We start from the raw sequence: 56,604 nt of genomic DNA on the forward strand, positions 1-56,604 counted from the left end.
AGCGAGCATAACTGCTCTGCGGGGGTCTGTGACGAAGTGGTGTTAGCCACTCTAAAGGCGCTGTAGCGGAGAAAGCAGATGACCAAGGGGGTGGAAAAGATAGAGTCAATCCCACGAATCACAAGGATTTCGGTAAAAAATCGACGATGCTTTTGATGAGTACATGCAATCGTTTTCAAGAGTTAAATAGTCTTGATTTTGATAAATACGTGGAAGACATGGTTCTATCTCATAGAGCCGTCAAACCAAAACTAACATCAACATAAGCAATCACAATGAACATCGAAAAATTGCTATCGCTCTTGGGCCATACTTCTACAAGCGATAGTTTTAAGTATTTTCTTCTAGAAAATGGCATAAATAAATTACCAAAAGGAGATTTCACAACAAGAATAAAAACCAAAGACAAATTGATTTCCATGGAATTTGATCCCACGGATTCATACAAGGAGAAATATCTTTCTCAACCCATTGGGGATGGCGGGTTCACTTTTGAATCCATCGACATCAACAAAGGCTTCCAAGAAGAAATACCATTCAAGCTCGACTTCACAATGGATAAGAGCCAAGTCGAAGAAAAATTGGGTAAATCGGTCAGCAAAAATAAGGAAGACCTTGTCCAAATATATCAAAAAGAAACCTATATAGTTATTCTATTCTATAAAAATAAATGGAAAGGCATAGAAACAATAAGAATAAGGAAGATGAACAAATTTGACGAAAACAATCTCAGCCTCAAATAGGCCCTCCTGTTCCAAGGGATGAAAACTCTTGAAGAACAATAATCACCATATATTGCATGAGCTGGATCTAACAGAAGATGAGCACGCCTTTTAAATTGGAAGACATTCAGTATTTTGGAGAAACCGAAGCAAAATTCGCCGACCAAGAGTTTGGCTTATTTATACTGGAATCAATTTCATCCATCGGCAGAAAATTCTCTGAGGCAGATGAACGCGAATTGGATGCGCCGGTCCAATGAAGGCGCAGGAAATTTTGGCGACCTATACCTGACGTTCTGGTCGCTGAACGAACTGGAGCAACTCAACAAAGTGATATTAGCCACTTACAAGGAATATTTGAATGAATAAAAAATATTACATCATGGCCATCAACGAGGAATTTGGATGTCCTGCTGGATTTTATCATTCCGTACTTGCTAAAGATTTTGAAGAGGTAAAAGCGGACTATGGTTATAACCCCTGGTATGCTGGCCCCAAAAGATACGGAGGAACACTACCATTGCTTCCTGAGAAACTTATTTTGATGGAGAAAAATGAATATAACTATGATGTTCGCAAGGGTGCAGATTACTTTTATGTCATAAGTGCTGGATTCGCAAGATGTCTTCCAGAAATCAAACATAATTTTTCCGAAATCAAGCGTGTTGATTGCGTCGATAGCAAAGGTATTGCTAGAAATACCAGGGATGTTTTTATTGCAATACCAAAGAAGTTCAAAGCCGAAAACTGCTTGGATATTACAAAGAGCAAACAAATATCCCCAAGAGGCGTTGAATATGAAAGCCTCCATTTCAAGGAGGACTTGGATTTTGACATTTTCGACATTGTGAATATCTCGTCCAGTCAGGCAAGTCTAATTTGTTCAGAGAAGGCAAAAAAGATATTCGAAGATCATGGCATACGATGTGTGAAATACATACCCATAAGTGATATAAACGCAAGCATGCAATCGCATATGAGTGAGCTATACAAACCCGTTGGATTTTATGATCCGGTATGAAAATTCAATTTTCGCTGGCTATTTGATTAAAGTAGAGTATCGATATGAGCATTGGCTCGTCTAAAATTTCTTTTGAAAATATGCACAGGATTTGAAGAAACCAACACCCCATAGAAAGAATAGAATCACCACCTTTCGACGAAAGAAGAAGCAAACTCATTGAGCTATGCGGCACATTAATTACTTCGATTGTCTTGTTGAGTATTTTTCCAAGCACAAGATCAGCACCCTTCTTGATCCTCAAGAAATCATGGATCTTTCCGAGTCCATATATGAAGATTTTATGCTGTGTGCAGAAGCAAGACTGCCAGTGCAGGATTCACATTCTTATTTTGAAAAAATGCTCAGCGTATATCATCGATAAGGCCATCCCTGTGCCTGGACTGGTGGTAATAACTGGAGAAGTGGAGATTTTGTTGTCTATGCGAAATAACTATCGACATCAATGACGTTCTGCTATTTGAAGTGTTGTCACGGAATCTATGTCAATGGTCAAAGATATTCCAAATGCAAAAATACAGATCATGGATCTATTGAAGATCATCTGCAATCATCAAATTACCCAAAACAAGCAAATTTTGGACGAAGATAACTCATTCGAAATTTCACGTGTCTTAGAAAACTACATTTCCAACCCAAAGCACAAGAGGCAGAGGTACACGATGCCTCCAGAATCAAGTGTGGCAGAAATGGAAACACGGGAAGGATTGGGGCCATTTGACAAGCTTTCAGACATTGATCTCTGGATTGATGGAGAGCCATCTGATTTAACTGTTGTATTCAGAATAAAAACATCGGCATGCACTGGTGAATCCACTGTATTGCTTTATGACTTGAAGGTATTATAGATATTCAATCGTACAACACAGGAAAATGTGCCGCATACTTTTGCGATCGCATTATTCGAAATTTAATTTTCATGAGCAAGATGACAGCGCCCCTCATTAATCAACTCATTATTCATCCATGAAAAATCTCATCAATCTCAAGAAAGTCATTGAGGAAATTTCCATTAATGAAGGATGGCTCTACGCAAAGACTGATATCGATATAGAAGATGATGCCAAGGTATTTTTCTATAGCGCGGATTTAAATCAGAGTCCCCAGGATGAATTACAAGTTAGAGAATTATTTTTCAGGGCAGGATTTTCCCCCTATCTTTCAAAAGAAGATGTGGAGGATATAATCGAAAATCTGGAACAGCAAGTGGAATCCCCCACCATCGTTGACTATATAAATGCGATACGGTTTTATAAAAAGCATGATGCATTTATCGTTATGTAAAAATGAGCAAAAAACCCCACGGAATGACAAGTGATGGCAGCAAGAGGAAGCGCAGCGCTTTCTGGCTGCCACGGGCTATCGCCTGCCTTGGGACCATGAGTGGAAGTACGTTGCGAAGGCGGGCACGGAGCGGCTGTATGTATGCGGGGACGTGGTTCCCCAGCGCGATCCGTCCGGGGATGTGTGCCTGACCCAGTTTGGCGATGGACAGGGCCATATGGGCCAATCCGTGCACAGCCGTTGTTGTGGCGCTCCTGGCACAGCAATGTTCTGGTGGCGTCATTTTTCGGCTTTAGGATGGCGGGCCATGCGCAATTCCCACTCCCTTTGGACGGCGGCAGCCCTGGGCCTGGCAGCCTGTCTCGGCACCAGCCCGGCCCATGCAGCCCGGCCCATGATCACGGATGATGCCCGCATCGTCGATGCCAAGTCCTGCCAGCTGGAAAGCTGGGTCAAGTCCAGGAAGGACAGCACGGAGTTCTGGGCGCAGCCGGCCTGCAATTTCACGGGCAATCTGGAGCTGACGCTGGGCGCGGCACGCACGCGAGAGGACGGCAGCAGCCGGACCACGGATGTGGTGATCCAGGGCAAGACCCTGTTCAAGGAACTGCAGCCCAATGGCTGGGGCTGGGGCCTGGCCGTGGGCAATGCGCGGCATCCGAATGACGAGGGCCAGGGCCGGGGGGATCTGTACGCCTATGTGCCCGTCACGTTCTCGCTGCGCGATGACCGGCTGTTCTTCCACACCAACGTGGGCTGGCTGCGCACGGCGCAGGCGCATCGCAACCTCATGACCTGGGGCCTGGCCACCGAGGCCCAATTGAGCCAGAGCACCTGGCTGATTGCCGAGACATTCGGCCAGAACCAGGGCAAGCCGTTCTACCAGATGGGCCTGCGCTACTGGCTGGTGCCTGGACATGTGCAGATCGATGCCACCTACGGCAATCGCGCGGGAAGCAGCACGCAGGAGCGGTGGTTTTCCATCGGCCTGCGGCTGCTGTCGTCACCGTTCCTGCCCTGAGCCCTGCCTGGTGGCTGGCGTCGCGCCCGTATGCCTGCAGGCCCGGACGCCATGGAAACCGGTGCCCCGCACCGGCCGGTGCGGACCGTGCAGGACCGCAGTGCCTGCCGCAGTGCCTATTTGTTGGGCTTGGCTGCAGGGCCGGCCGGGATGGCGGCGACGCCATCAGGCTTGACGTAGGTGACCGAGGTCACATAGTGCACGCCGTCGTATTTTTCTGCACCGTTCGGGCCGGTGCGCTCGCCGCCGCTGCGCTCGTCGTGCGTGGCTTCGGCCACGTAGGTGCCCTTCCAGGGCATGTCGAACTGCACCAGGCCCTGCTCGTCGGCATGGGCTTCCTTGCTCCAGCCCGATTGCACGGTCAGCACCACCTTGGCCTTGGGCAGGGGCTGGCCCTTGTAGATAACCTTGAATTCGCCGGCCTTGCCCGAGGGCACCACATCCAGCGTCAGGCGCGGGGCCTGGGCGGCAAAGCCGGTGATCAGGCGCGCGGCCGGGTGGTACCAGTTGCGCAGTTCCTGCTCGCCCTTCTTGCTGGTGTACAGCGGGTAGCCGGCATCCTCGGCCACGATGCTGTCGCCCTGGCCGGCCTTGAAGGGCAGCGCAAAGCCGGTGCCGGTCTTTCGGCCATCGGCCGCCTTCTCGCCCTGGGCAGACACCAGGGTGGCCACGGGCTTGCCGAACTTGTCGAGCAGGCCCGGCGATGTCTCGCGCAGGTTGTCGCCGAATTCGCCAAAGCGGATCACGGCGGTTTCGCCGGCCGGCTGTTCCAGCCAGATCTGGTGGGCCTGGCTGGCGCCGCTGGCGGCCAGGAGTGCGGAGACAAGAATCCAGTGTTTCTTCATTGCAGCTTCCTCAAAGGACAAAAAAACAGCCATCGGCGCCACAACGGGCCGACGGCATGAACGTGCTTGGGCAGTGGGGTGCGGCCGCATGGCGCCGCATTGGTTATTGAATACGAATGGTTTGCATTCTATGTGCATTGCACACCGCCCCGGCGCAGTTCACCAGGTGGCTGCAATGGGGTTCGGCCCAGCGCTCAGGCGGCATCCTCGATGCGCACCGGCTCGCCCGTGAAGGCCAGCGCCTCGGCGGCCTGCTCCCAAGGGCTCCGGTCAGCCGCCCGGGCCGGGCGCAGCACAAAGCCCTCGCCTTCCGCATGCGTGGTGCTGGCCGCGGGCGGCAGCGGCAGGCCCATGCGCTCATGCGCCTGGGCCACCAGGGTGCGGGCGTAGATTTCCGCAGCCATGCTGCGCAGGCGCGGCTTGTAGACCTTGCCCACGTTGGTGGTGGGGAGCGCATCGATGATGCGCACATAGCGCGGGCGCGCAGGCGCTTCGTCCACGCCGGCTGCGGCAAAGGCCAGCAGTTCGGTCTCATCGGCCTGGGCGCCGGGGTGGAGCGCGACAAAGGCCACAGGCACCTCGCCCGCATAGGCATCGGGTGCGCCCACGGCGGCGCAGGCCTTGACGGCGGGATGGCGCTCCAGCGCCTGCTCTATCACCTGCGGATCGATGTTGTGGCCGCTGCGGATGATGACGTCCTTGGAACGCCCGCGCAGCCGCAGCAGGCCATCGTCGCCGACCGAGCCCAGGTCGCCCGTGATCAGCCAGCCGTCGTCGGTGAGGTAGCTGGACGGCTCAATGCCGCCCAGGTATCCGGAAAACAGGTTGGGCGACTGGAACACCACCATGCCGGTTTCGCCAGGCGCGGCTTCCTGGTCCGATGGCCTGCCGTCCGGCCCCATGCGGCGCACGGCCAGGCGCGCAAACGGCAGGCGCAGGCCCACATGGCCCGCTGCCGCGTGCAGGCCAGGCGGCGTGATGGTGGAGATGCCCGTCATCTCGGTCATGCCCAGGCTCTCGTGCACATGGAAGCCGCTGTGCGCCTTGAAGCGCGCCGCCACCTCGGGCGACAGCGGCGCGGCGCCCGTGCGGAAGTAGCGGATGGAGGACACATCGGCCCCCTGCAGCGGCACCTCCACCAGCGCGGCCAGCACCGTGGGCACGGCCGACATCACCGTGGGCTTCCACTGTGCCGCCATGCGCCAGAAGCCGGCAATCACGGCCTTGTTGCGAAACAGACCGGTGGTCGGAATGATGACGTGGGCCCCGGCCGAGAAGCAGGCCAGCGAGCCCGGCAGCACGCCCGCCACATGGAACAGCGGGTAGCCGTTGATGGTGCGGTCGGCCGTGTTCAGGCCCTGCATCTGCACGCTGGCCCAGGCGGTGTAGACCTGGGCGCCATGCGTTTGCACGGCGATCTTGGGCGCACCCGTGGTGCCCCCGGTATGAAAGTAGGCCGCCACGTCGCCGGCCTGGGGCTGGCGCCCGCTCACCAGCCGGTCGGAGGGCTGGGCGGCCAGGGCGGCGTTCAGATCGCTGGCGGGCCAGCGCTGTCCATCCCCCTGGGGAACCCGGCCTTCATGCGAGACCCAGAGCACATGCGCCAGATCCGCATCCAGCGCCGTGGCTTTCTCGCGGATGCCGGCATCGTCCTCGTCCGCCCAGGCGATCAGAAAGCGCGCGCCCGTGGTCCGCATCAGGGCAGAGATCTTCTCGGCACTCAACAGCGGATTGATGGGCTGCACGATGCCCGCCGCCTCGCCGCCCCACAGCGCAAAGTGGTACTCCATGCAGCCGGGCAGCAGGATGGCCACCGTGTCGCTGGCGCCCATGCCCAGCGCATGCAGGGCGTTGGCCGTCTGGTGGATCTTGCCCAGCAGTTCGGCATAGCTCAGGTGCCGGGCATCATCCACGCTGCCGGCCTGGGGCAGAAAGCTCAGCGCCCTGCCCTGGCCGTGCTCACGCGCGGAGTTGCAAAACAGGTCGTAGACCGTTTGCGCCGTGATCAGCCCGGCCATGGGCTGGCTTTCGATGGCCTCCACATCGGCCAGGGAACGCACGGCCCGCAGGGGCCGGAACATGGATTGCGCAGGAATAGGACTCATGGCCATGGGCTCACTCCGCGCCCAGGCCGTTGGTGCGCACCACCTCGCCCCAGCGCGTGTAGTCGCTGCGGATCAGGCCCTCGGTGTCCTGGGGGTTGAGGTAGGCGGCCGTCACGCCGATCTTCTCGAAGCGGTCGCGCACCTCGTCGGTGGCCAGCAGCTGGCGCGAGGTGGCGCTGAGTTTGTCGATGATGGCGCGCGGTGTGTCCCTGGGTGCCACCAGGCCGCCCCAGGACGATGCCTCATAGCCGCCAAAGCCCTGCTCGGCCATGGTCTGCACGCCGTCCAGCGCCTTCACGCGCTGCGTCGTTCCCACGGCCAGTGCCCTCAGCCGCCCGCTGCGGATATGGGGCAGCGCAGACACCATGTCCGCATAGATCACCGGCACCACGCCGCCCAGCGTGTCGTTCATGGCGGGCGCGCTGCCCTTGTAGGCCACGTGCTGCATGGTGTGCAGCCTGGCGGATTTCATCAGCTCCATGCTCAGGTGGCCCGAGCTGCCCGCGCCGGAGCTGGTGTAGTCCAGCGTGGCGGGCTGCGCCTTGGCGTACTGGAACAGCGATTTGAGGTCCGTCACCTTGGGCAAGGACTGCGCATTGACCGCAATCACATTGGGCAAGTCATAGATCTTGGTGACCGGGGCGAAATCCGTGGCCGGGTGGAACTTGACGTTCTTGAAGAAATGCGGCGCCATGATGGTGGGCGTGACCATCATCATCAGCGTATAGCCGTCAGGCGCTGCCGTGCGGAACTGGCCCGCCGCCACCGCGCCCGATGCGCCGGGCTTGTTCTCTATCACCACGGGCTGGCCCAGCTGGCGCGCCAGCGCCTCGGCGTAGACGCGCGCCGCGCCATCGGTGGGCCCGCCCGGCGGGAAGGGAACGACCAGGCGAATCGGCCTGTCGGGCCAGGCGCCGGTATCGGTATTGGCCTGCGCCGCGCCGCACAGCGATGCGAACGCAGCCACGCCGATGGCGCCCAGCGCCATGCCCTTGGCCAACGCCTGTCTTTTTGTGATGCCTGCCATCTTGTCTCCTTGAATGTTTATGTGTTCTGGCTGGCCCATTCTGCCCAGCGCACCCTCTTTGACAATGGCGGCGGCGGTTGACATCATGTCAAACAATATTGACACCCCCTTGGACTGCAGCGCATGGATCTCCTGGCATTCAACATCCTTGTCCAGATCATCGAGCACGGAAACCTGAGCCAGGCGGCAAAGTTCTTGAACATGTCACGGGCCAACGTGAGCTACCACCTGGCCCGGCTGGAGAAGTCCCTGGGCGCGTCGCTGCTGCGCAGAACGCCCCAGGGCGTGGAGGCCACCGAGGTCGGCCAGCGCATCTACCGCCATGCGCGCAACATCCTCAACGAGACCGAGCTGGTGCGCGAACTGGCCCAAAGCAGCACGGACGACATCTCGGGAAAGATCGGGCTGAGCGTGCCCACCGGCTACGGCCACCTGGTCATGGCGCCGTGGCTGATCGAGTTCAAGCGCGCCCATCCGCAGGTGGTGCTGGACATCCGCCTGGAGAACTTCATCGACAACCTGCTCAAGGACAGCGTGGACATCGCCATCCGCGTCATGTCCGATCCGCCGCCCATGCTGGTGGCGCGCGACATGGGGCCGGTGCGCTACAGCCTGTGCGCCTCCAGCGACTGGCTGCGCAGCCACCGCCTGCCGGAGACCCCGTCCGAGCTGTCGCGTACGCCGCTCATCACATCGGGCGGCGAAAGCGGCAAGGTGCGCCTGCAGATTGCGCGGAACGGCCAGCCGCTGGAGGAGCTGGACATCACGCCCACGCTGATGTCGCGCAGCTACCCTTTCCTGTGCGACTGCATCACCTCCGGCCTGGGCGTGGGGCTGGTGCCCGACTACATGGTGCGCCGCCAGGTGGAAGATGGCCGCGTCGTGCTGGCCATGCAGGACTACGAATTCAGCATCAACCAGGGCCGCATGTTCATGCTGTACATGCCCAACCGCTTCCAGTCCGGCGCCGCCCGGGCCTTGATCGACTTTCTGAGCGACAGGATGGGCCTTGCGCGCATCATCCGGCCGGGTGACTTGCCCGACACGGCGCAGGCCTTGCGACCGCTGGAATGACGCTGGAACAAAGTTTGTAGACGACTGGTCGGTTTTTGCGTTAGACTTCGATCCCATGAAGAAACCCGCACAGGAAACACGCCAGCACATCCTTGATGTGGCCAAGGCGTTGATGACCCAGAAAGGCTATACGGCCGTCGGCCTGGCCGAAGTCGTCGCGGCCGCGGGCGTGCCCAAGGGCTCCTTCTACTACTACTTCAAGTCCAAGGAAGAGTTCGGCCAGGCCCTGCTGCAGGAGTACTTCGACGAGTACCTGGCCAAGATCGATGCGCTCATGGAGACGCCCGACCCGGCCATCTCCCGGCTGATGACCTACTTCCGCCATTGGACACGGAAACAATGCTCGGCCCATGCAGGAGGCCAGTGCCTGGTGGTCAAGCTGGGTCCCGAGGTCTGCGACCTGTCCGACGACATGCGCTCGGTGCTGCGCACCGGCACCGACGCCATCATCACCCGCCTGACCGACTGCGTGCGCGCAGGCCAGGCCGACGGCTCCATCACCTCCACCATGGATGCCCCCACGCTGGCCGAATCGCTGTACCAGCTGTGGCTGGGTGCCTCCCTGCTGTCCAAGCTGGGCCGGCATGAGGAGCCCTTTGCCGCAGCCCTTGTTTCCACGAAGCGGCTGCTGGGCTGAGCAGGCCTGGCCGCTGCTTTTTATTTGTCTTGTTTGTAGACGACTGGTCAACTTCAAACCCTTCACCTCTTACCCATCCCTCTTCCTTTTTGTTCAACCACCACCACTGCACACCATGACCGACCACAGCCTTCACACCGATCTGTTCTCTCCCACCCAACTGGGCGGCCTGTCGCTCGCCAACCGCTTCGTCATGGCCCCGCTGACCCGCAGCCGCGCCGGCGACGACGGCGTGCCCACCGAACTGCACGCCACCTACTACGCCCAGCGTGCCAGCGCAGGCCTGTTGATCAGCGAAGCCGTCAACATCTCGGCCCAGGGCCGCGGCTACAACCTGACCCCCGGCATCTGGACCGAGGAGCAGGTCGCCGGCTGGAAGAAGGTCACCGACGCCGTACATGCGGCCGGCGGCAAGATCGTGGCCCAGCTGTGGCACGTGGGCCGCTACTCGCACGTGGACCTGCAGCCCGGTGGCGTGGCCCCTGTCGCCCCCTCTGCCATCAAGGCCGAAGGCGTCACCTTCACGCCCAACGGCGTGGCCGAGGTGTCCATGCCCCGCGCCCTGGAAACCAGCGAAATCCCCGGCATCGTCGAGCAATACCGCCATGCGGCCGAATGCGCCAAGCGTGCAGGCTTTGACGGCGTGGAAGTGCACTCGGCCAACGGCTACCTGCTCGACCAGTTCCTGCGCGACTCCACCAACCACCGCACCGACGCCTATGGCGGCAGCATCGAAAACCGCGCCCGCCTGACGCTGGAAGTCACCGACACCGTGGCCAAGGTCTGGGGCGCCGACCGCGTGGGCATCCGCCTGTCGCCCGTCACGCCCAACGCCGGCAACACGCCGCTGGACAGCGACGTGATGGCCCTCTACAGCTACCTCATCCCCCAGCTCAACCGCTTCGGCCTGGCCTACCTGCACGTCGTGGAAGGCGCCACCGGCGGCTCGCGCGAACTGCCGCCCGGCGTGGACCTGGACGCGCTGCGCAAGCTCTTTGACGGCGCCTACATGGGCAACAACGGCTATGACCTGGAACTGGCCATGGACCGCCGCGCCAAGGGCTTGGTCGATACCGTGGCCATCGGCCGCCCCTTCATCGCCAACCCCGATCTGGTGGCCCGCCTGCGCCACGGCAAGGAGCTGGCCGTGGCCCCGCACGAGGCCTACTACGGCGGCGGCGCCCAGGGCTACATCGACTGGCCTGCATTGGCGTAACTCCCCCTGAGCGGCTTACGCCGCTTCCCCCGTTGCACGGCGCCCTCTCTCGCTTCGCGGGAGGGGGCGTCCGGGCAGCCGGCGACACCCTCGGTACGGGGCGGCGCGGCCGGCGTAGGCCCTTCCTCGGTGTCCCTTGCCTTGGGCTGCACCAGTTTTATGCGCCACGCCATCTACGGCACACTGGCTGATCCGTGTCCCCATCGAAAGACCAAGCCATGCAACTGCTGATCGTAGGCGCCACGGGGCTGGTGGGCAGCCAGGTGCTGCAACAGGCCCTGGCCGACAGCCGCATCACCCGTGTCGTGGCCCCGGTACGCCGGGCGCTGCCGGCGCATCCCAGGCTGCTCGCCCCCATCGTCGATTTCGAGCACCTGCCCGAAGGCGCCGACTGGTGGCGGGCCGATGCCCTGGTCTGCACCCTGGGCACCACCATCAAGACAGCCGGCAGCCAGCCGGCTTTTCGGCGCGTGGACCATGACTACCCGCTGCTGGCCGCCCGCCTGGCCCATCGGCACGGCACGCCCACCTATGTGCTGAACTCGGCCATGGGCGCCGACGCCGGCTCGCGCATCTTCTACAACCGCGTCAAGGGCGAGCTGGAGCGCGACCTGCAAAGCCAAGGCTTCGCATCGCTCACCTTCGTGCGCCCCGGCCTGATCAGCGGCCCGCGCACCGAGCACCGGGCGGGCGAGCGCTTCATGGTCAGCCTTCTTGGCGCCCTGGGCCCGCTGCTGCCCCGGCGCTGGCGGCTCAACCCCGCACACCGCATCGCCCATGCCTTGATAGAGGCAGCTGTCAACGCCAGGCCCGGTGTCCATATCGTGGGTTCCGAGGCGCTGGCCGAATGAGCCCGGCGCCTGCACGCGCAAAAACAGAACCCTTCAGGAACCCTTGCATGAACCCGCATATCGCCCCGGTCGATCTCGCCAAGTCCTACCGACTGATCAACCACGGCCCCACCGTCCTGGTCTCGGCACGCCACGGCGGCGTGGACAACGTCATGGCCGCAGCCTGGTGCTGCGCGCTGGACTTTGCGCCCCCGAAGCTCACCGTGGTGCTGGACAAGGCCACGGCCACGCGCGCCTTGGTCGAGCACAGCGGCATGTTCGTGATCCAGGTGCCCACGGCCGCCCAGTTGCAGCTCACGCACCAAGTCGGCACGCTCAGCCTGTCCACCGATGCCGGCAAGCTCGCCACCAGCGGCGTTCAGCTGTTCGGCATGGACGGGTTCGACCTGCCCTTCGTGGACGGCTGCGCCGGCTGGCTGGCCTGCAGGCTGATCCCCGAGCCCCACAACCAGCAGGCCTACGACCTGTTCATCGCCGAAATCGTCGGCGCTTGGTCCGACACCCGCGTGTTCAGCGGCGGCCACTGGCACTTCGAGGACGCCGACCCCGCGCTGCGCAGCCTGCACTACGTGGCGGGTGGGCAGTTCTATGCGATTGGAGAGGGGCTGAAGATTTAAAGGGTTCATTCTGTCTATCCTGCGCCCTTTGCCAGAAAACTGGGCGCTGCCCGATCACCTCCTGCCTGCGATTTTTGAATCCACTGCATTTGCAGCCCTCTGTAATTTGTGCATGTACACATGGTGGACAAACAGTGCCGTTTGCCCTGCATCTGGCCTTCAAAAGGCATTACGGCAGATGGGTGGGGGACTGAGGCCATCCCGCAAATGCGGTATGGCCTGATGCAACACGACTGGGAAGACTTCTGCCTAGGCGGACGAGGGAGGCCATCGGATCCATCCGCCGCCCATTCCCAATCGTTTGAAAGGCAGATACCCAATGACCAAGCAGACCCCCAAATTGCGCCCCACCCTCATCGCCGGTGCCGTGCTCGCGCTTACGGCTTGCGGAGGTGGCGGTGGCGGTGGCGGAGACAACGAAGTGACGCCACCGGTTGCACCACCAACACAAACGACCCAGGAGTTGGTGCAGAAGTACATGGATGCCAGACAGGCTCTGACCGCCACCCAGTTGCCCGCCAAAGGCACCGAGCGCTTTGCGCACCTCGACGACTGCTACCTGGGCAACGGCAGCAGCAAGGAGCGTCTGATCACCCATTGGGATGAAAACCAGACCCACGTCCAGACCTCCAATGCCTACCAGATTGGGCGGAGCTTCGAAAATCTGCAAATCCTGGCAGAGCGCAAAGCCACCAATGCCGACGGATCCGCACGGCATGAGGTGGATATCAGCTACGACGAAAAATTCACGGACGGGACCAGCACAAGGGACCAGCGCGAAACGCTGATCGCAGGAAGCAGCAGCGGCACCTGCGCCACTCCCCGCAATGCAGCCGAGATGCGCAGCCTGGGCAATCAGCGCGTGGTAAGCGTGGGACTGGTGTCGCGCAACCGCGCCAATGTGGTACGCCAGCTGTCCGACGGCGAACCGTCCGCCAGTCCGTTCCACTTGCGGCGCGAGGTGCAGTTTGGCATTTCCGATCCCGCTCGGCTGGCAACTTACGCCATTGTCAGTTGGCCGTCGGCGCAGGCAGGCGGCGCGCGCAACTCGCTCAAGCTGCTGTCGCCACGCATCATGCGCGATGCACCCGAAATGCAAGGCGTGCGGGGCAACGCCAGCTATGCGGACACCAACAACTTCCGGCAGTGTCGATCGAACGCCAGCAACGACGTGGCCAACGCCGGCACGGCAGATTGCACCAACGCGCAACTGGGTGTGGCCAACGACTCTTGGGGCTCCACCGTGCGCAGCGGGTTCGATGCTGCCGCCATGGCAGACGGTGACAACCGTTTCGCAGCGCTGGGCCTGGCAGCGGGAACCGAGGTGCGCTTCGACATCCATGCCGACGATGGCTGGAAAGCCGTCAACGGACAGCAAGGCAAAACACCCATCGCCACCTATCAGGTCACGCTGAAGAGCGGGTCTTATCCGTTTGCGCAGATACCTGTCAATGCCTATCCCCAGTTCAACACCATCTCGCCCTCAGAGGGCGAGATCGTGGCCGGCTTCAAGGCCGGCGGCGGCAGCGCGCAGGTTGTCTGGTCGGCTGCGCAACCGCCAGCGGGCAGCATGCCCATGGCACTTTCAGTACTCAGTTCCTACCGGCAGGGCGCTGCGGCGGGGTCTGCCTCCGGCCTGCCCACGGTACGCACTCCCAACCTGACCGTGCCTGTTCCCAAAGGAGCCACCTCGGCCACCATACCTTTTGGAGGCAAGCCGGACGGTGCATCGGCCACGAACTATGCCGAGTTCCTCCTCATCTACGCCGACCGCAACGGCAGGGAGATGTACTACAACCTGCAATACACCCCCTGAAGCAAGGGCTGCGTGACCAGCGCCCAATCCATCGCCCAGCCCGCAAGGCGCTGCGCGATGGGCAGGGACTGTTCACACCATTCCCCACCCCTGCAGCAGTTGCACCAATTCCACCTGCCGATGGCAGCCCGTCTTGCGCATCAGGTTCTTCATGTGGGTGCGCGCCGTATGCCAACTGCATCCTTCCATCAAGGCATAGTCCTTCACGGTCTTTCCGCCTGCCAGAAGCAACAGAAGGCGGGTCTCGCTGGGTGACAGGCCCAGCATCTCGCCCACCAGGCCTTGATTCTGCAAAACCATGGAGCCGGGCAACGTCAGAAAGATCAGGGCCAGGGGCTGTTGCCACGGCGCGGCAAACACATGGTTGGCCGCCAGAGGCAACGCAGTCAGCCTGAGCAGGGACTGGCTGGACCGGCTGCCTTGGAGCACCAAGGCAGCCGCCTTTGCGGGATTGGCGCAAGCGGCGGAGACCAAGCCTTGCAAGCGTGCATGCGCCTCGCCCGATGTGCATCGCAGCCCGCCGTGCACACATTGCAACGTGCCGAATGTTGCGAGCAGGCGCTCTGCCGCCGGATTGGAATGCTGCAGCCGGCACCGAGCATCCACGACGAGCAGTGCCTGCGCCAGCGCATCCAGTGCCGCGAGTCCCCATGCTGCCTGGCCGCATAGCTGGCCCATGCGCGCGCGCAAGCGGCCGGCCCGCTCGATGTGCGGCATCAAATGCTCTAGGAATGCCTTGTCCTGTGCACCATAGACGCCGGCATCCCTGGGGCGCATGAAACTGATGAAATCACGCGCATTGCCTTCCACGCGAACGGTGGCAGCGGCGGTATGCCGCAGTCCCAGCGGAACCAGCCAATCCGTATAGACGCTGTTCTGTGACGCCTGCCTGGCACTGATGTGCTCATGGTCCAGCATGACCTGGGCCACGGGCAGCCGCTGCACGGTTGCCATCCGCAGGTCGTTGCGCGCGTGGTGTGTCTCGTACTCCTGCATCAAGCCGTGATGCAGACCGAAGCTTTCCAGATTGCTTGCGCTTTGCGGAACGGCTGCCTCGTCAGCATTCAGCGTGAAATAGTGAAAGACGCCCGCCTGCAATTGCGCGCACATTCCCGCGAGCGCCTCGCTCCAGGCCTGGGGAGCGAGCACCCCCTCATACAGCTGACCGGCGATGGCATCGATGCGTTGTTGCACGGACTCACCTCGGCTGCAGGGATTGCAGCAGCCCCACCAATTCCACCTGCCGGTGGCAACCTGTCTTGCGCATCAGGTTCTTCATGTGGGTGCGCGCCGTATGCCAGCTGCACCCCTCTATCCGGGCGTAGTCCTTGACGGTCCTGCCCGTGGCAAGCAGCACCGCCAGACGCGCTTCCGAGGGCGACAAACCCAGCGCTTCCTGCACGAGTCCGGGACTCGGGCCAGAAAATGGCGTACCGGCATCCGCCATTACCAGTAAAGCCATGGGCCGCTGGCGGAACGCAGCGGCATGGCTGGGCTTGAGCGGCAGGACCGTCACCATCAACCGCAACGCAGAGCCTGCCGTCAGGCACAGCGCCCCGGCCAGGCCCTGTGCATGATGGCCGCAAGCCTGGGCCACAAGACGCAGCAGTTGTGCCTGGGCCTGCCCGTCAACGCAGCGCAGCAGGCCGTGGCGCACAGACAAGGCTTCGCAAAAAGCTGCCAGCAGGCAGTCGGCCGAGGGGTTGCAGTAGTGGATGCGGCAATTTGAATCCACAAGTGCAATGCCTTGCGGCAAGTTGTCCAGGGCTGTGAATCCCAAAGCCGCCTGCCGCGCCAGTCCGCCCATGTGCATGCGCAGGCGGGCGGCACGCGCCAGATCGGGCATCCACTGCTGCATGAAGACCCGCTCCTGTACGCCATAGGTTCCACGGTCCGTGGGACGCATGAAACCCAGGAAGTCCTGCGTCCCCCCCTCGTCGCGCACCTTGACACCCAGCGTGTTGCGAAGTCCGTGGGGCGCCAGCACATCGACGTAGACCGCATTGCGCGACATCTCCCATGCGCTGAAGTGCTCATGGTCGAGCATGAACTGGCCCTGGGGCAGGCTCGCCACGACGGACATGCGCAGGTCCTCGCCAACGTAGTGGGTTTCGTATTCACGCAATTTATCGGCATCGATGCCCGCCAGGTCGTGGTTGTGCACGCTCTCGACCACCCCGCCACCAGTGCTGCCCAGCGTGAAGAAATGGAAAACGGACGCGCCCAGCGCCTGCCGCATGGCGTCCAGCGCAGACTGCCAGTCCTCAGCGGAAAGTACTCCGTCGTACAGCAGTCCCGGTATATGGCAACTGGCACCCTGTCGATCAATAAATTTCATGGAAATGAATTATTGATTCTTTATGGCTATTTTCAATCAGACAGCTCTGAATTTCGATACCGGTCTTGCCAAGTCGATTTGGGGCAATGTTCACATGGTTGTATTGCACAATCCATCAATGCCCGCCGCCCCCGTCCGCTCCGCACCCACGCGCGAAACCTATTCCGAACTGCAGCAGGCCTACGAGCACTTCAACCAGCGCCTGTTCGACGATGCCCTGCCCCACTGCCTGATCACGCTGCAGCGCGAGAAACGCACCTGCGGTTATTTCTCTGCCGCGCGCTTTGCCTCGCTGGACGGCAGCACCACCGACGAGATCGCGCTCAACCCCGCCTACTTCGCGGCGGTGCCCATCATCGAGACGCTGCAGACCCTGGTGCATGAGATGACGCACCTGTGGCAGCACCACTTCGGCAAGCCGGGCCGTGCGCGGTATCACAACGAGGAATGGGCGGACAAGCTGGAATCGCTGGGCCTCATGCCCTCGTCCACGGGCCGGCCCGGCGGGCGGCGCACGGGCGACATGATGGCCGACTACGCCGTGGCGGGCGGCCCCTTCCTGGCGGCCTGCGATGCCTTGCTGACCACGCGCTTCCAGCTGAGCTGGTACGACCGCTTCCCGGCCATCGAGCATGTGGTCACGGGCCAGTGGAGCATGGCCACGCAGCTCCAGGGCATGCGGGGCACCCAGCCGCCCATGTCATCCGTGCCCGCCCTGGCCGAAGCCGTGCGGCCCGTGGGCACCTCGGTGGCTGTGCCGGGCTCCACCACCGGCGAGACCACCGTGCAGCCCGTCAACAAGTCCCTGCGCGTCAAGTACCGGTGCGGCGGTTGCGCGGCGCCTGTCAATGTCTGGGGCAAGCCGGGGCTGAACCTGATCTGCGGCGATTGCGGCAAAGGCTTCATGGCCCAGGATTGAGCGCCCGGCAAGCCAGAGCGCTGCACCTGCCCTGCCCCGCCCCACCTCCCGGCACAAGCGCCTGTGCGGACTCAATGCAGCAGCGTGGCCACCAGGGTCACCTCGGGCACGCCTGCCAGCGCCTTGGACAGCGGGCACTGGGACTTGGCCTCCTGGGCGATTTTCTGGAACTGCGCATCGTCGATACCGGGCACCTTGGCCTGCAGCGTGAGCGCGATGCGGTCGATCTTGAAGCCCTCGCCATCCTTGGCAAGCCGGACCTTGGCCGTGGTGTCCAGCATCTCGGTGGCGATGCCCGCCTTCTCGCAGGCAAAGGCAAAGGCCATCGTGAAACACGCCGCATGCGCGGCGCCCACGATCTCCTCGGGATTCGTTCCCTTGCGGTCATCCCCGAAGCGGCTGCCGAACCCGTAGGGATGGTCCTTGAGCGCGCCGGTCTCCGTGCTGATGCGGCCCTGGCCGGTCTTGCCTGCACCTTCCCAATGGACGGAAGCGGTTTTCTCGGACATGTGTTTCTCCTGTGCGTTGGTTGGACAAGCCGCCATCACAGCACATGCGCCACAGGGCAAGGCGTGGTCCCGGGGCGCGCCAGCCCCTGCGCGCACGTCCTACAGAGCCAGGCTTAAACACTCATCCAGCGATCTTTGTGATGGCAAAGCCGGCCTCCTCATCCCACAAACACCTGCCGCGTATCCGTTCGCCCCACGATCACCGCCGCCAGCACCGCCGCCCCCGCCGCAACCCCAAAATTCGCCAGATAGGCCGCCTGGGCCGAAGTCTCCAGCAAGGCCGCGAACAGCGATCCGCCAATGGCCAGGGTGGCCGCCACGGCAATGGCCTCGCACAGCTGCAGGGCCGAGCTGTTGGCGCCCTGCTCGCCGGGCGCGGACATGGACAGCGTGAGCACCGACAGGCTTGCCGAGAGCAGGCCCATGCCCAGCCCCGACACGATCCAGCCCACCACCGCCACCCACACGGGCACGGCCGGCCAGGCCACCGATGCCGTCAGCAGCACGCCCGCCAGCACCGCGCTGGTGCCCACACGCAGGAAGCGGTGGCGGCTCCAGCCGTTGCGGCTGTGTCCCTGGTACCAGGAGGCGGAACACCAGCCCAGCGCACCCGCGCTCAGCACCAGCCCCGCCATGGGCGCTGACAGCCCGTGCTCGCGCGCCAGCACCAGCGGCAGGAACGCCTCGGCCCCGAAGAACGCTGCAAACACCAGCCCGCGCAAAGCGATCACGCTGGGCAGCCCGCGCCCGGCGCGCAGCGTGCCGGCCGGCAAGAGCTTCCAGGTGCAGACCAGCGACAAGGCCGCGGCCACCGCCACCGCCCCCAAGGCGCCCGCCGATTGCCTCTGCCCGCCCACATACAGAAGGCAGATGCCCGTGGCCGCGCCCAGGGCCCACAGCCCGCGCCGCACACCGCCCTGCATGCCCTGGCCATGGCCGCCCAGGCCCTGGAGCGCCGGGCGCAGCATCGCCCCGGCCGGCAAGGCCAGCAGGGGCACGCCCAGGAACACCCAGCGCCAGCCCAGGTGCTCCACCACCAGGCCGCTCAACGCCGGCCCCACCAGCGCGGGCACCACCCAGGCCGTGGCAAACGCCGCAAAAATGCGCCGCCGCAGTGCCTCGGGATACCGCCGGCCCACCAGCACATACAGCGCCACCGACATGCCACCGGCCCCCAGCCCCTGAACCAGCCGCCCCGCCAGAAACACCGGCATGGACGGCGCAAAGCCCGCCAGCAGCAACCCCGCCACAAAACACGCCATGCCAGACCACAGCGGCGCCGCCGGCCCGCGCGCGTCGCACCAGCCGCCGGCCACCGTCATGCCCACCACGCTGGTGGCCAGGGTCACGCCAAAGGCAACCGCGTACAGCGGCACCCCATCGAGCGCGCGGGCCACCGCTGGCATGGCGGTGGCCACGGCCAGGGCCTCAAAGGCAATCAAGGCCACCAGCGAGACGATGCCGATCGTCGTCAGGCGGTAGGGGGAGGACAGGATGGACCAGCTCTCGGCGGTCGTCGGCCGGACCTGATCGTCCAGCGTGAGGGAATCTTGATGGGGCATGGATGCTTCTTGGTTGCAGGGTCTGCGCCGGCCATGGCGCAGTGCCATGGCGACGAGAAGCCTGGAGCATGCAACCTCAAGTGCGGTTGAGATCAAGGGGGTCCTGCCCCCAAGCGCCTCTTACCGATCAATCACACGCCAATACTGGCCAGAGGAGCGGCTGGTGGCCGGCAGCATGACGGCAATGCCATGGTTATTGGCCGTATCCAGCACGACGGCATCCGACAGGAAGCGGTTGTAGAGATGGAACTGACCCGGCAGGTCACTGGGCGCACAGCGCCATTGCTGGCCGCTGAAGCGTGGCGAGTCTCCCGCCGACGCCGTCATCTTCAGTTCAAGATGCGGTTTCCCGGCCACGCTGGTGACATCGAGCGCCATGGTGCCCGGTCCGAACGCCGCATTCTGGACCAGCCAGTAGCCCTTGCCGGTGCGCAGGAACCTCCATCTGTCGGCGCCCAGAATCATGGCCGGGACGGAAATCTGCCATGGCTTGACGTTGTACAGCCCGGGGGGCGACACAAGGCCCGTGCCCTGCAGCAGCGCTACCGCGTTGCGCCTTTCACTCCAATACAGGTTTTGCAGCCCGACCCATTGGCGGTCCTTGAGCATGGGGCATTGGTCGTACAGGTAGTCGCCCGTCTCGTAGCGCCGAAAATCCGCATCGCTGAGCCGCTGGGCCGAGAGCGCGTGCGCCTCGGCGGAGATCCGTGCCAGTTCCCGCATGGCGGCCGTCATGGCGATCAAGGGCGCAGACGAACCACGCACCGGCCTCACCGGCAAGATGCGGCGAGCATTTGCCAGGTCGGAGGCCACGGCCCGCCAGCGCAATGCCAGGGTGCTGAATTCCGTTGCCATCGCCTGCGGCGCAGGCCCAAGGCGGACCACCGCGTTTGCCGGTGGCGGCTGCCTGGCATGGTGCGCGGCGGCCACGCGAAGCAGCGTGGCATGACTTTCCAGCTGCGCCACGACGGGTGCAGCCGCCGCAATGGCCGTATCCATCTCCGTCTCGACGGCTGCGACACCCGCATTCCATCGGGCCTCGTCCAGCGGTGCGTCGGGGGCCAGCGAAACGGCATCCAGCTGGTCGCACAGCTGCTGCAAACGCCCCACGGCCTGCCCCAGCTTTTGCACCGTATCGGCCAGCCCGTCGATACGGGCACGCAGCGTGCCCCAAGCGGCCGATGCCGCCTTCAGCGCAGGGAACGACTGCATGCTCTCCAGATTCCTTACCAGCGTCATGCGGCCGCTGGCATCGTCCAGATCAAGCCCGGTCAGGAACGAGAACTCGGCGATATCGGTCCATACCTGCCGTGCGACTGGCTCACGCGCGGGCTCGGCTTCGACGCGGCAGCTCGCTGCCATGGCGCCACCGCAGCACAGCGCCGTGGCAGCGGCGGGCAGCCACAGAAGCCGGCTCATCTGGCTGCAGTGCCGGCCATCAGCAGGCGCAGGGCCCGAGGCGCTGCCGGCATCTGTCGGGGCTCCAGCACTTCGATCAGCCACGTCGTGAACGGCGTCGGGCAGACGTCTCCCAGATGCTGCGAGAACTCGATCTGGTCGCCGGCGTAGGTGAAGTTGATCTTCAGGGGCGAGCAGAAAAGCCTCTCGTCCCCGTTGCCCGTGCTGTCGTGAAAGTCGCTGCCGGTCACCATGTCGATATTGATGCGCTGGGCCGAGGCATCGGCAAACTCCAGCCAGGCCTGCACCGACGAAAGGCGGATGCGGTGGTAGCTGGCCAGTGCCGGATGGCTGGTGGCAATGGACAGGCTGATGGGCTGCCCATGCGCCAGCTGCTGCAGCAGCGCGGCGTCAGTGACCCGCAATTCCCGCCGCAGATCCCCTTGGGTCCTCGCATTGGCCGCCTGCGCGCTGGCGTGGTCTGCCAGCAGGGTGGCGTGTGCATCTGCCATGGCAGCGGCCGTGCCCGGCATCGAAAGACGGTGGCCAGGCTGCTTGCCGGTTTCGTAGGCCTGTGCGGCACGGACCCCGAAGCAGTCCACAAAGAAACCGCGGCGCGCACTTTCTGCCCTGAGGGTGATTTCCCCCTGCAGCCGCGCGCTGCGCTCCAGCTCTGTCAACGCCTGCTGCTCCAGCGCCTGCAGGCGCTTGCGCTTGCCGATCACCGCAACGTATTCCAGCTTGAGCGTGGCAAGCTCACGGGCAATGGCATTCTTGGATGCGCTTTGCTCAGCCAGCAGGCGGCCATAGACGGCCACTTTCTGCACCTGTGTCTTGAGGGTGTTGGCGGTGTTGCGCACGGCCGCCTCGGTGCCTTCCGTGGCAAGCACCAGATCCAGCCGGTTGACGGCATCGTTTTCCAGCACCGTCCAGGCGGCCTTGGCTTCATTGGCATCCGGCATGAGCGCAAGTGCACGCATGGTGTCGCCCAGCTCCCGGGAAATCCCCTCCACATCCAGCCCGCCCAGTGGCCCACGGATCACCGGCAGCACCGCATTCAATGCGCCCTTGGCGGGATCCACCAGATTCTTGAGCGTGCTGGAGTTGTGCCTGGCCCATTGCAGTGGAATGGCAAACGACTGGCCCAGAGCCTTCAGCGCCTTGAGCGGGCCGTCTATGCTGCCGCCAAGCGTCTTGGCCTGCCCGTACAAGTCCTTCAGGCCGAACACGCCTTTCTGACCGGTCTCGGTCAGCGCCTTCGGGTCGGGCGGCACGCCCACGCACAGGGCCGCCACGCTGCCCGCGACCGCAATGACGCCAAAGGCGATTTCCAGGCTCATCTTCACGGTGCGCACGATCTGGGCAACGTCGCTCTCCAGCTTGAGCCGCATGGCGGCAAGTTCCGCTTCAAGCTCCTCCTGGCGCACCGTGCGTGCGGCGCGGTCAAGGGCATCGATCTGCTGAATCAGCCGCTGCTCCAGCTCGGTGCAACGTGGCTCCAGCGTCTTGAGGTCCAAGGTATCCCGGTCGGCAAACGCCTGCGCGACGCTGCCCACGGCACCTGCCAGCTCGCCGCTGGCGCGCAGGCTGCGCAGGTGGGCCTCCATGGCTGCCATCACCTCCTGCCGGGCCTTGGCCAGCGACAGATAGCTGCCGGCGCTCAGATCAGGAATCGGCCTGGCCAGCCCGTCAACGCCCATGACCGGCAGCAGACGCTGCAGCGAACCCGCCGCCTGGATCAACTCGCCAAACCCGGACTCGACCCCTGACCAGCGCGTGATCCAGCCCAGCGCCTCATGGCACAACGCCAGTTCGGCCGCGCTGTGGTCGCTATGGCCGGGCCTGCCCGCCATGCCGGCGCTCAGGGCAAACAGCGCGGCCAGCACCCTGTGCATCGGCTCGCCATGCTCCAGCAGGCCGGGCGGCACGGGGGTGTGCTTCACCACAGCCCGGTTGTCCTGCCACAGGAAATTGCTGAACTGCGGCCGCGCCACCGTGTCCCAGGCCCCCTCCAGCGCACAAGGGGTGTCGCGCGTGGGGCCGCCGTACAGCGTGAACCGGCCCTCCACGGTTTCCACGAAAATGCGCACCCTGCTGAGCTCGTTGTCCGCGTCATGCAGCATCCTCAGAACCGTCGTACCTTCGGAAACAATGCGGCGGGCAACCACCGTCAGCCGCCGCACCGAACCGTCAAGCCGCCTGTCGAACCCCTCGGGCACCACCACGGTATCGGCATGGATGTCCAGCGCCTGCAGGCCGGCCGCGTCGGCCTCGTCCAGCAACACCTTCAGGTCCACCACCAGATCGGCCACGGTGCCGAAGGGATTGAAGCTGCCGTCCGGCGCGCGGCCACCGCTGCAGACCAGCGGCCCTGGCGGCACCAGGCCCTCGGCACGGTAGCGATCGATCAGGGTTCGCAATTCAATGGGAGTCATTGCTGAAGTCATGGCGGGTGGTTCCAGGTAAGGCACTGCACCTGTGCAGCGGTGGGACAAAGGCCGGAGCAGACCGCTCAGGCTGCCTTCTTGCTGGCAAGTTCCACCAGTTGGTCCACGCTCTGCGCCTTCTTCGGCGTGCCGCCAAAACGGCGGAAATGGTCTGCCTGTCCGGCGACACGCGCCCAGCCCTTCTTGGCCGTGCCCAGCACCACCGTCAGGCTGAACCAGTTTTCCCCTTGCAGGGACTTGCGGCCGGTGGTGCTCAAGACCTTGTGTATGTTGCCCAGATCGGCAGAAATCGCGCGCCATGCCTCGCCCAGCGTCTTGAGCTTGGGACCCAGGTCTTCGATGCTCTTGCTGATGCTGTCGAAGCGATCATTGCTTCGGTTGTAGTAGCCGATGAAGCGCTCGTTCGTAGCCATCGTGGCCTGGATGGTTCTCACCTCATCCACCTTCTCGGCAATCTTCCTGCGCGTGACCGCAAGGTCCGCACCCACACCGATATCCACCCCCGCCAGAATCAGCGGACCGAAAAGCGGAATGGCCAGATAGGCCGGAGACGTGGACAGCACGATGACTTCATCCTTTTCCTTGCGGCGCAGGGCCTTCAAGTCGTTCTCCAGCTTCTCCACGGCGGCCTTCAGCTTCTGGTTGGCAGCACCCTCGGCGCCCAGAGTGGTCGTGAACTTCTGCTTTTGTCCATTGAACGCGGTCTTGCAGGCATTCAGGCGCACCAGTATTCCGTTGCCGTTGTCAAGAATGGAGTTCTGCAGCGCGAAGGCACGCACCGATCGCGCATTGGCGTCTTCAATCAACTGCTCCAGCGCGCTGCTGAAATTGCGCTTGATCTGCTCCGAACGCCCGCTGGGCGTATCGCTTTCCCAAACCTTGACCAGGGCCTTCCATTTCGCTTCCACCGCCGGCTCCGCCGATGGGGTGGGCGCCCCCTCCAGATCAAAACGGTCCACCAGCTCGATCAACCGCTCATAGGTGGTTGCCGCCACATCGTTGTACTGAACGATATCGTCGGCCAGCGTCAGCATCTTGTCCTGCACATCGGCCTTGAACTTCTGGCCGACACCCTTGAGCGTGACGAACAGCTCCACCGCTTCGGAAAACTCCGGCCGAAACGCATCCTGCTTCTGCATGCCCAGCATGGCGCGCATCAGCTCCGTGGTGGTCGGGTTGTCGGTGACTGCAGACTCGAAGAACGTCGTCAGCCCGATCCAGTCCTCTGAACTGAGAACGGAGATTCCCTTGTAGATATCGGCAGACGGTGTGAATGCATTCGTTGAATTTGCAGGGTCGGACATGGCGAAGGCTCCTGATGGTGAAAGGCCGGATTCGGCCTCGAATCGCTGTGCAAACAAGCGGCGGCGTTGAAGAAATGACCGCACCGCAGTCATCGCCCACCCTCCTTTTGCGCTCCAGTCAACCGGATGCTAGGTAGCCGCCATGGCCCTGTATGTCCCCCAAACAAGTGACACAAATTCATACAGCACTGGGGATAAGGACAGCAGCCGGACAGCTCTCTCACGCTCCAAGGAGCCTGTCCCCTGCGCGACCCATGGCAATGAGCACGATCAATCCATTGCCCCAAATGACAAGGCAAGGAATTTCGCAGACCAGGCATACACCACCCGCTACGTAATCAATAGCGCATTGCACACATTCATCGCCAGCCAGAAGACATCGTGAATGTCAATTTCTCTTGATTTCACCGCACCCATTGGCACAGGAATTCGCCTCGCCCATAAATGTTGCAAAATGTTTGGCAATTTGATCGATGGAGGAGCGGGAGTGGCAAGAAAACGAAAGACCAGCACGGCAGAAGACCTCATGGATCTGATCGCCACGCTGCCCTGGTGGGCCGGCATCGCATTGGCGCTCACCAGCTACATGGTGCTGCACTCCATTGCCATCCGTCCCCTGCCTGCAGCGCAAAGCCCGCAGCAAATAGGCCAATTGGCCACCACGGCCATATGGCAGGGCCTGGCTACCGGTGGCCAGTACATCCTGCCCCTCATCTGCCTGGCCGGCGCGGCCATTTCCGCCGTGCGCAAGCGGCGCCGCAGCCGGTTGTTCGAAACCACCTCGGCCAGTTCCAGCGCGGACGCGCTGCAGAACATGTCATGGCGGGAGTTTGAAACGCTGGTGGGTGAGGGATTTCGGCGGCGCGGCTACGGCGTCAGGGAAACCGGTGGGGGCGGGCCTGATGGTGGTGTGGACCTGGTCCTCTCGAAGGATGGCGAAAAGACACTGGTGCAATGCAAGCAGTGGAAAGCCTTCAAGGTAGGCGTTTCCACTGTGCGCGAGCTTTATGGCGTCATGGCGGCTGATGGGGCCGCTGCCGGCTTTGTGGTGACTTCTGGCAGGTTTACTCAGGAGGCTGTGGCGTTTGCTGCGGGGAGGAATATCCACCTCATGGACGGCGCCGCGCTCATGAAATTGCTGAAGGAAGCAAAGGCCCAGACAGGAGCGGCTTCAACAACCAAGGCCCGGACTTCTGCACCTTTGGCGAGCCCTGTGCCTGTGGTCGAGCCCGTCAAGACGGAGCCTGCTTTGGACACAGTGCAACCGGCTGCTGCCCCAATACCCGGCTGTCCTCAATGCGGGAAAGCCATGGTTCAGCGGGTTGCGAAGCGTGGGCCTGCTGCGGGGAAGTCGTTTTGGGGATGCTCGGCGTTTGGTGCGGGGTGTCGAGGGACCCGGGAAATGGTTGGGAATGGGAGTTGATCTTGTAGATGATTTTTTTTAACCTTGAGCGGTCCTCCGGTTGAACGCTCAAAAGCCGTCATTCAGCCGAGTTGTAAGCGCCAGGGCAACATGCCCAGAAACGCTCGAGTTTCACTTGCCCTATGTCTCGCGGATGCCGCAAGCCGTGCCATTTCACAAACACGCGTCACTACCTGCACGTAGGCCTGTTCGGTGTGCAGGCTATTGTGTTTGTAACCAACTCGCTCACGGATCTGGTCCAGCAACCGTGTGGCGCACAACACAGGAGGGGCGGCGGGTTTTATGGCTGAATCTAGTGCTATATTTTATACAGAATACGTACCGTCAGGCGACGGCCACAATCCCCTTTCCGCGTTTTTTGCCAATTTAGACCGCACGCGCCAGATATGGTCTGCGGCTTGGCGATGTCTACATTACTTTAGCCTGATACAGGAAATAGCCCTATGAACGACACAGAGCAGAAAAGCTGGGACATATTTATCTCGCACGCATCAGAGGACAAGAACTCATTCGTGGCGCCATTAGCGAACGCGCTTTCTGCTTTTGGCGTAAACGTCTGGTATGACGAATTTGAGCTCAAACTCGGGGATAGCTTGAGCAGGAGTATTGATGCAGGACTTGCTCGATCGAACTACGGCTTGGTGGTTCTGTCGCCGGCGTTCATGTCTAAGAAGTGGCCGGACTACGAACTGCGTGGGTTGACGAGTCGTGAAATTGCGGGAGGAAAGGTTATCTTGCCTGTATGGCAGAACGTAAGCTTCGATCAGGTGGTCGCGTTCAGCCCCACTCTAGCGGACAAACTTGCGATCAAGTCCGACTCGCTGACGCCGGTGGAGGCCGCAGTCAAGATCATCGAGACTATCCGCCCAGAGGTGTTCACGCAAATCCAGCGTCGACTCGCATACAAGCTTGCTATCCGCGACGCTAAAGTCCAACAAATTGAGATTGAGAAGGTTCACCCCGGGCCCATTCGGCATCCCGAATTGAGTGATGAGTTAGTAGGACGCATAAGGCTACTCCGTGCATCTTTGCTTGGCGTCTATACCCACTCTATGGAATTTTGGATAGACGGTTTCAAGAGAGATGCGCATCCATCGCAAGAAGTTTCATGGTGGGAGCACGTAGCGGCTGTGCATCGCGAATATGCCGCCATGACCCGTCTCACCAAAGATCAGCATCAAGCCGCTTATGAGGCAGTTTTCTCAATTGCGATGGGTGACGAAGCCTCCTTCAAGAAGCACTCTACGGCGCTTCCTGAAGGCGCGCCTGAGGTTATATTGAGTCTATTCAATCACAAGTTGCCGACATACGATATAGATGAAAAATCACCGGATGCGTCCGTCGCGCATTCTGAGGAAGTTATCCGTTCCGCGCAAAACTACGACAAGGAACAGTTTCCCAAAGACTTGCCAGAAGACTTGATTCGGGAACTGCTTGATTTGACCGAGCGAAAGCAATAAGCGGCTCGAGTAACGCGCTAGCACGGGTTAACAAGTCGATCGACACTGACATCCTCTCAGCGAGCTTCGCCCGCCTACTGTCCGCCGGTCATCTCCAACGCTAGAGCCCATGAACATCGAGTGTCCTGAGTGTCGCACTGAGGTCCCGTTCAGCGATGCCTTTGTCAGAGCATTTTGCTGGGCCGGCTCCGCTGTTGCATACCGCTGCCCCGCATGCGGCGTTCTTTGTCATTTCTCGCCGCATCTAAACACAGTGGAGATCGGATTTTTGGGTGCCAGCCCTGTCCTAGATCCCATTCCAGGTACTTACTATCCGATCGAAGTTCAAGTTCATCGTCGGGGCGAAAACCTTTTGCTGTCCTATGGTCGCCAGGAGGTGGAGCTGCCAAGTTTGCGAAACTACATTGAGCGCCTGCATGGCAAGTCGCCCGACCCTAACTCATCCTTGCAGCGGACCGCATTCGGCGGCTGCTGAAGTTATACGTTGGGCTGCAAAGGAACTGTCATGGAACGGCTAACGCCGTTGAATCCCGCAGAAGCAGTTGGCGAGCGCCTGACGCAGAGCTTATTACGGCAACTAGAAGTGGCGCTTGCCCCAGGACATGTTCTTTACGGTGTTCCCGTAAAGGTCCTCGCTCGGGGGAATGGAAATGACGCTCTCTTCAAACTGTTGGATGGCAGCGGAAGGGGAGCCGATGTGCATCTCACGTGGTCAAATAACGCGAGCGTTTGCCTTGGCTTGGCACGGACTTTTATGCGTCTCTGCAAGACTGAGCGGAGAAAGTCATGAGGCCTGAGCACCAAGAGCGGGCGAGTTAAATTGCTAGGTTTGTTGCCCAACCCTGCGCTCCGGCGGACGGCTTCGCCACCAGCTGAGCTTGAACGTTGAATGTCTGCTTCTTGATTCCATCAGCGACGGCTCATGGTCGAGAGCAGCCCCCAATAGTCACGCTCTCCACCTGTTCCACCAACCCCTGCTGGCAGCCCCAACCCACCAGAAAGGCCATGCATATCATGCGTGGCCTCCCAGCGCAGCACCCAGTCAATCCATCCCCCGCACCACCCCACGCTCCCTAACTCCCCCCATCACCCCCTCAAGCACCTCTTCCTGCGCCTGAATAAACGCAAGCAATTGCCCCGGGGTCACCGGTTCCAAGGCATGCCCCGGATAAGCACCAATGATCAAACTGGAAATCAGCCCCAACTGATCCTGCACGCGCTGCAGGCTGTTGTACTCCGGCTCGGAAAGTTGAAAGTACAGCATGGCAACTCCTCAATGAGCACGCTTGTCGGCTGATGCAAAGGAATGCCCATGCGCTCGAAGAACGGGGCCACGCAAAGGATTGGGAGAGGGTTTGGGCATTGATACGCCCGCAAGGAAAGCAGCCATAAGGCCTCCTATGAGTACGTCCAACTGCTTTCGGGAGTGTGGCGGGACCGCCTGTGAAGGTGTGTTCAGCACCTGGGCGAGATGATACAGCGCTCAGGCACAGCTCCCGCATCCTTGTGTTGCCCGCCCGCCGCCGCTCAGCCCGGCAAGGCGTCGCGCTCAAAGACCCTAGCGCCCTCGGAACACAAGGAAGGCCCCCACGCAAACGCATAGCCAGACGCCCACCACCAGGGCGACTCCGGCACGGCTTCGGGGCTTGCGGCCCTGGACCTGCATCCAGGCCTCGGCCTGCTGGCGGCTGTCGGCCAGCACGGCAGGGGGAAGCAGCCGCACGGTGAGCCAGATCAGCGCGGGCAGCAGCAGGACGTCATCCACATAGCCCAGCACGGGGATGAAGTCGGGGATCAGGTCGATGGGGCTCAGGGCGTAGGCGACTACGAAGGCGCCCAGGGCCTTGGCATACCAGGGCGTCTGGGGGCTCTTGCAGGCAAACCATAGGGTGACGCCATCGCGCTTGATGCGTCGTGCCCAAGCCTTCAATTTTTCACCGGCTGTCATGGGTGTGCGAGGTTGTGAACGGGCTGGATGATGGCGGCCGGCTGTTGCCGTTGGTGCTGCGCCGCCAGGCCCGCGCAGCACTCGATGATATGAAACGCCAGCCCGCTGCGCGCGGTGTCCTTGTACCGGGTCTTCATGACCGCATCACCACGGTGCCGTGCCTGTGGCCGCAAAGGCCCGCAGCACGGCGGTGTCGGCTGGCCTGCGTCCACTGGGGAAAATGGCTGCACTGACTGGCAAAGCCTTGTCACCGCCCTCTTCCTCATTCCAAGACCCATATCGCCTGTGCTCAAGGCATGCATCTCGCATATGAGTCTAGGAATAATCTGAAAATAATCAGTCACCAGCCTTTCTACTTGACTTCCAGATACCCAAGAAATCAAATAGCCGGACTCCCACAGCGGAATTCCCAGGCCATTGCTTGACATTGGCCTTGGGAATGATTGCGAACGCGCAATTCCCACTCCCATACCTTGATCGGACCTGATTTCCCATAGGCCTGATGGGAGGCCTGCGTTTGTGATTTTTCTGGCATTTGGCAAACCACCATTTACTTATTCATTCAATTAACCATTCGCTTGCAGGCCATGGCAACATCCACCGATCTCACCCACCCGTATATCAGCTATGAAAAGGCCTTCAACAGGCAGATCACCCGTGCCATGGACAGCCAGCAGGTGGACGTGGTGGTACTCACGCCGCAAGAGTTCCTAGGCGTCCTGCAAGACAGGTCGCGCAATGACCCGCGCCTGGAGGCCAACCTGCGCGCCATCCTGGCCCAAAGCGCCCTGGGCCGGTATTGGACGCAGACGGCCAGCCCCAATGCCGGCAAACCCTGGACCATACCCGCCTCCATGTTGGCCAATGACGCGTACCTGTTCACCAGAACGCTGATTGCATTGCGCCTTGCCGGTGCGCGCACCTATGTCAAGGCGACTCCCAAGGGCACCTATATCATCATCACGGGCCGAGCCGGGTTTCGCGGCAATCTGCTGCAGGGCACGCGCTTTCTCACCACCAATCCCCGCATGGTCCAGATGGGCCTGGGCATGCGCGGCCTTCAGGGCGTGGCTAGAGGGGGCTTCATCTTGAGCTTGGTCGTGGGTATCGGCGTGGAGACATTGGATTTCATCTTCAACGACGAGAAGACCATGCATGACCTGGTTGGAGGGATTGGAGTGGAGGCGGTCAAGGCTGGGTTGGCGACGATGGTTGGTATAGGCGCGGGAATTTTTGTCGCAAGCGTGACTACTATTGCTGTTTTTTCTTTAGGTGCCATGGCCTTAATGGTATTTTTTACCGGGATAGCTTTAAATAGAATCGATAAAAGTTGGGAAATAAAGAAAAATGTTATTACTTCACTAAAAATTTTGACAAACAGCACACCTTCTGGCATATACCGCGTTAATACTGACGCTCTCGTCACAGAACAGTTGAGTGGCAATCATGAAACAACAGAGATCAAAGAAATACCCCAGAACCATCCTAAAAATTTACTATCCCCTATTAATCGCAAAAATTGATGAGTCTTGAAATGGACAAAAGAAATTTAACCGAAATCAGAAAATCACTAATATGGAGTATTCCACTTTTTCTGCTGCTTCTAGCAATGTCAATTTGGAGTATTTTCTATTCTCTATGCGAAACCGTAAATGATTTGAATAAACTCGCACCATCAGTAAGAATCACACCATTTGATCCAATTGCGTTGTGTGTGCCAATAATTTCAATCACAGGAATTATCATTGCAATACAAAAATCAGTCCCTTGTACAGAAGACGCCATGAAAATCCCAACGCGTATTTTTTTATCCGCCATAGCCGTTGGAGTTTTTATTATGTTTTTTTGTATTTTTGCAGTTACTCCTCTTCAGTACTATGCCATGCCAAAACTGGGCTATACCCGCTGCAATATCCTGGAAGACCACCCCACCATTTATTTTACAGACTGGGTAAAGAATCCGGATTGGTGCGTGCGTGGAAAAAGCCGGAAATGGGTCAATGAGCAAGCTCGTTTGGGGAAATAAGGCAGCCGTACTCTTTTGAACGCAACGGCTGCAGTTACTATATTTACTAAAATTGGCTCAATTTTATTGATCGACGACCAAGCAGTCTTTCCGCGCAGAAACAGCAGCAAAAATTAGCAACCAGGAGTACACAATGCAATATCGCGTCAAGCAGAACAGAAAAAATGCTATTTGGGTTATTCCTTTTGCCATAGCGCTGCTTATTGTCGATTTGTACCTTATCCGTGAAATTGTTATACCGGAGACTCTAGATCTCTTTGATCTTTCACCAGTAGTTAGAATAACACCGCTATCTCCGATGATAGGCTCCTTCTGGGCAATCCCATTGACATTGATAGTGGCAGTTATTGCCAACGCAATTCCTTTCAGAAAGCAAACACTTAAAAAGGTGGAATGCATTCTCCTCTCTTCCACTTGCGCCAATATATTCTTTGCCGCTGTCGGATTCTTTGCAATACTACCTTTGCAGTACTACGCCATGCCCCAACTCGGGTATACACACTGTAATATTCTAGAAGGCCATCCAAATAAAGATTCAATGGACTGGGTCAAAAACCCAGAATGGTGTGTGCGTGGAAAAAGCCGGGAATGGGTCAAAGAGCAAGCCCATCTTGCCCAATGACCAGATGATTTTTCCCGGGTAGGTAAAGAGGGTCGAATGGCCTACCGGCCCAGGAACAGGCGGGTGGCGCGCAGGCCCAGGGGCGTCCAGTGCAGGCCCGGTGACATGGCCTGTACCAGCAACTCATGCTGGGCCGCTGGATCGAGCGTGGGGTAGCGCTGCTCGAAGAGCATCAGGTCTGTGTCCAGCTCCTGCGCGCTGCGGCCCGGGTCGGGTCGCGCGCCACGGGATGTGCGCAGGCGTTCGGCCACGCGAAAGCTCATGCGCCGCGCCGGTTTGCCGGGCTCGGCCAAGGATTCGAAGGAGGCGCCATCCGCACTGGCCGGCCCACGCAGCCAGTCATGAATGACTTGCAGCTCATAGGGAGAGAAAACACCGAACATCTCTGCCCGCTCGCCCTGCAGCAGCTGCCAGAAGCGGCTTTCCTCAGCAGGCCGGTTGCGTTGTATCCAGCGTGCCTGCTCCAGCGCGCCCAGGAAGGCAGGCATGTCCTGCGGACGGGACAGCCAGTCATTGACGCTGCGGCCGGCCACCTTGCAGAAGTCCGAGTGAGCGCCATGCCCGGAAGGCGATTTGCGCGCCAGGATGCGCACCACCTCAGCTTCGATATCGAACGATCGGATCACGTCCAGCGTGCTGGTGCCCGTGTCTGCCAGCCGGGCGCCTGCGCGTACGCGGCGCCAGTATTCGCCGCCATCGTCAATGCGCGGCGCGTTCTCCCAGGCGGCAATGCAGGCGCGCCGGGCATGGCCGGTGTCGGCGTTGTCCACGGTGACATGCAGCGTGAAGTAGTAGGGATCTATTCCCAGTTCATTGAGTTCGTAGGCGGTGATGAGCAGGTGCAGCGGCAATTGCTCATAGCCCAGGTTGAATCCCACGATCTCGGGCAGGAACTGCTGCGCATTCCAGCCCAGCGCCAGCTGTACCAGCCCCTGCCGGTACAGCTCGTCGGGCAGGTCCTCCACGGGATCAAGGCCATACCTGGCCAGCAGCTCCCGATAGAGCTTGACGTGGTTCTTGTCGGCCATGCCGTCGCCCAGTTCTTCCACATAGGTGGTGACCAGGTCCGACATGCGTGAGTTGCCCGCGTGCGCGCACAGGCCGTAGAGCCAGGAACCGTCCACCAGCTTGGTAGGTGCCACATTGCGCAGGAAGTACAGCGCATGGGCGCGGTTGCCGAAGTAGCGGCGTGCCACACCCGCCTTGCGCTCTGCAAGGTAGGCCTGGTACTGGGCGTGCACTTTTTCGACATTGGCACGCATCCAGTCGGTCAGGTGCTCCGGGTTGTCCGGCAGGCCATCGGCATCGGCAGAGGTCTCGGCGATCACGCCGTGCAGGAAGTCCGCAGCAGCCTGGCGCTCCTGTTCGGTGGGCAGATGGTTGGCCAGGCGTTCGTAGAGCGGCACATGCAGGAAAGAAGACTCAAGCGTGCCTGCGCCAGCGGCCAGTTCGGTACGTGGGGGGTCCAGCAGTTCTGTGTTCATGGTGGGGCTTTGGTCCGTAACGCCTTCAGGATGCGGTGTGGCCCTCGGTACAGCCATCGGGCCAACGCCTTCCTGTGCGTCGTAATACGCCTACCCTTGACGCAGGCGCCCGGGCCGGCCCGCCGTCGCCCTGGCGCCCGCGCTCTTGGCACTGGAACAAGACCCGCCCCGGCCTTCCCGGCGAGCATTGGCTGGTACTGGGCGCCGGCCTGCTGGGCCTGGGCTGGGCCCGGTTATGGACAAGCGCGGCGTCTTGCTGATACTGAGATAAAGCCGGTCTTCCTGCCGCTGCCCGGCCATTGGCTCACGCTGGCGTTCAGCGCGCATCTTCGTGCCCCCGCGTACTCCCCCTCCCCACCACCTCGAACCCCACATCCTGCGCTGCCGCCGCCACGCCACCGGCCATGCGCGCAATCAGCGCCTCTGCGCCCAGGCGGCCGATGGCGGCGCCGTCCACGCGCACGGTGGACAGGGCGGGCCAGGCGTCCAGCGCCAGGGCCTGGTCGCCAAAGCCCAGCACGCCGAATTCCTCGGGCATGCGCAGGCCCAGCGCGTGGGCGTGGGCGTGGGAGAGAACACCTTGCGCCAGCGCATCGGAGCTGCAGAAGACGGCATCGACCTCCGGTGCCTGGGCGCGCAGGGCGTTCAAGGCATCACGGCCACGGCCGGATTGGGGGATGGCTTCCGAGAAGACGATTTGCGCAGGAACCGGGGCACCGGCTTCCGCAGCGGCGCGGGTGAAGCCCAGGGCGCGGCGGGCGGCGCGGCTGTCGTCGGCGCGCAGGATGGCCGGGCGCCGGTAGCCGCAGGCGGCCAGGTGGCGGAAGGCTGCGCGGCCCGCGTCTTCCTGCGAGAAGCCGACCACCATGTCCAGCGGATGGGGCTGGTAGTCCCAGAGTTCGACCACGGGCACGTCGGCATTGACCAGCAGGCGCCGCGTGCGTGCCGTGTGCTCGGTGCCGGTGAGCACGATGCCGTCCGGCCGGCGGCTGAGCATGGCGGCCAGCCAGGTTTCCTCATGCTCCGGGTCGTAGCTGGAGATGCCCAGCGTGGTTTCATAGCGCTGCGCGGCCAGGGTGTGGATGAGCGCATCGAGCATGTCGGAAAACAGCGAGTGCCCCACCGAAGGCACGATGGCCGCCACCAGCCGCGTCTGGCGCGAGGTCAGCCCGCCCGCCAGGGAGTTGGGCACGTAGCCCGATTGCTCCACGGCCTGTGCCACGCGCAGCCGCGTGGCCTCGGCCACCAGTTCAGGCCGGTGCAGCGCGCGCGAGGCGGTGATGGGCGACACGCCGGCAATGCGGGCCAGGTCCTTGAGCGTGGGCGCATTGGCGTTGCGCAGGGTGCGGAGGGTCATGCGAGGCCTTTGCCTGGAATGGCGATGGAGAGGCGGCTTGAGGATGATTGCGTGGTCATGTTAACGATGATGTCCATCAGCACGGTCTGATTGTTTCCCCTCGTACGTCCGAATGGAGAGCGCTGCCTTTGCTTGAAATGATTGCGCAATCATTCAAGAGGAGACCACCATGCGCCCTTCGTTCTCCAACCGCCGCAGCGCCATGGCGCGGCTGCTTGCTGCGGCCCTGGCTCCGGCCTCGATACTGGCCCCGACACACGCCCAGGCCCAGGCTGCCTGGCCCATCAGGCCGATCACGCTGGTGATTCCCTTCCCTCCCGGTGGCCAGACCGATGTGGTGGGCCGGCTGGTGGGAGAGCGCCTGTCGCAGCGCCTGGGCCAGCCCGTGGTGGTGGAGAACCGGCCCGGCGTGAATGGCTCGCTGGCCTCCGACGCCGTGGCGCGCGCGCGGGCCGATGGCTACACGCTGGTGATTGGCGGGCCGGGCACGCATGCCATCAACCAGCTGGTCAATCCCAACGTGAAGTACGACGCGCGGCGGGATTTCACGCACATTGCCATGCTGGGGCGCGTGCCCATGCTGCTGCTGGCCTCGCCCAGGCTGAAGGTCGCTTCGGTGGCCGATGTGGTGGCCCTGGCCCGGGCCAGCCCCGGCACGGTGAATGTGGCGCTGACGGGCATTGGCTCGTCCAGCCATGTGACGACGGAGCTGCTGCGCCAGGCGGCCGGCGTGAGCTTCAACAACGTTCCCTACAAGGGCGATGTGCCCGCCATGACCGATGTGATGGGCGGCCAGGCCGACCTGCTGTTCGTGCCCGCCACCTCGGCCGTGGGCTTTGCGCAGGCGGGCAAGCTGCGTGCGCTGGCCGTGGCAGGCGAGCGGCGTCTGGCGGCCCTGCCCGATGTGCCCACCATGGCCGAGGCCGGCCAGCCGCAGGTCGTCAACTATTCATGGACCAGCCTGGCGGGGCCGCCAGGCATGCCGGCCGATGTGGTGGAGCGGCTCAACCAGGCCTGCCAGTCCCTCCTGGCCGAGCCCGAGGTAGTGGCCCGGCTGGCCGCCATGAGCAACGAGCCCACGCCGGGCACGCCCGCCCAGGCCGCCAGCTTCATCGCCGCCGAGGTGGCGCGCTGGAGCGAGGTGGTGCGCAAGGGAAACATCCAGGTCCAGTGAACAGCTTCAGGAGAGTCCCCATGAGCATGCTGCCCGCCAATACGTTCAAGCGCGCGCTGCGCGAAGGCCGCCCGCAGATCGGCCTGTGGTCCACCATTCCCTCCCCCTTTGTCTGCGAGATGATCGGCGGCGCGGGCTACGACTGGGTGCTGCTCGATACCGAGCACACGCCCACCGACGTGCCGCTGATGCTGGGCCAGCTGCAGGCCGTGGCCGCCGCCCTGCCCGCACCGGGCGCCCTGCCCGTGCATGCCGTGGTGCGGCCCGCCTGCAACGATGCGGTGCTGATCAAGCGCTACCTGGACCTGGGCGCCCAGTCCCTGCTGCTGCCCTTTGTGCAGAACGCGCAGCAAGCGCGGGATGCCGTGCGCGCCATGCGCTATGCCCCCCCAGGGCATGCGCGGCATGGGCGGTTCCACTCGCGCGGCCAACTTCGGGCGCACGGCCGACTATGTGGCACGTGCGGCCGACGAGCTGTGCCTGCTGGTGCAGGTGGAGACGGCCGAGGCGCTGGAGCAGATCGAGGCGATTGCGGCCGTCGATGGCGTGGACGGCATCTTCATCGGCCCCGCCGACCTGTCGGCCAGCCTGGGCTATCCGGGCCAGGCGCGCCACCCTGTGGTGAACCGGGCCATCGACCAGGCCATCGCCCGCATCCGCGCCTGCGGCAAGGCGCCGGGGATCCTGATGGTGGACGAGGCACGGGCGCGCGAATGCCTGGAGCTGGGCGCGCAGTTCGTGGCCGTGGCGCTGGACACGCTCTTGCTGCGCGACGGGCTGGATGCGGCGGCGGCGCGCTTCAGGCAAGGGCTGCTGGCAGCGAACCCGCCAGGGCCCGCATCCACCGCCGGCAGCCACTGAGGAGCCCACAACCATGACACGTTCCCCCGAATCCCTGCGCAGCGCACGCTGGTTTGCTCCCGATGATTTCCGCTCCTTCGGCCACCGCTCGCGCGTGCTGCAGATGGGCTATGGCTACGAGGACTGGATGGGCAAGCCCGTGATCGCCATCGTCAATACCTGGAGCGATGCCAACCAGTGCCACGCCCATTTCAAACAGCGCGTGGAAGACGTCAAGCGCGGCGTGCTGCAGGCGGGCGGCTTTCCGCTGGAGCTGCCGGCCATCTCGCTGTCGGAAAGCATGGTCAAGCCCACGACCATGGTCTATCGCAACTTCCTGGCCATGGAGACGGAGGAGCTGCTGCGCAGCCACCCGGTGGACGGCGCCGTGCTCATGGGCGGCTGCGACAAGACCACGCCGGGGCTGACCATGGGGGCGATCTCCATGGGCCTTCCCTTCATCTACCTGCCGGCCGGCCCCATGCTGCGCGGCAACTGGAAGGGGCAGGTGCTGGGCTCGGGCTCGGACGCCTTCAAGTTCTGGGACGAACGCCGCGCCGGCCGCCTGGACGAGCAGGCCTGGCGCGAGATGGAAGCCGGCATTGCCCGCAGCCACGGCACCTGCATGACCATGGGCACGGCGGCCACCATGATGGGCATTGCCGAGGCCGTGGGCCTGGCGCTGCCGGGCGCTTCGTCCATTCCGGCCGCCGACGCCAACCACATCCGCATGAGCTCCGAGTGCGGCCGCCGCATCGTGCAGATGGTGTGGGAAGACCTCACGCCCGCCCGCATGCTCACCCGTGCGCATTTCGAGAACGGCATTGCCTGCGCCATGGCCATGGGCTGCTCCACCAACGCCATCATTCACCTGATCGCCATGTCGCGGCGCGCGGGCCATCCGGTCAGCCTCGATGACTTCGACGCCTTCAGCCGCCGCGTGCCCGTGATCGCCAACATCCGGCCCAGCGGCGACCGCTATCTGATGGAGGACTTCTTCTATGCAGGCGGCCTGCGCGCCCTGCTGGAACGTATCCGCCCGCATCTGGACACCGGGGCCATGACGGTCAACGGCAAGACCCTGGGCGAGAACATTGCGGGCAGCCAGGTCCACCAGGACGACGTGATCCGCCCCCTGTCCAGCCCCATCTACGCAGAAGGGGCGCTGGCCGTGCTGCGCGGCAACCTGGCGCCGGACGGCGTGGTCATCAAGCCCAGCGCCTGCGCCCCACACCTGCTGCGCCACACGGGCCGCGCCCTGGTGTTCGACGACTACCCCAGCCTCAAGCAGGCCGTGGACGACCCCCATCTCGATGTGAACGGCGAAGACATCCTGGTGCTGCGCAACGCCGGCCCCAAGGGCGCGGGCATGCCCGAATGGGGCATGCTGCCCATTCCCACCAGGCTGCTCAAGCAAGGTGTGAAAGACATGCTGCGCCTGTCCGACGCCCGCATGAGCGGCACCAGCTACGGCGGCTGCCTGCTGCACTGCTCACCCGAATCCGCCGTGGGCGGGCCGCTGGCCCTGGTCAAGACGGGCGACCGCATCACGGTGGACGTGCCCGCCCGCCGCATCCACCTGGAAGTCAGCGACTCAGAACTCGCCACCCGCCGCGCCGCATGGACGCCCCCGCCCGCGCGCTACGAGCGCGGCTATGGCTGGCTGTTCGGCCGCCATATCCTGCAGGCCAATGAGGGATGCGATTTTGATTTTCTGGAGACGGGTTTTGGGCGGGCTGTGCCGGAGCCGGATATTTTTTGAAGCATGCAAATCAATTCTTTCTTTCAGACTTCCCTATATGATGGAAAGATTTTTTGATCCACATTGCATCAGAATATTGAAACCATGAAAGCAATTGAAAAGCAATTTTCCCAATGGGTCGACGAAACACTGTCCGGCGATCTGCCAGAAGGAATCGCGGCATTCCACTTCAATCTGTATGACTCGCCCACATCGCACGAGCTCCAGATTGTGGGCTGCCCGACCTACGACCCGCAGGACCCGGACTGGGCGTGCGATGACATATTCATGTCCGACGACCCTCACTTCGAGTTGCCGCACGAAGTCGTGGGAAGCGATTGGGAGAAAGGACTTGCTGCTGCCAGGAAACTGCTTGGCTCCTACGTGGCCTCGGAAGCGGCAGGAGCCCTTCGGCTGCGCCAGTCGCAAGCGGTGAGCGCCGGTTTTGTGGATGGAGAGCTCCACCTCATCTGGTCGCGAGATGCGTAATTGATGAATTCAGCTGGCGGGCAATAGATTTCATCCAAAAACTGGAATCCTGGGCCTGCAAGCAAGGCAGGCTTGTATATGTATCCGCTTTTGCTGACGGCGCAGTCCTACATTGCCGTTGGTCTTTGTCGTGAATAGTGGCTCTGTTCTCAACAAGGATTGACCCAAAGAAGCCAATGAAATAGCCATATTCGATTGAATATTTCTTGGTCACAATCATTTGTGCAGAAGTATTTTCGATAGCTATTTCCAATAGCGACTCGCCGTTTCCCAGTCCACGCGCACGCAATGCCCCCTGCCCTCCCGGGGCAGCCGCTTCCGTTGCCTTGCACCGCCGTGGACCTCAACCCAGAAGCAGAGGTGGCTGTGGACTTTCTCAGAAGCATCTTTCATCAGGCTCCGGAAATCGCGCTGTTCGCTGCCTTGGCGCTCGGTTACTGGGTGGGCAAGTTCAGGTTCGGGTCGTTCCAGCTGGGGGGCGTGGCGGGGTCGCTGCTGGCGGCGGTGCTGATCAGCCAGGTGGGGGTGACCATCGATTCGGGCATCAAGGCGGTGCTGTTCGCGCTGTTCATCTATGCCGTGGGTTTCGAGAGCGGGCCGCAGTTCTTCCGTTCACTGGGGCGGCAGTCGGTCAAGGAGATCCTGATGGCCCTGGTGGTGGCCGTGTCGGGGCTGGTCACGGTGGTGGTGATTGCCCGGGTGTTCCATCTGGACAAGGGGCTGGCGGCGGGGCTGGCGGCGGGCGGGCTGACGCAGTCGGCCATCATCGGCACGGCGGGCTCGGCCATCGAGAAGCTGGGGCTGGCGCCCGACGAGGTGCAGCGCATGCAGGCCAATGTGGCCATCGGCTATGCGGTGACCTATATCTTCGGCTCCTTCGGCGCCATCATCATGTGCGTGAACGTGCTGCAGTGGCTGACGGGCCGCAAGATCCGCGAGGACGCGATCCAGGCCGAGCAGGAGCTGCTCAAGGGCGTGCGCGTGTACGGAACTGGCGAGTCACCGGCCGTGCCGGATCTGGTGGGCCGCATTTTCCGCGTGGGCCAGGCGGGCCGCACCGTGGCGGAGCTGGAGGCCAGCGCCACCGCCAACGGCGGCACGGTGACGGTGGAGCGCATACAGCGCAAAAACGCGATGGTGGGCGTGGACGGCAGCCTGGCGCTGGAAGCCGGCGACATCATCTTGCTGGTGGGCCGGCGCGCGGCCGTGGTGGCGCTGGGCGCCTCGGTGGGCGAGGAGCTGCAGGGCGCCGAGGGCATGGACGTGGTGATGGTGCGGCGCGACGTGGCCATCTCCAACAACCAGTACCTGAACCGCAGCGTGAAGGACATCCTGGACAGCCTGTCGCAGGAGTTCAAGCACGGCGTGTATGCGGTGGCGCTGATGCGCGCGGGCACGCCGGTGCCGATTGCGCCGGCCACCATGGTCATGCCGGGCGATGTGGTGACGCTGTTCGGCACGCCGCAGGATGTGCAAAAGGCTGCGCAGTCGGTGGGCCCCATCATCGTTCCCAGCGACAAGACGGACTTTGTCTTCCACGGCCTGGGCATCACGGTGGGCCTGCTGATCGGGCTGCTGGTGCTGCGCCTGGGCTCCATTCCCATCACGCTGGGCAGCGGCGGCGGCGCCCTGCTCGCCGGCCTGCTGTTCGGCTGGTGGCGCAGCCGCAAGCACACCTTCGGCAACATGCCCACGGCCGCTTCCACGCTGCTGCGCGACCTGGGCCTGGCCGGCTTCGTGGCCATGGTGGGCCTGCAGTCGGGCCAGCAGGCCGTGACCACGGTGATGCAGCAGGGCCTGACGCTGTTCCTGCTGGGCGTGGTGGTGACCATCGTGCCGCTGCTGATCGCCATGCTGTTCGGCAAGTACGTGCTGCGCTATGACAACGTGGCCGTGTTCGCGGGCTCGCTGTCGGGGGCGCGCAGCGCCAACCCGGCGTTTGGCGAGATTCTGGACAAGGCCGGCAACTCGATTCCCACGGCACCGTTCGCGATCACCTATGCGCTGGCCAATGTGTTCCTCACGTTGCTGGGTCCGCTGGTCATCGCCTTTGCCTGATCACCCCTGACCGATCCCCAAGGACCACCAAGGACCATCACAAGGAGCTGCGCAATGAGCAAGGATTATCGGAGTCTGGCGAATTTGAGCCCGTTCGAACTCAAGGACGAACTGATCAAGGTGGCCTCGGGCAAGGCCAACCGCCTCATGCTCAATGCGGGGCGCGGCAATCCCAACTTCCTGGCGACCACGCCGCGCCGGGCCTTCTTCCGGCTGGGGCTGTTCGCGGCGGCGGAGTCGGAGCTGTCGTACTCCTACATGACGGTGGGCGTGGGCGGGCTGGCCAAGCTCGACGGCATCGAGGGCCGCTTCGAGCGCTTCATCGCCGAGCACCGCGACCAGGAGGGCGTGAAGTTCCTGGGCAAGTCGCTGAGCTATGTGCGCGACCAGCTGGGGCTGGACCCCGCCGCCTTCCTGCACGAGATGGTGGACGGCATCCTGGGCTGCAACTACCCCGTGCCGCCGCGCATGCTCACCGTGAGCGAGCAGATCGTGCGCCAGTACATCGTGCGCGAGATGGCAGGCGGCGCCGTGCCGCCCGAGTCGGTGGACCTGTTCGCGGTCGAGGGCGGCACGGCGGCCATGGCCTATATCTTCGAGAGCCTTCGCATCAGCGGCCTGCTCAAGGCCGGCGACAAGGTGGCCATCGGCATGCCGGTGTTCACGCCGTATATCGAGATTCCCGAACTGGCCCAGTACGACCTCAAGGAAGTGCCCATCCACGCCGACCCCGACAACGGCTGGCAGTACTCCGACGCCGAGCTGGACAAGCTCAAGGACCCGGACGTCAAGATCTTCTTCTGCGTGAACCCCAGCAACCCGCCGTCCGTGAAGATGGACCAGCGCAGCCTGGACCGCGTGCGCGCCATCGTGGCCGAGCAGCGGCCCGACCTGCTGATCCTGACCGACGATGTCTACGGCACCTTTGCCGATGAATTCCAGTCCCTGTTCTCGGTCTGCCCTCGGAACACGCTGCTGGTGTATTCGTTCTCCAAGTATTTCGGGGCCACGGGCTGGCGCCTGGGCGTGATCGCGGCGCACAAGGACAACGTGTTCGACCATGCGCTGGCGCAGTTGCCCGAGTCCGCCAAGAAGGCGCTGGACCACCGCTACCGCTCGCTGCTGCCCGATGTGCGCTCGCTCAAGTTCATCGACCGCCTGGTGGCCGACAGCCGCGTGGTGGCGCTGAACCACACGGCCGGCCTGTCCACGCCGCAGCAGGTGCAGATGGTGCTGTTCTCGCTGTTTGCGCTCATGGATGAAGCGGACGCCTACAAGCAGGCCCTCAAGCAGCTGATCCGCCGCCGCGAGGCCACGCTGTACCGCGAGCTGGGCATGCCCCCGCTGGAGAACCCCAACTCGGTCAACTACTACACGCTGATCGACCTGCAGAACGTCACTTGCCGGCTCTACGGCGAGGCCTTCTCGCAATGGGCGGTGCAGCAGTCGTCCACGGGCGACATGCTGTTCCGCGTGGCCGATGAGACCGGCATCGTGCTGCTGCCGGGCCGGGGCTTCGGCTCCGACCGCCCCTCGGGCCGCGCCTCGCTGGCCAACCTCAACGAGTACGAGTACGCCGCCATAGGCCGCGCCCTGCGCCGGCTGGCCGACGAGTTGTACGAGCAGTACAAGGCGCTGGGCAAGGAGTAGGCCCTGCGCACAAGGCCCGCACGGCTCATCGCCCGCACGGCTCATCGCAGCTGTCGGGCCTTGACCACCAGCAGCGCCCCGGCCATCAGGCCCACACCGGCCAGTTGCACCGCGTCCAGCCCACGCCCGTAGACGGCCCAGTCCAGCACGATGGCCGTCAGCGGATAGACGTACTGCAGCACGGCGATGCGGCCCAGCGTGAGGCGGGCCATGCCCGCAAAGAGAATGGCGTAGGCCAGGCCCGTGTGCAGCACGCCCAGCCCTGCCAGCCAAGCCCAGGATGACGGCGCCTGCGGCCAGCCATGAACCAGCGGCACCCACAGCAGCAGCACGGTGCCAACCGCGCATTGCCACCAGGCCAGCGCAAACGGCGTGACCACTTTCTCGGTCTTGGCCAGGATGGTCACGGCCGCATAGCACAGCGAGCCGGCCAGGCACATGAGCAGTCCGGACACATGGTCCGGTCCCCAGGCCGCCGCATCGCCACCCAGCCGCCCCGTGGTCAACACCAGTCCCAGCAACGCCGCCACCACGGCCACCGCCTGCCGTGGCGCCACGGCCTCGCGCAGCACCAGGGTGCCGAACAGCATGATCCACACCGGCTGGATGTGGAACACGATGGTGGCCACGCCAATGGAGGTGCGCGGTATGGCCGCAAAGAACAGCGCCCAGTTCAGCACCATGAGGACGCCGGTCGCCGCCACCACCGGCCAGCTCCTGCCGCGCACGCGCAACTCCCGCACGCGGCCCGTGGCCAGCCCCCAGGCCAGCAGCGCCAGGGCACCGAAGGCGCAGCGAAACAGCACGGTGACCAACGGATGCTGTCCGGCCTCCTGCACGAACACGCCCACGGTGCCCAGCAGCACGCCGCCCGCGATCATCAGCCACTGGCCGCGTGTCTCCTGCGCTGTGGGAGCGGCTTGTGCGGTCGCGGCGGAGGCTACGGATGCGGCCTGTAACGAATGGGTTCTGTCTTGCATGGCCACGATCGTCTCGTGGCAGGAAATTCTCGTAAAGCAAATAGTTTGCAGGTTTAGTATTCGATATTCGAATCCATGGAGCATGCCGTGAACCACCCCGACCTGCAGATCGACTGGCTGCGCGCCCTGGTGGCCGTGGTGGATGCGGGCTCGCTCTCGGCTGCCGCGCCGCTGCTGCACCGATCACAGGCCGCCGTGAGCATGCAGATCAAGAAGCTGGAGACCGCCCTGGGCCGGCCCGTGCTGCTGCGCGGCCCGCGCCATCTGCAGCTGACGCCCGCAGGCGCCGAGCTGCTGGGCTATGCGCGGCGCATGCTGGAGCTGCAAGCCCAGGCGCAGGCGGCACTGTTCGGCCCCGACCTGTCCGGGCGCGTGCGGCTGGGCGTGCCGGACGACTACGCATCCACCTATCTGACGCCCGTGCTGCGCAGCTTCGCGGGCCGCTACCAGGGCGTGGAGATCGAGCTGACCTGCGAGCAGTCCACTGCACTCATCCCGCAAGTGGTGCGCGGCACGCTGGACCTGGCCCTGGTCTCGCGCGACAGGCCCCAGCGCGGGCGCCTGCTGTTCCACGAGCCCCTGGTCTGGGTGGGCGCGCCGCAGCACGAGGTGTGGAGGAAGAATCCCCTGCCGATTGCCGTCTACGAGGCCGCCAGCCTGGCGCGCACGGCCGCGCTGTCCAGCTTGGCAGCCCAGCGGCGCGCGCACCGCGTGGTCTATCACAGCTCCAGCCTTGCCGGCCAGCTGGCCGCCGTGGAAAGCGGCCTGGCCGTGGCCGTGTTCACGCGCTGCAGCGTGCCGCCGCACCTGCAGGTGCTGCAGAACCTGCCGGCCGGCTTCGAGCTGCCGCCGCTGGTGTCCATGGAAGTGTCGGCCCTGCGCAGCAAGGCCTCGCAGGGCTCGGCGGCCGTGGATGCCATGTATGGGCAGTTGATTGCGACGCTGGGCCAGGCACCTCAGGAGCTGACCAAGGCCTGACGCCTGGCGAGGTTCGGCAAGCATTCTGCGCACGCATTTCGCTGTATAGCTGCGCTCGCGCGTTCCCATGCGCGAGCAATGGCTGGCCGCAGGGGCTGCCCTGGGCAACTTCCTCAATGCCGCCCACCATTTGGGCTTTGGTGCCATCGTGCTCAGTGGGGAGCGCTGTTTTGACCCGGCCCTGCATTCAGCGCTGGGTTTGCGCGAGGGCGAGCACCTGGCCGGCTTCATCAGCCTGGGCACCATCACCAGCCAGCCATCCCCGCGCGCAACGGTGGCGCCCTCTTCCATGCGCAGGGCATGGCAGGCGGAGCAGGCAGCAGCGGTCACGGCACAGGCCCTTCTCCAGCCAGACGGCAACCACGACAGCCACAGCAGCCACGGCAGCCACGGCAGCGATCTTTGAAGCCGCAGCCAGCGCGTGCAGGGTGGCGCGCAGGTGGCGCACTGACTGCGCGGGGCGGTTAGAGTTGCGGGGCTGCTGCGCCCTCTTGCCCCCACTTGCGCCCTCTTTTCCATCACGGAACAAGCTTTCATGATCATCCGGCCCCGCCCCCACTGGCTGCGCATGCTCTTCGTGCTGCGCGGCTCGGTGCTGCCCGACATCCTGCCCCAGCTGATGGCCGCCACCCTGTTCGCCGTGCTGGTCACGGCCCTGCACGGCCAGCTGTTCGCCTGGAAGGTGCCGCTGAACTTCGTGCCGTTTTCGCTGATCGGGCTGACGCTGGCCATCTTCCTGGGCTTTCGCAACAGCACCAGCTACGCGCGCTATTGGGAGGCGCGCACGCTGTGGGGCACCCTGCTCAACGAGACGCGCTCCCTGGTGCGCCAGGCCCGGACCTTGACCGATGCACCGCAGCACGCCCCGGCCCTGGCCATGGTGCTGGCGGCCTTTGTGCACGCGCTGCGCCACCAGTTGCGCGGCACCGATGCCGCGGCCGACATGCGCCGCCTGCTGCCCGCCGCCGACTGCGAGCGCCTGGCCACGGCGCGCTTCAAGCCTGCCGTGCTGCTGCTCATGGCCGGCGAATGGCTGCAGGCGCGCCGCAGCGACGGCAGCCTGCAGCCCGTGCTGGTGCCCGCCATGGAGGCGCCGCTGTGCAAGCTGGGCGAGGCACTGGGCGGCTGCGAGCGCATTGCGGGCACGCCCATCCCCTTCACCTACGCAGTGATCATCCACCGCACCATCTACCTGTACTGCCTGCTGCTGCCCTTCGGCCTGGTGGATTCCATCGGCTTCATGACGCCGGTGATCGTGGCCTTCATCGCCTACACCTTCTTCGCGCTGGAGGCACTGGGCGCCGAGCTGGAGGAGCCCTTCGGCACGGCGCCCAACGATCTGGCGCTGGACGCCATGTCGCAGATGATCGAGGCCACGCTGCGCGAGCTGACCGGCGAGGTGCTGCCCCCTGTGCCGCAGCACAAGGATGTGCTGTTCCTGACCTGACCCTGCCTGCCGGCCCGGACAGCGCCAGCGGCACAATCTGCCACCCGCATCACAGAAAAAGGACAAGCGCCATGACGGAGACAAGCAAGGTCAAGGGACCGGCCTCGTATTTCCCTTCCATCGAGAAGACCTACGGCCAGCCGATTGCGCACTGGATGGACCTGCTGCAACAGCAGGACACCCGCAAGCACATGGAACTGGTGGGCTGGCTCAAGGCCCAGCACCAGATGGGGCACGGCCATGCGAATGCGCTGGTGGCCGTGTTCCTGGCACAGGCCTGACCTGCACCCGGCAACCCTCAGCCGATGGCCGTGCCGAAAGCCTGGCGCACGGCGGCACCCGCTTCGTCAAACAGGCGGCGTGATGCCGGCGCCAGCCCCAGCATGTGCATGCAGGCGTGCACCATGCCGGGCAGGCGCACGGCCTGCACCGCCACACCGGCCTGCGCCAGCCGCTGCGCATAGGCTTCGGCCTCGTCGCGCAGCGGGTCGTATTCGCAGCTGATCACCGTGGCAGGCGGCAGGCCTGCCACGTGGTCCGCGCGCAGCGGAGAGACAAGTTCGTGCCGCCCCGATGCCGCATCGCCCAGGTACGCGCCATAGCAGTACTCCATGGCCGCACGCGTGAGGTAGTGGCCCTCTCCAAACTGGAGGAACGACGGCGAGTCCATGGCCGCGTCCAGTGCCGGGTACAGCAGCAGCTGGTGGGCGATGGCCGGTGCGCCCGCCTCTCCCCAGCCTTCTTGCTGCCGCGCCAGCAGGCAGGCTGCGGCCGCGAGGTTGCCGCCCGCGCTGTCTCCGGCCACGCCGATGCGCCTGCTGTCCAGGCCCAGCGCATCGGCCTGCTCAAAGGTCCAGGCAATGGCATCGCAGAAATCATGCAGCGGCACGGGAAAGCGGTGCTCGGGCGCCAGCCGGTAGTCCACCGAGACCACGACGGCGCCCGTTGACATGGCCAGCGCGCGGCAGGGGTTGTCGTAGACCTCCAGCGAACCCAGGCACCAGCCGCCGCCGTGGGCGAAGACCAGGGCGGGCTGGGGCGTGGGTGTGACCGAGGCCAGCGGCCGGTAGATGCGCACGCGCAGCGGCGCACCGTCGCGCGCGGGCAGCGTGAAGTCTTCGGTGCGGGTCACGGCCTCGGCCGGGCCGTGCAGGGCGCGCAGCCCGGCGTCGGTGGCCTCGCGCAGCGCCGCCAGCGTGGGCTGCGTGGGCGGGGCCACGGCCTGGGTTGCCTGCGCCAGCTCGGCGAGATAGCGCGCAATGTCAGCGTCCAGGCCCATGGTCACAGCGTCCTTTGCAGGAAGGGCAGCAGTTCGGCGATGAAGGGCTCGGCGGCTTCCTCCATGATGAAGTGGCCGCAGCCCGGCACGATCACGCCCGACAGGTCATCGGCATGGCCGCGCAGCGTGGCCAGCGGCGCATCGGCCGTGGCGTGCTCGGCGCCAATGGCCAGCACGGGCATGGCCAGCGGGCGCAGCGCACGCTCGCGGTTCTGGCGGATGGTTTCGGGAATGGCGCGGTAGTAGGCAAAGCCGCCGCGCAGGCCACCGGGCGCCGCATAGGCATCGACATAGACGTCGACGGCCACGCGGTCGCGCCGCAGCGACCAGCGGTTGAACATGAATTCCAGGTAGGCGCGCTCGCGCCCCGCGATCAGGGTCTCGGGCAGGTCGGCCAGCTGGTTGAACATGAAGTGCCACAGGAAGATGTTCTGCTCTGGCGGCGCAAAGATGCTGGGCTCGGGCGCCAGGCCGGGGATCACGGCTTCGGTCAGCGCCAGGGACTGCACGGCCTGCGGCTGGTCGCTGGCCAGTGCATAGGCCACCCACATGCCCACGTCGTGGCCGGCGACCTGGTAGCGCTCATGGCCCAGCGCCAGCATGGTGCGGTGCAGGGTCAGCGCGATGGAGCCCGTGTCGTAGCCGGTGTCGGGCCGGTCCGAAAAGCCCGTGCCCGGCGGATCGACGGCAATGGCCTGGAAGCCCTGCGCCGCCAGCGCCTGCATGACGTGGCGCCAGGCATACCAGGTCTGGGGCCAGCCCGGGATCAGCAGCACGGGCGCGCCCTGCCCGGCCGTGATGCAGTGGATGCGGCGGCCGTCGATGCGCACGTAGTCGTGCGAGAACTCGCAGGCCTGGTCTTCCTGCTTGCGCAGGGCGTTCGATGTGAAAGCGTTCATTGTTGGATTCTTTTTGAGGTTCTTTGGCTGCGGGCGTGCTCAGGCGATGCCGAGCATGGCGTTGATCTGGCGCTGGTCCACGGGAGCGCCGGCGAAGTCGTCAAAGATCTTGTCGGTGACGCGGATGATGTGGCGGTTGATGAAGTCCACGCCCTCGCGTGCCCCGTCTTCCTGGTCCTTGAGGCAGCACTCCCATTCCAGCGAGGCCCAGCCCTGGTAGTCGTACTGGGCGAACTTGGAGAAGATGGCCTTGAAGTCCACCTGCCCGTCGCCCAGCGAACGGAAGCGCCCTGCCCGCTCCAGCCACGAGGAATAGCCGCCGTAGATGCCCTGGCGCCCGCTGGGCAGGAACTCCGCATCCTTCACATGGAACATGCGGATGTGCTCGCGGTAGATGTCGATGTAGTCGAGGTAGTTGAGCTGCTGCAGCACGAAATGGCTGGGATCGAACAGGATCTTGCAGCGCGCGTGCTGGCCCACCAGCTCATGGAAGCGCTCGAAGCTGGTGCCGTCGTGCAGGTCTTCACTGGGGTGGATTTCGTAGCACAGGTTCACGCCCTGCTCGTCGCAGGCGTCGAGGATGGGGCGCCAGCGGCGCGCCAGCTCCTCGAAGGCGGTTTCGATCAGGCCGGCCGGGCGCTGCGGGAACGGGAACAGATAGGGCCAGGCGAACGAGCCCGAGAACGTGCCCATGTCGCTCAGCCCCATGCGGCGCGATGCACGGGCCGACAGCTTGAGCTGCTCCAGCGCCCACGCCGTGCGTGCGGCCGGATTGCCGCGCAGCGCCTCGGGCGCAAAGCTGTCGCACATGGCGTCGTAGGCCGGGTGCACGGCCACGAGCTGGCCAAAGATGTGCGTGGTCAGCTCGCTGGCCACCAGGCCGTGCGAGGCCAGCATGCCGTTGACATCGTCGCAATAGGTCTGGCTGCTGGCGGCCGTGGCCACGTCGAACAGGCGCTGGTCCCAGGCGGGAATCTGCAGGCCCTTGAAGCCCACGCCGGCTGCCCAGCGTGCGATGTCTTCCAGGGAATTGAACGGTGCCTTGTTGTCGGCGAATTGCGCCAGATGAAGGCTGGGGCCCTTGATGGTCTGCATGTGATTTCCTTGCGTTGAGCTATTGTTTGTTGATCGACAAAGAATAGTATCACGCCAACGCGGCTGCTTTTGCGAAGCCGATGCAAGACAGCATCACGGCGCCGCTAAGATGCCGCCCTGACTGTTGAGAAGGATGAGGAAGATGGCCGGAAGACCCAGGGAATTTGACCGAGACCAGGCGCTGGAGCGCGCCATGCTGGCGTTCTGGCGGCGCGGCTACGAGGGCACGTCCATGGCCGACCTGGTGCAGGCGCTGGGCATTGCGTCAGCGCGCATCTATGCGGCCTTCGGCAGCAAGCAGGACCTGTTCCGCGAGGCCGTGCAGCGCTACGAGGCCGGTGATGGCGGCTTTGCCGACCGCGCCATGGCCCAGGAGCCGCACGTGCGCGACGCCCTGGCCCGCGTGCTGCGCGATGCCGTGGCCACCTATACGGACGATGCCCATCCGCTGGGCTGCATGGTGGTCACCGCCGCCACCAATTGCGCCGAGGAAAACGAGGCAGTCGCCGCCTGGCTGGCCGAACACCGTCGCCAGCGCACGCAGTCCCTGATCGACCGCCTTCAGCGCGCGCTGGATGAAGGCGAGCTGCGCGCCGGCACCGATGTGCAGGCGCTGGGGGATTTCTATGCCACGCAACTGCACGGCATCTCCGTGCAAGCCCGCGATGGCGTGCCGCGCCAGCGGCTGCTGGCTGCAGTGCAAACCGCCTTGCTGCTGCTGGACACGGCGCTGACGTCCGCAGGCAAGGCGGAATGAACCGTCAGGCGCCGAGCTTTTGCAGTTTTTGCAGCTCGGCGCGCAACTGGATCACGCTGGGCGTGACGATGGGGATGAAGGCCGATTCACGCCAGCGGCGGGCAAAGCCATCGTCCGCATCCAGGCTGTAGGCGCGGCCACCGGCCGTCTGCAGCTCCAGCTGCATGGCCTGCTGCACGCAGTCGTGCAGGGCCAGGCGCAGCGCGAAAAGCCGCTCGGGCGCCTCCACGAAATCGCCGGCCTCTACACCGGCCTTGAGTGCCGCCACCGCCTGCTCCAGATGGCTGCGGGTATCGTCCAGCGGCTGCTGCAGCACATGCCCGCCCTGCCCCATGCGCGAGGCGGCCTGCGCACAGGCCGCGCGCGCCAGGCCGATGGACAGGCCGCATTGCATGCCCAGGAAGGCCGGCCGCACACGCGGCAGGAATCCGCCGGCGCGCTCGGCCAGCAAATCGTCTTCGGTGATGGCCACGTCCTTGAGTTGCAAGGCGGCGGTGTTGGTGCCGCGCAGGGCAATCAACTCCAGATCCGGCGAGCGCTCCAGGCCAGGGCGATCAGACGGCAGGGCCACGATCATGGGCGGCGCGCCGTCGTCACGCGCCACGGCAATGGCGGCCAGAAAGCGCGGCCCGCGCAGGTTGGTGCACCAGGGCACGCTGCCGTTGAGCAGCCAGCCGCCGCCTTCCCGGGCCGTGGCGCGGATGTTGAGTGCCTCCAGCCCGCTGAGGAATTTCATGATGTTGGACAGCCCCGAGGCACCGGCCGCCTCGCCCGCCAGCAGCGCGGGCAGCCAGCGCTCGCGCAGGGCCGCATTGCCGGTGTTCGCCAGCATCTCGATCAGCACGCGCTGGCCCCAGAAGGCAAAGGCGGCGGACATGGAGTGCGTGGCCACCTGGGCAATCGCCTCGATGGCATTGCCGGCGCGGCCGCCCTGCCCGCCCAAGGCATCAGCCAAGCCGTGGCCCAGCAGCCCGGCTTCGGCCAGATAGGGCACGACGGCGGCCGTGGCCTCGCCGTTGCCGGCATCCAGCGCCTGGGCACGTGCATCCAGCCATTGGCGGTTGGTGTCGGTCAGCAGGGGGAAATTGGGCATGGGCTCAGGCATGGGGTCGGGCATGGGGCTTGTCATCTTGCGGGTCACCATAAAAAAAGGGACCGCTGTGGGAACAGCGGTCCCTTGCCATCCTAGCGCAGCACACAGGCTGCGCAGATGACGCAGCGCAGGCTCAGTGCGCCGCCACCTTGCCGGGGCGTGTTTCCTCGCGCAGGGCCTTGACCTTGTCGCTCAGGCCGGGCCATGGCTGCAGGCCGTACTGGCTGCGCATGGTGTTGAGCAGCGTGGCGATCTGATCGTCGCTGAGGTTGTGGCGGAAGGCGGGCATGGTGCCCAGCTGCGGGCGCGCCGGTTGCGTGATGCCGTTGAGCACCACATGGATGGCGTTGGTCGGCGAGTCGCTGTACAGGTTGGTGTTCAGCGACAGCTGGGGACGCACCCCGAAGCTGCTGCCGGCCAGCACGCCGCTGGGGTCGGCACGGTGGCAGGCCATGCAGGCGCCCTGGTACAGGCGGTAGCCCTGGGCGTCGACCGGCAGCTTGGCAACCTCGGTCTTTTCCTTCACCAGGGCCTGGGCGTCCCCTGCGCCAGCGGCGTCTGCCACAGGCTTGCGGTACGACATCAGGTAGGTGGCCATGGCGTTGATGTCCTCGGCCGACTGGTGGGACAGGCCTTCGATCACGGGCGCCATGGGGCCGGCGGCCACGCCGTGGCGCTCCGAGAAACCGGTCTGCATGTAGCGGACCAGGTCCTCGCGCGTCCAGGGCAGCGGAGCCACGGCCTTGTCGTTGAGCGCGGGCGCATCCCAGCCGTCGATGAAGGCGCCGGCCAGGTGGTCGGCACCCTTTTTCTCGGCGCCGAACTGGTTGCGCGGCGAGTGGCAGGCGGCGCAGTGGCCCAGGCCTTCGACCAGGTAGGCGCCGCGAATCCACTCGCCCGACTGGTTGGCGGGCGCGGGCTGCTCGCCCGGCTCCAGGTACAGCGCATTCCACAGGGCCAGGCCACGGCGCACGTTGAACGGGAAGTTCAGCGCGGTCTTGGGTGCCTCGTTGGAGACAGCCGGCTCGGTCATCAGGAAGGCATACAGCGCCTTCATGTCCTCATCGGTCACGCGGGTGAATGCCGTGTACGGGAAGGCGGGGTACAGGTAGTTGCCCTCGCGGTCCACACCATGGCGCATGGCGCGCTCGAAGGCCTCGTACGACCAGCGGCCGATGCCGGTTTCGGCATCGGGCGTGATGTTGGTCGAGTAGATGGTGCCGAAGGGGCTGGGCATGGCCAGGCCGCCTGCGTTGCGCTGGCCGCCCGGTGCCGTGTGGCAGACAGCGCAGTCGCCCATGTGCGCCAGGCGGCGCCCCTGGTCGATCTGCTGCTGGCTGAATTCCTGCACCGGGATCTGCTGCAGGGGCGCGATTTCGCTGCGGCCCGTGGCCAGCCAGAAGGCGGCGCCGGCCACGGCGGCCAGGCCGACCACGCCGAGGGTGATTTTCTTGAGTGTGTGCATGTTCCGGTCCTCCGCTCTCAGTTCTGTGCCTTGTCGGCCGGGGCTGCATCGGCAGCCTTTGCCTTGAGTGCGGCCAGCACGCGTGCCGGGGTGAACGGCACTTCGCGCAGGCGCACGCCGGTGGCGTCGAACACGGCGTTGGAGACAGCGGCGGCGCTGGGCACGGAGGCCGATTCGCCCGCGCCCATGGGGTCTTCGCCGGGGCGCTCGACCAGTTGCACGTCGATCTCGGGCAGCTCGTCAAAGCGCAGGATGGGGTAGCCACCCCAGTCCAGCGAGGTCACGCCCTTGCTGTCGAAGGTCACGTACTCCTTGAGCACGCGGCTGGTGGACTGGATGATGTTGCCGTGCACCTGGTGGCGCACGCCGGCCGGGTTGACCATCTCGCCGCAGTCATGGGCCACGAAGACCTTGTCCACCTTGATCACGCCGGTCTCGCGATCCACGGTCACGTCGCAGATCCAGGTGGCCCAGGCCGCGCCGTATCCAGGGAACTTGCTGTGGTAGTAGCGGGCATAGGCAAAGCCGCGGCCCTTGACCAGGCGCTGGTCGGCCGGCGCGGGGTTGCGGTGGGCCGGGCCATCCTGCCAGCCGGCCTGCTTGTGCGCAGCATGCGTCAGCGCCACGGCGCGCGGGTCCTTCAGGTAGCGCAGGCGGTAGGCCAGCGGGTCTTCACCGGCCAGGTAGGCGCATTCGTCGATCCAGCATTCATGGGCAAAGACGTTGGGCAGGGCCGAGACGCCGCGCATCCACGACGCGCGCACGATGGGCGCCGCATCCTGCGAGACCACGCGCATCTTGGGGTACTCGTACTGCGGGATGGCCGTACGGTCACCCATCTGCAGCACCTTGGACTTGTTGGGCACCTTGCCCGTCAGGATCAGGGCCAGGGCTGCCGCGTCGTTGGACGGGTAGCAGGTCTTGAGCTCATAGCCCAGCACGGCATGGTTCTCGTCCAGGCCGCCGCGCACGCGGATCAATTGGCCCGTGCCCTTGGGCTCCCAGGCGGCTTCCTGCTCGCGCATCAGCTGCACGCGCACCGGGCGGCCCACGGCCTGCGACAGCAGCACGGCGTCGGATGCCACGTCGTCCGCGCAATTGCGGCCATAGCAGCCCGAGGCTTCCAGGCGCGTCACATTGATCTGGTCGGCCGCCATGCCGGTCAGCGTGGCGATGTCCTTGCGCACGTCGTGCGGGTTCTGCGATCCGGTCCAGACCTGGATCTGGCTGGCGGACACCTCGGCCACGGCGCAGGACGGGCCGATGGAGGCATGCAGGTGGTAGGGCCAGACGTAGTCGGCCTCGATCACCTTCTTGGCGCCCGAGAAGGCCTCGTCAATGCCCGCGTCCTCGCGCAGCATGCGGTCGGTCTTCTCGTGCTTGACCAGGGTGTCGTGCATGGCGTTCAGCGACAGGTCGGGCACGCCGGCCCAGTCCTTCCACTTCACCTCCAGCTGGCGCATGGCGGCAATGGCCTGCTCTTCGCGCTCGGCCACGATGCCCACGAAATCGCCCTGCACCACCACCTTGACGATGCCCGGCAGATGAGCGACGGACTGTTCGTTCACCGAAATCAGGCTGCTGCCCAGCGGCGCCGACGCATCGGCACCGCCATAGGGCGGGCGCACCACGCGGCCGTGCAGCATGCCCGGCACGCGCACATCGTGCACATAGGCCAGCGCGCCCAGCACCTTGGCCGGAATGTCCACGCGCTGCACGGACTTGCCGATGTAGTTGAAACCGCCGGTGCGCAGCGGCACTTCCTTGTCCAGCGCAATGTTCAGGTCCTGGCCCTGGGCTAGTTCGCCGTAGCCGATGCGTCGCCCGCCCTTGGCCACCACCGCGCCCTTGGACGTGGTCAGTGCGGACACGGGCTGCTGCAGCTTCTCGGCAGCCAGGCCCAGCAGCAGCTGGCGCACCTGCGCGGCGGCCTTGCGCATGGGGATGGCATCCACCTGGATGGTGTTGCTGGCAATGGTCGGGCCCTGGTTGGGCGTGCGGCCCGTGTGGCCCAGCACCATGGTGATGCGTTCGAACTCCACATCGAGCTCATCGGCCACCAGCTGCGCCAGCGAGGTACGGATGCCCGTGCCCAGGTCCACGTGGCCGTGGTAGGCCGTGACGCTGCCGTCCGCGCCAATGGCGATGAAGCTGCTCACCCGGTCAATGGGGGGAATGGGGAAGGCGCCGGCCACGGCGGGCGCCGTACCCGTGCTTTCAGCCACCAGGCCAGCGGCCGCCACCGAGCTGACCATGACCATGCCGCCCAGCTTGAGCAGGTTGCGGCGCGTCAGTTGAAGGGGGTTGGATGCACTCATGCTGCACCTCCCTGGGCGATCAGCACGCGGGCGCGAGCAGCCGCACGCATGATTTCCACATGCGTGCCGCAGCGGCACAGGTGGCCGGACAGGGCCTGGGTGACTTCCTCGTCGGTGGCCGTGGGCTTGTGGTCGAACAAGGCCACCAGGGCCATGACCATGCCGTTGGTGCAGTAGCCGCACTGGGCGGCCTGCTCGTCAATGAAAGCCTGCTGCACGGGGTGCAGTCGGTAGACAGCCTTGCCCGGTGCATCGGCTGCCGGCTTGCCGGCAGGCATCCCCGGCACGGCGGCCGGATGGGCGGCTTCCCAGTCACGCGCCACGCGGGCGTGCTCGGCCTGGGTCGCGTCCTGGGACAGGCCTTCCAGCGTCGTGACCTTCATGCCCTGGACCACGCTCACGGGAACGGAGCAGGAGCGGGCCACCTTGCCGTCGATCAGCACGGCGCATGCGCCGCATTCGCCCAGGCCGCAGCCGAACTTGGGACCGTTGAGCTGCATGTCGTTGCGCAGCACATAAAGCAGCGGCGTCTCCGGGCTGACGCCCTGGATCTCGACCTCTTGTTGGTTGAGAGTGAATTTCATCGTATGCAAACCTTGTGGTTGACAACAGGTGCAAACCATAGGTGCGCACTGAAAAATCAGGCGTCAGGCACGCCGCAGCAGGGCCCGAAAAAGAAAGCCCACCGCCGGCGGGGTGGGCTATTTCACGTGGTTTTTAGAGGCAAGTCGTATGGCTGGCTGCCTGTTGTATGCAAACGATTCTATGCCTCGCACTTGCTCGCCGCTGCCAGCGTGCCGCCATCCCGGCACCCGCACAGACTGCAGATTTCCGTGGCTTTTTATGCACAAGACCAAACTCATCCATCGGAAATATCCACGAAAGCACAGCGCAGCAGGCTGATCAGTGAGCTTGCACCAAGAGCGAAAAGGAGTGCACCACCGCAGTGCACAGGAGGGCAGAACACGCTGCAGCAATTCCGGTCCGGATCTTTCAGCCATGCACGGCCGGGCATAGAGATCGCAGCCCGTCCAGGCGTTCAACGCGTCGGCTCGAAAATCACACCAACCCAGCAAAACACTCGGCTTTTACCTGCATCAAATTCCAGTGAGAACGCTTGAAATTCACGAACGCATCATGCGCAGCGCCTGCAAAACTCATGCTCGTTTGCAGGATCGGCACCACGCAAGGCTGCTGGCTGCCACCCCAAGCATCAGCGGGTGCCCGGCGTGATCTGGATCGTGCCAAGGCCCGAATCCATGGCCACACGCCGCCGGGGAGTCAGCCAATGCACCCACAGTCCCCAAA

At 63.6% G+C, this 56,604-nt stretch carries 52 protein-coding genes and 1 pseudogene (1 of these 53 only partly in view); 29 read left to right on the top strand and 24 right to left on the bottom strand.

The window, feature by feature from the left end; genetic code table 11:
* The first annotated feature begins 275 nt into the window (after positions 1-275).
* The 6 genes from AC5I49_RS25700 to AC5I49_RS25725 all read left to right on the top strand — a co-directional run bounded on the left by AC5I49_RS25700 (position 276) and on the right by AC5I49_RS25725 (position 4,048).
* Positions 276-743 carry a hypothetical protein gene (locus AC5I49_RS25700; protein WP_495790092.1) on the top strand — a complete coding sequence of 156 codons (468 nt, stop codon included), beginning with the start codon at positions 276-278 and terminating at the stop codon, positions 741-743.
* Positions 744-820: 77 nt separating this feature from the next.
* Positions 821-982: a hypothetical protein gene (locus AC5I49_RS25705; RefSeq protein ID WP_183021430.1), complete on the top strand. Its 162-nt coding sequence runs from the start codon at positions 821-823 to the stop codon at positions 980-982.
* Positions 983-1,083: 101 nt separating this feature from the next.
* Positions 1,084-1,743, top strand: a complete 660-nt coding sequence (locus AC5I49_RS25710; protein WP_212645872.1) for a hypothetical protein — start codon at positions 1,084-1,086, stop codon at positions 1,741-1,743.
* A gap of 488 nt (positions 1,744-2,231) precedes the next feature.
* Positions 2,232-2,591 (top strand): hypothetical protein, encoded by a 360-nt coding sequence (locus AC5I49_RS25715; protein WP_212645873.1) that lies wholly within the window; start codon positions 2,232-2,234, stop codon positions 2,589-2,591.
* Positions 2,592-2,709: 118 nt separating this feature from the next.
* Positions 2,710-3,027 (top strand): DUF7716 domain-containing protein, encoded by a 318-nt coding sequence (locus AC5I49_RS25720; RefSeq protein ID WP_212645874.1) that lies wholly within the window; start codon positions 2,710-2,712, stop codon positions 3,025-3,027.
* A 307-nt stretch (positions 3,028-3,334) separates the two neighbouring features.
* Positions 3,335-4,048, top strand: a complete 714-nt coding sequence (locus AC5I49_RS25725) for a PA4824 family protein (protein ID WP_495790093.1) — start codon at positions 3,335-3,337, stop codon at positions 4,046-4,048.
* 116 nt (positions 4,049-4,164) lie between these two features.
* Here AC5I49_RS25725 and AC5I49_RS25730 read toward each other — a convergent pair whose 3' ends face one another.
* The 3 genes from AC5I49_RS25730 to AC5I49_RS25740 form a co-directional block, all read right to left on the bottom strand.
* Positions 4,165-4,893 (bottom strand): DUF4198 domain-containing protein, encoded by a 729-nt coding sequence (locus AC5I49_RS25730; protein ID WP_046239311.1) that lies wholly within the window; start codon positions 4,891-4,893, stop codon positions 4,165-4,167.
* Between the two features lie 194 nt (positions 4,894-5,087).
* The gene (locus AC5I49_RS25735) at positions 5,088-7,004 is read right to left on the bottom strand and encodes an AMP-binding protein (RefSeq protein WP_495790094.1); all 1,917 of its coding nucleotides are present in this window, start codon (positions 7,002-7,004) and stop codon (positions 5,088-5,090) included.
* A 4-nt stretch (positions 7,005-7,008) separates the two neighbouring features.
* Positions 7,009-8,025, bottom strand: a complete 1,017-nt coding sequence (locus AC5I49_RS25740; RefSeq protein WP_203400959.1) for a Bug family tripartite tricarboxylate transporter substrate binding protein — start codon at positions 8,023-8,025, stop codon at positions 7,009-7,011.
* Between the two features lie 123 nt (positions 8,026-8,148).
* Between AC5I49_RS25740 and AC5I49_RS25745 the strand changes: the two genes are divergently transcribed.
* The 6 genes from AC5I49_RS25745 to AC5I49_RS25770 all read left to right on the top strand — a co-directional run bounded on the left by AC5I49_RS25745 (position 8,149) and on the right by AC5I49_RS25770 (position 14,236).
* Positions 8,149-9,099: a LysR family transcriptional regulator gene (locus tag AC5I49_RS25745; protein WP_203400958.1), complete on the top strand. Its 951-nt coding sequence runs from the start codon at positions 8,149-8,151 to the stop codon at positions 9,097-9,099.
* Positions 9,100-9,154: 55 nt separating this feature from the next.
* Entirely contained in the window at positions 9,155-9,736 is a 582-nt protein-coding gene (locus tag AC5I49_RS25750; RefSeq protein ID WP_016453354.1) for a TetR/AcrR family transcriptional regulator, read from the top strand.
* A gap of 115 nt (positions 9,737-9,851) precedes the next feature.
* A complete protein-coding gene (locus tag AC5I49_RS25755; RefSeq protein ID WP_392450688.1) occupies positions 9,852-10,952 on the top strand; it encodes an alkene reductase in 1,101 nt (366 codons plus the stop codon).
* Positions 10,953-11,170: 218 nt separating this feature from the next.
* The gene (locus AC5I49_RS25760; RefSeq protein ID WP_034367090.1) at positions 11,171-11,803 is read left to right on the top strand and encodes a Rossmann-fold NAD(P)-binding domain-containing protein; all 633 of its coding nucleotides are present in this window, start codon (positions 11,171-11,173) and stop codon (positions 11,801-11,803) included.
* Positions 11,804-11,850: 47 nt separating this feature from the next.
* Positions 11,851-12,420, top strand: a complete 570-nt coding sequence (locus AC5I49_RS25765; protein WP_495790095.1) for a flavin reductase family protein — start codon at positions 11,851-11,853, stop codon at positions 12,418-12,420.
* A gap of 319 nt (positions 12,421-12,739) precedes the next feature.
* Positions 12,740-14,236 (top strand): hypothetical protein, encoded by a 1,497-nt coding sequence (locus AC5I49_RS25770; RefSeq protein WP_495790096.1) that lies wholly within the window; start codon positions 12,740-12,742, stop codon positions 14,234-14,236.
* Positions 14,237-14,308: 72 nt separating this feature from the next.
* Here the strand turns inward: AC5I49_RS25770 and AC5I49_RS25775 are convergent, their stop codons facing one another.
* Entirely contained in the window at positions 14,309-15,430 is a 1,122-nt protein-coding gene (locus AC5I49_RS25775; protein ID WP_495790097.1) for a helix-turn-helix transcriptional regulator, read from the bottom strand.
* 4 nt (positions 15,431-15,434) lie between these two features.
* Positions 15,435-16,475 carry a helix-turn-helix transcriptional regulator gene (locus tag AC5I49_RS25780; RefSeq protein ID WP_495790098.1) on the bottom strand — a complete coding sequence of 347 codons (1,041 nt, stop codon included), beginning with the start codon at positions 16,473-16,475 and terminating at the stop codon, positions 15,435-15,437.
* A 217-nt stretch (positions 16,476-16,692) separates the two neighbouring features.
* On the opposite strand from AC5I49_RS25780, the gene AC5I49_RS25785 reads away from it, so the two are divergent.
* Positions 16,693-17,493: a SprT-like domain-containing protein gene (locus tag AC5I49_RS25785; protein WP_495790099.1), complete on the top strand. Its 801-nt coding sequence runs from the start codon at positions 16,693-16,695 to the stop codon at positions 17,491-17,493.
* Positions 17,494-17,564: 71 nt separating this feature from the next.
* Here AC5I49_RS25785 and AC5I49_RS25790 read toward each other — a convergent pair whose 3' ends face one another.
* The 5 genes from AC5I49_RS25790 to AC5I49_RS25810 all read right to left on the bottom strand — a co-directional run bounded on the left by AC5I49_RS25790 (position 17,565) and on the right by AC5I49_RS25810 (position 24,713).
* Positions 17,565-18,002 carry an OsmC family protein gene (locus AC5I49_RS25790; RefSeq protein ID WP_016447025.1) on the bottom strand — a complete coding sequence of 146 codons (438 nt, stop codon included), beginning with the start codon at positions 18,000-18,002 and terminating at the stop codon, positions 17,565-17,567.
* Between the two features lie 158 nt (positions 18,003-18,160).
* Positions 18,161-19,564, bottom strand: a complete 1,404-nt coding sequence (locus tag AC5I49_RS25795) for an MFS transporter (RefSeq protein WP_175403274.1) — start codon at positions 19,562-19,564, stop codon at positions 18,161-18,163.
* A 120-nt stretch (positions 19,565-19,684) separates the two neighbouring features.
* Positions 19,685-20,983, bottom strand: coding sequence for a hypothetical protein (locus AC5I49_RS25800; protein ID WP_312841410.1), 1,299 nt, complete (start codon positions 20,981-20,983; stop codon positions 19,685-19,687).
* Entirely contained in the window at positions 20,980-23,397 is a 2,418-nt protein-coding gene (locus AC5I49_RS25805; protein ID WP_495790100.1) for a hypothetical protein, read from the bottom strand. Before AC5I49_RS25805 ends, AC5I49_RS25800 begins: the two co-directional genes overlap by 4 nt.
* A gap of 77 nt (positions 23,398-23,474) precedes the next feature.
* Entirely contained in the window at positions 23,475-24,713 is a 1,239-nt protein-coding gene (locus tag AC5I49_RS25810) for an alpha-xenorhabdolysin family binary toxin subunit A (protein ID WP_046239082.1), read from the bottom strand.
* A gap of 487 nt (positions 24,714-25,200) precedes the next feature.
* Here AC5I49_RS25810 and AC5I49_RS25815 point away from each other — a divergent pair, with 487 nt between their 5' ends.
* Together AC5I49_RS25815 and AC5I49_RS25820 are read left to right on the top strand one after the other, a co-directional pair.
* Positions 25,201-26,136 carry a restriction endonuclease gene (locus tag AC5I49_RS25815; protein WP_473210822.1) on the top strand — a complete coding sequence of 312 codons (936 nt, stop codon included), beginning with the start codon at positions 25,201-25,203 and terminating at the stop codon, positions 26,134-26,136.
* 443 nt (positions 26,137-26,579) lie between these two features.
* Positions 26,580-27,596, top strand: a complete 1,017-nt coding sequence (locus AC5I49_RS25820) for a toll/interleukin-1 receptor domain-containing protein (RefSeq protein WP_495790101.1) — start codon at positions 26,580-26,582, stop codon at positions 27,594-27,596.
* Between the two features lie 1,042 nt (positions 27,597-28,638).
* On the opposite strand, the gene AC5I49_RS25825 is transcribed toward AC5I49_RS25820, so the two are convergent.
* The 3 genes from AC5I49_RS25825 to AC5I49_RS25835 all read right to left on the bottom strand — a co-directional run bounded on the left by AC5I49_RS25825 (position 28,639) and on the right by AC5I49_RS25835 (position 29,681).
* Positions 28,639-28,860, bottom strand: coding sequence for a hypothetical protein (locus tag AC5I49_RS25825; protein WP_495790102.1), 222 nt, complete (start codon positions 28,858-28,860; stop codon positions 28,639-28,641).
* A 294-nt stretch (positions 28,861-29,154) separates the two neighbouring features.
* Positions 29,155-29,544, bottom strand: a complete 390-nt coding sequence (locus AC5I49_RS25830) for a YkvA family protein (RefSeq protein WP_495790103.1) — start codon at positions 29,542-29,544, stop codon at positions 29,155-29,157.
* The gene (locus AC5I49_RS25835; RefSeq protein ID WP_392450525.1) at positions 29,541-29,681 is read right to left on the bottom strand and encodes a hypothetical protein; all 141 of its coding nucleotides are present in this window, start codon (positions 29,679-29,681) and stop codon (positions 29,541-29,543) included. Before AC5I49_RS25835 ends, AC5I49_RS25830 begins: the two co-directional genes overlap by 4 nt.
* A 450-nt stretch (positions 29,682-30,131) precedes the next feature.
* On the opposite strand from AC5I49_RS25835, the gene AC5I49_RS25840 reads away from it, so the two are divergent.
* The 3 genes from AC5I49_RS25840 to AC5I49_RS25850 all read left to right on the top strand — a co-directional run bounded on the left by AC5I49_RS25840 (position 30,132) and on the right by AC5I49_RS25850 (position 32,192).
* Positions 30,132-31,067 (top strand): hypothetical protein, encoded by a 936-nt coding sequence (locus tag AC5I49_RS25840; RefSeq protein WP_495790104.1) that lies wholly within the window; start codon positions 30,132-30,134, stop codon positions 31,065-31,067.
* Positions 31,067-31,570, top strand: a complete 504-nt coding sequence (locus AC5I49_RS25845) for a hypothetical protein (RefSeq protein WP_250438868.1) — start codon at positions 31,067-31,069, stop codon at positions 31,568-31,570. The genes AC5I49_RS25840 and AC5I49_RS25845 overlap by 1 nt, the downstream gene beginning before the upstream one ends.
* A gap of 133 nt (positions 31,571-31,703) precedes the next feature.
* A complete protein-coding gene (locus AC5I49_RS25850) occupies positions 31,704-32,192 on the top strand; it encodes a hypothetical protein (protein ID WP_250438869.1) in 489 nt (162 codons plus the stop codon).
* A 41-nt stretch (positions 32,193-32,233) separates the two neighbouring features.
* Here AC5I49_RS25850 and AC5I49_RS25855 read toward each other — a convergent pair whose 3' ends face one another.
* Both AC5I49_RS25855 and AC5I49_RS25860 read right to left on the bottom strand, forming a co-directional pair.
* A complete protein-coding gene (locus AC5I49_RS25855) occupies positions 32,234-33,676 on the bottom strand; it encodes an iron-containing redox enzyme family protein (RefSeq protein WP_312841030.1) in 1,443 nt (480 codons plus the stop codon).
* A 316-nt stretch (positions 33,677-33,992) separates the two neighbouring features.
* The gene (locus AC5I49_RS25860) at positions 33,993-35,033 is read right to left on the bottom strand and encodes a LacI family DNA-binding transcriptional regulator (protein WP_312841029.1); all 1,041 of its coding nucleotides are present in this window, start codon (positions 35,031-35,033) and stop codon (positions 33,993-33,995) included.
* Positions 35,034-35,202: 169 nt separating this feature from the next.
* Here AC5I49_RS25860 and AC5I49_RS25865 point away from each other — a divergent pair, with 169 nt between their 5' ends.
* The 6 genes and pseudogenes from AC5I49_RS25865 (at position 35,203) to AC5I49_RS25890 (ending at position 42,985) form a co-directional block, all read left to right on the top strand.
* Positions 35,203-36,207 carry a Bug family tripartite tricarboxylate transporter substrate binding protein gene (locus AC5I49_RS25865; protein ID WP_312841028.1) on the top strand — a complete coding sequence of 335 codons (1,005 nt, stop codon included), beginning with the start codon at positions 35,203-35,205 and terminating at the stop codon, positions 36,205-36,207.
* A gap of 20 nt (positions 36,208-36,227) precedes the next feature.
* Positions 36,228-37,068 (top strand): annotated as a pseudogene (locus AC5I49_RS25870) (HpcH/HpaI aldolase family protein).
* 13 nt (positions 37,069-37,081) lie between these two features.
* Positions 37,082-38,809 (top strand): L-arabinonate dehydratase, encoded by a 1,728-nt coding sequence (araD, locus tag AC5I49_RS25875; protein ID WP_495790105.1) that lies wholly within the window; start codon positions 37,082-37,084, stop codon positions 38,807-38,809.
* Between the two features lie 84 nt (positions 38,810-38,893).
* Complete coding sequence (locus tag AC5I49_RS25880) at positions 38,894-39,277, top strand: hypothetical protein (protein ID WP_151020195.1); 384 nt, start codon at positions 38,894-38,896, stop codon at positions 39,275-39,277.
* Between the two features lie 366 nt (positions 39,278-39,643).
* Entirely contained in the window at positions 39,644-41,335 is a 1,692-nt protein-coding gene (gene aspT / locus AC5I49_RS25885; RefSeq protein ID WP_205626944.1) for an aspartate-alanine antiporter, read from the top strand.
* 54 nt (positions 41,336-41,389) lie between these two features.
* Positions 41,390-42,985: a bifunctional aspartate transaminase/aspartate 4-decarboxylase gene (locus tag AC5I49_RS25890; protein WP_016447046.1), complete on the top strand. Its 1,596-nt coding sequence runs from the start codon at positions 41,390-41,392 to the stop codon at positions 42,983-42,985.
* A 41-nt stretch (positions 42,986-43,026) separates the two neighbouring features.
* On the opposite strand, the gene AC5I49_RS25895 is transcribed toward AC5I49_RS25890, so the two are convergent.
* Entirely contained in the window at positions 43,027-43,965 is a 939-nt protein-coding gene (locus AC5I49_RS25895) for a DMT family transporter (protein ID WP_495790106.1), read from the bottom strand.
* A gap of 75 nt (positions 43,966-44,040) precedes the next feature.
* Between AC5I49_RS25895 and AC5I49_RS25900 the strand changes: the two genes are divergently transcribed.
* From AC5I49_RS25900 to AC5I49_RS25915, 4 genes are all read left to right on the top strand, one after another.
* Positions 44,041-44,943, top strand: coding sequence for a LysR family transcriptional regulator (locus AC5I49_RS25900; RefSeq protein WP_392444350.1), 903 nt, complete (start codon positions 44,041-44,043; stop codon positions 44,941-44,943).
* A gap of 67 nt (positions 44,944-45,010) precedes the next feature.
* Entirely contained in the window at positions 45,011-45,349 is a 339-nt protein-coding gene (locus AC5I49_RS25905) for a nitroreductase family protein (RefSeq protein ID WP_495790107.1), read from the top strand.
* A 129-nt stretch (positions 45,350-45,478) separates the two neighbouring features.
* Positions 45,479-46,390 carry a bestrophin family protein gene (locus tag AC5I49_RS25910; protein ID WP_047327316.1) on the top strand — a complete coding sequence of 304 codons (912 nt, stop codon included), beginning with the start codon at positions 45,479-45,481 and terminating at the stop codon, positions 46,388-46,390.
* Positions 46,391-46,461: 71 nt separating this feature from the next.
* A complete protein-coding gene (locus tag AC5I49_RS25915) occupies positions 46,462-46,671 on the top strand; it encodes a DUF4287 domain-containing protein (RefSeq protein ID WP_013802290.1) in 210 nt (69 codons plus the stop codon).
* A gap of 17 nt (positions 46,672-46,688) precedes the next feature.
* On the opposite strand, the gene AC5I49_RS25920 is transcribed toward AC5I49_RS25915, so the two are convergent.
* Genes AC5I49_RS25920 through AC5I49_RS25930 form a run of 3 tightly spaced genes read right to left on the bottom strand, consistent with a single transcriptional unit; the run spans position 46,689 to position 49,663 of the window.
* Positions 46,689-47,669, bottom strand: a complete 981-nt coding sequence (locus tag AC5I49_RS25920; RefSeq protein WP_016447051.1) for an alpha/beta hydrolase — start codon at positions 47,667-47,669, stop codon at positions 46,689-46,691.
* A gap of 2 nt (positions 47,670-47,671) precedes the next feature.
* Complete coding sequence (locus tag AC5I49_RS25925) at positions 47,672-48,568, bottom strand: alpha/beta fold hydrolase (protein WP_012205750.1); 897 nt, start codon at positions 48,566-48,568, stop codon at positions 47,672-47,674.
* Between the two features lie 39 nt (positions 48,569-48,607).
* Positions 48,608-49,663 carry a sugar phosphate isomerase/epimerase family protein gene (locus tag AC5I49_RS25930; RefSeq protein WP_016447053.1) on the bottom strand — a complete coding sequence of 352 codons (1,056 nt, stop codon included), beginning with the start codon at positions 49,661-49,663 and terminating at the stop codon, positions 48,608-48,610.
* Positions 49,664-49,805: 142 nt separating this feature from the next.
* Here AC5I49_RS25930 and AC5I49_RS25935 point away from each other — a divergent pair, with 142 nt between their 5' ends.
* Positions 49,806-50,420 (top strand): TetR/AcrR family transcriptional regulator, encoded by a 615-nt coding sequence (locus AC5I49_RS25935; RefSeq protein WP_495790108.1) that lies wholly within the window; start codon positions 49,806-49,808, stop codon positions 50,418-50,420.
* A gap of 4 nt (positions 50,421-50,424) precedes the next feature.
* On the opposite strand, the gene AC5I49_RS25940 is transcribed toward AC5I49_RS25935, so the two are convergent.
* The 5 genes from AC5I49_RS25940 to AC5I49_RS25960 all read right to left on the bottom strand — a co-directional run.
* Positions 50,425-51,564: an acyl-CoA dehydrogenase family protein gene (locus AC5I49_RS25940; protein WP_495790109.1), complete on the bottom strand. Its 1,140-nt coding sequence runs from the start codon at positions 51,562-51,564 to the stop codon at positions 50,425-50,427.
* A gap of 82 nt (positions 51,565-51,646) precedes the next feature.
* A complete protein-coding gene (locus tag AC5I49_RS25945; RefSeq protein WP_016447056.1) occupies positions 51,647-52,978 on the bottom strand; it encodes a c-type cytochrome in 1,332 nt (443 codons plus the stop codon).
* 17 nt (positions 52,979-52,995) lie between these two features.
* Positions 52,996-55,296 (bottom strand): xanthine dehydrogenase family protein molybdopterin-binding subunit, encoded by a 2,301-nt coding sequence (locus AC5I49_RS25950; protein WP_252652098.1) that lies wholly within the window; start codon positions 55,294-55,296, stop codon positions 52,996-52,998.
* Entirely contained in the window at positions 55,293-55,880 is a 588-nt protein-coding gene (locus tag AC5I49_RS25955) for a (2Fe-2S)-binding protein (protein ID WP_046240169.1), read from the bottom strand. Before AC5I49_RS25955 ends, AC5I49_RS25950 begins: the two co-directional genes overlap by 4 nt.
* Before the next feature lie 629 nt (positions 55,881-56,509).
* Positions 56,510-56,604, bottom strand: partial view of a hypothetical protein gene (locus AC5I49_RS25960; RefSeq protein WP_016447059.1) — the 3' end only. It continues 193 nt past the right edge of the window; 95 of the gene's 288 nt are visible here — the last part of the coding sequence; the start codon falls outside the window, past its right edge; it ends in the stop codon at positions 56,510-56,512.

This window comes from Delftia sp., assembly GCF_059499305.1.

Coding starts and splice junctions, on each gene's coding strand:
- AC5I49_RS25700 (WP_495790092.1), top strand. CDS start 276: ATGAACATCGAAAAATTGCTATCGCTCTTGGGCCATACTTCTACAAGC.
- AC5I49_RS25705 (WP_183021430.1), top strand. CDS start 821: ATGAGCACGCCTTTTAAATTGGAAGACATTCAGTATTTTGGAGAAACC.
- AC5I49_RS25710 (WP_212645872.1), top strand. CDS start 1,084: ATGAATAAAAAATATTACATCATGGCCATCAACGAGGAATTTGGATGT.
- AC5I49_RS25715 (WP_212645873.1), top strand. CDS start 2,232: ATGGTCAAAGATATTCCAAATGCAAAAATACAGATCATGGATCTATTG.
- AC5I49_RS25720 (WP_212645874.1), top strand. CDS start 2,710: ATGAAAAATCTCATCAATCTCAAGAAAGTCATTGAGGAAATTTCCATT.
- AC5I49_RS25725 (WP_495790093.1), top strand. CDS start 3,335: ATGCGCAATTCCCACTCCCTTTGGACGGCGGCAGCCCTGGGCCTGGCA.
- AC5I49_RS25730 (WP_046239311.1), bottom strand. CDS start 4,893: ATGAAGAAACACTGGATTCTTGTCTCCGCACTCCTGGCCGCCAGCGGC.
- AC5I49_RS25735 (WP_495790094.1), bottom strand. CDS start 7,004: ATGGCCATGAGTCCTATTCCTGCGCAATCCATGTTCCGGCCCCTGCGG.
- AC5I49_RS25740 (WP_203400959.1), bottom strand. CDS start 8,025: ATGGCAGGCATCACAAAAAGACAGGCGTTGGCCAAGGGCATGGCGCTG.
- AC5I49_RS25745 (WP_203400958.1), top strand. CDS start 8,149: ATGGATCTCCTGGCATTCAACATCCTTGTCCAGATCATCGAGCACGGA.
- AC5I49_RS25750 (WP_016453354.1), top strand. CDS start 9,155: ATGAAGAAACCCGCACAGGAAACACGCCAGCACATCCTTGATGTGGCC.
- AC5I49_RS25755 (WP_392450688.1), top strand. CDS start 9,852: ATGACCGACCACAGCCTTCACACCGATCTGTTCTCTCCCACCCAACTG.
- AC5I49_RS25760 (WP_034367090.1), top strand. CDS start 11,171: ATGCAACTGCTGATCGTAGGCGCCACGGGGCTGGTGGGCAGCCAGGTG.
- AC5I49_RS25765 (WP_495790095.1), top strand. CDS start 11,851: ATGAACCCGCATATCGCCCCGGTCGATCTCGCCAAGTCCTACCGACTG.
- AC5I49_RS25770 (WP_495790096.1), top strand. CDS start 12,740: ATGACCAAGCAGACCCCCAAATTGCGCCCCACCCTCATCGCCGGTGCC.
- AC5I49_RS25780 (WP_495790098.1), bottom strand. CDS start 16,475: ATGCGGCAGGCGCTGGGCGCGTCCGTTTTCCATTTCTTCACGCTGGGC.
- AC5I49_RS25785 (WP_495790099.1), top strand. CDS start 16,693: ATGCCCGCCGCCCCCGTCCGCTCCGCACCCACGCGCGAAACCTATTCC.
- AC5I49_RS25790 (WP_016447025.1), bottom strand. CDS start 18,002: ATGTCCGAGAAAACCGCTTCCGTCCATTGGGAAGGTGCAGGCAAGACC.
- AC5I49_RS25795 (WP_175403274.1), bottom strand. CDS start 19,564: ATGCCCCATCAAGATTCCCTCACGCTGGACGATCAGGTCCGGCCGACG.
- AC5I49_RS25800 (WP_312841410.1), bottom strand. CDS start 20,983: ATGAGCCGGCTTCTGTGGCTGCCCGCCGCTGCCACGGCGCTGTGCTGC.
- AC5I49_RS25805 (WP_495790100.1), bottom strand. CDS start 23,397: ATGACTCCCATTGAATTGCGAACCCTGATCGATCGCTACCGTGCCGAG.
- AC5I49_RS25810 (WP_046239082.1), bottom strand. CDS start 24,713: ATGTCCGACCCTGCAAATTCAACGAATGCATTCACACCGTCTGCCGAT.
- AC5I49_RS25820 (WP_495790101.1), top strand. CDS start 26,580: ATGAACGACACAGAGCAGAAAAGCTGGGACATATTTATCTCGCACGCA.
- AC5I49_RS25825 (WP_495790102.1), bottom strand. CDS start 28,860: ATGCTGTACTTTCAACTTTCCGAGCCGGAGTACAACAGCCTGCAGCGC.
- AC5I49_RS25830 (WP_495790103.1), bottom strand. CDS start 29,544: ATGACAGCCGGTGAAAAATTGAAGGCTTGGGCACGACGCATCAAGCGC.
- AC5I49_RS25835 (WP_392450525.1), bottom strand. CDS start 29,681: ATGAAGACCCGGTACAAGGACACCGCGCGCAGCGGGCTGGCGTTTCAT.
- AC5I49_RS25840 (WP_495790104.1), top strand. CDS start 30,132: ATGGCAACATCCACCGATCTCACCCACCCGTATATCAGCTATGAAAAG.
- AC5I49_RS25845 (WP_250438868.1), top strand. CDS start 31,067: ATGAGTCTTGAAATGGACAAAAGAAATTTAACCGAAATCAGAAAATCA.
- AC5I49_RS25850 (WP_250438869.1), top strand. CDS start 31,704: ATGCAATATCGCGTCAAGCAGAACAGAAAAAATGCTATTTGGGTTATT.
- AC5I49_RS25855 (WP_312841030.1), bottom strand. CDS start 33,676: ATGAACACAGAACTGCTGGACCCCCCACGTACCGAACTGGCCGCTGGC.
- AC5I49_RS25860 (WP_312841029.1), bottom strand. CDS start 35,033: ATGACCCTCCGCACCCTGCGCAACGCCAATGCGCCCACGCTCAAGGAC.
- AC5I49_RS25865 (WP_312841028.1), top strand. CDS start 35,203: ATGCGCCCTTCGTTCTCCAACCGCCGCAGCGCCATGGCGCGGCTGCTT.
- araD (WP_495790105.1), top strand. CDS start 37,082: ATGACACGTTCCCCCGAATCCCTGCGCAGCGCACGCTGGTTTGCTCCC.
- AC5I49_RS25880 (WP_151020195.1), top strand. CDS start 38,894: ATGAAAGCAATTGAAAAGCAATTTTCCCAATGGGTCGACGAAACACTG.
- AC5I49_RS25890 (WP_016447046.1), top strand. CDS start 41,390: ATGAGCAAGGATTATCGGAGTCTGGCGAATTTGAGCCCGTTCGAACTC.
- AC5I49_RS25895 (WP_495790106.1), bottom strand. CDS start 43,965: ATGCAAGACAGAACCCATTCGTTACAGGCCGCATCCGTAGCCTCCGCC.
- AC5I49_RS25900 (WP_392444350.1), top strand. CDS start 44,041: ATGGAGCATGCCGTGAACCACCCCGACCTGCAGATCGACTGGCTGCGC.
- AC5I49_RS25905 (WP_495790107.1), top strand. CDS start 45,011: ATGCGCGAGCAATGGCTGGCCGCAGGGGCTGCCCTGGGCAACTTCCTC.
- AC5I49_RS25910 (WP_047327316.1), top strand. CDS start 45,479: ATGATCATCCGGCCCCGCCCCCACTGGCTGCGCATGCTCTTCGTGCTG.
- AC5I49_RS25915 (WP_013802290.1), top strand. CDS start 46,462: ATGACGGAGACAAGCAAGGTCAAGGGACCGGCCTCGTATTTCCCTTCC.
- AC5I49_RS25920 (WP_016447051.1), bottom strand. CDS start 47,669: ATGGGCCTGGACGCTGACATTGCGCGCTATCTCGCCGAGCTGGCGCAG.
- AC5I49_RS25925 (WP_012205750.1), bottom strand. CDS start 48,568: ATGAACGCTTTCACATCGAACGCCCTGCGCAAGCAGGAAGACCAGGCC.
- AC5I49_RS25930 (WP_016447053.1), bottom strand. CDS start 49,663: ATGCAGACCATCAAGGGCCCCAGCCTTCATCTGGCGCAATTCGCCGAC.
- AC5I49_RS25935 (WP_495790108.1), top strand. CDS start 49,806: ATGGCCGGAAGACCCAGGGAATTTGACCGAGACCAGGCGCTGGAGCGC.
- AC5I49_RS25940 (WP_495790109.1), bottom strand. CDS start 51,564: ATGGTGACCCGCAAGATGACAAGCCCCATGCCCGACCCCATGCCTGAG.
- AC5I49_RS25945 (WP_016447056.1), bottom strand. CDS start 52,978: ATGCACACACTCAAGAAAATCACCCTCGGCGTGGTCGGCCTGGCCGCC.
- AC5I49_RS25950 (WP_252652098.1), bottom strand. CDS start 55,296: ATGAGTGCATCCAACCCCCTTCAACTGACGCGCCGCAACCTGCTCAAG.
- AC5I49_RS25955 (WP_046240169.1), bottom strand. CDS start 55,880: ATGAAATTCACTCTCAACCAACAAGAGGTCGAGATCCAGGGCGTCAGC.